This is a genomic window from Pseudomonas fluorescens HK44, from assembly GCF_000217955.3.
Taxonomy (GTDB): Bacteria; Pseudomonadota; Gammaproteobacteria; order Pseudomonadales; family Pseudomonadaceae; genus Aquipseudomonas; species Aquipseudomonas fluorescens_AQ.
In genome coordinates, this window is record NZ_AFOY02000027.1 from 57672 (window position 1) to 114668 (window position 56997).

Annotated in this window: 53 protein-coding genes and 2 pseudogenes (2 of these 55 running past the window's edge); 23 read left to right on the forward strand and 32 right to left on the reverse strand. The window is 59.6% G+C overall.

Annotated elements, in window-relative coordinates:
* On the reverse strand, positions 1-770 hold the 5' portion of the coding sequence (gene tcyJ, locus HK44_RS27340; RefSeq protein ID WP_019691209.1) for a cystine ABC transporter substrate-binding protein. Its footprint begins 31 nt before the window's first position; 770 of the gene's 801 nt are visible here — the first part of the coding sequence; the start codon lies at positions 768-770; its stop codon lies off the left edge, out of view.
* 367 nt (positions 771-1137) lie between these two features.
* Positions 1138-2130, reverse strand: a complete 993-nt coding sequence (locus tag HK44_RS27345) for a D-cysteine desulfhydrase (RefSeq protein ID WP_019691210.1) — start codon at positions 2128-2130, stop codon at positions 1138-1140.
* A gap of 194 nt (positions 2131-2324) precedes the next feature.
* Between HK44_RS27345 and epsC the strand changes: the two genes are divergently transcribed.
* Both epsC and betT read left to right on the forward strand, forming a co-directional pair.
* A complete protein-coding gene (gene epsC, locus HK44_RS27350) occupies positions 2325-3251 on the forward strand; it encodes a serine O-acetyltransferase EpsC (RefSeq protein ID WP_019691211.1) in 927 nt (308 codons plus the stop codon).
* 385 nt (positions 3252-3636) lie between these two features.
* The gene (gene betT / locus HK44_RS27355; RefSeq protein ID WP_162174779.1) at positions 3637-5598 is read left to right on the forward strand and encodes a choline transporter BetT; all 1962 of its coding nucleotides are present in this window, start codon (positions 3637-3639) and stop codon (positions 5596-5598) included.
* A 16-nt stretch (positions 5599-5614) separates the two neighbouring features.
* Here the strand turns inward: betT and HK44_RS27360 are convergent, their stop codons facing one another.
* The gene (locus tag HK44_RS27360) at positions 5615-5872 is read right to left on the reverse strand and encodes a hypothetical protein (protein WP_019691213.1); all 258 of its coding nucleotides are present in this window, start codon (positions 5870-5872) and stop codon (positions 5615-5617) included.
* A gap of 240 nt (positions 5873-6112) precedes the next feature.
* Here HK44_RS27360 and mgrA point away from each other — a divergent pair, with 240 nt between their 5' ends.
* Positions 6113-7150, forward strand: a complete 1038-nt coding sequence (gene mgrA / locus HK44_RS27365; RefSeq protein WP_019691214.1) for an L-glyceraldehyde 3-phosphate reductase — start codon at positions 6113-6115, stop codon at positions 7148-7150.
* A 92-nt stretch (positions 7151-7242) separates the two neighbouring features.
* Here the strand turns inward: mgrA and tauD are convergent, their stop codons facing one another.
* The 7 genes from tauD to HK44_RS27400 all read right to left on the reverse strand — a co-directional run bounded on the left by tauD (position 7243) and on the right by HK44_RS27400 (position 15561).
* Complete coding sequence (gene tauD, locus HK44_RS27370; protein WP_019691215.1) at positions 7243-8085, reverse strand: taurine dioxygenase; 843 nt, start codon at positions 8083-8085, stop codon at positions 7243-7245.
* A 64-nt stretch (positions 8086-8149) separates the two neighbouring features.
* Positions 8150-8977 carry a taurine ABC transporter permease TauC gene (tauC, locus tag HK44_RS27375; RefSeq protein WP_019691216.1) on the reverse strand — a complete coding sequence of 276 codons (828 nt, stop codon included), beginning with the start codon at positions 8975-8977 and terminating at the stop codon, positions 8150-8152.
* On the reverse strand, positions 8974-9768 hold the full coding sequence (gene tauB / locus HK44_RS27380; protein WP_019691217.1) for a taurine ABC transporter ATP-binding subunit: 795 nt from the start codon (positions 9766-9768) through the stop codon (positions 8974-8976). Before tauB ends, tauC begins: the two co-directional genes overlap by 4 nt.
* 16 nt (positions 9769-9784) lie before the next feature.
* Complete coding sequence (tauA, locus tag HK44_RS27385; protein WP_024265209.1) at positions 9785-10762, reverse strand: taurine ABC transporter substrate-binding protein; 978 nt, start codon at positions 10760-10762, stop codon at positions 9785-9787.
* A 276-nt stretch (positions 10763-11038) separates the two neighbouring features.
* Entirely contained in the window at positions 11039-12622 is a 1584-nt protein-coding gene (gshA, locus tag HK44_RS27390; RefSeq protein ID WP_024265210.1) for a glutamate--cysteine ligase, read from the reverse strand.
* A 231-nt stretch (positions 12623-12853) separates the two neighbouring features.
* Positions 12854-13237: a PaaI family thioesterase gene (locus HK44_RS27395; RefSeq protein ID WP_019691220.1), complete on the reverse strand. Its 384-nt coding sequence runs from the start codon at positions 13235-13237 to the stop codon at positions 12854-12856.
* Positions 13237-15561 carry a Tex family protein gene (locus HK44_RS27400; protein WP_019691221.1) on the reverse strand — a complete coding sequence of 775 codons (2325 nt, stop codon included), beginning with the start codon at positions 15559-15561 and terminating at the stop codon, positions 13237-13239. The genes HK44_RS27395 and HK44_RS27400 overlap by 1 nt, the downstream gene beginning before the upstream one ends.
* A gap of 361 nt (positions 15562-15922) precedes the next feature.
* On the opposite strand from HK44_RS27400, the gene ompR reads away from it, so the two are divergent.
* Positions 15923-16663, forward strand: coding sequence for an osmolarity response regulator transcription factor OmpR (gene ompR / locus HK44_RS27405; protein WP_019691222.1), 741 nt, complete (start codon positions 15923-15925; stop codon positions 16661-16663).
* 108 nt (positions 16664-16771) lie between these two features.
* Positions 16772-18085, forward strand: a complete 1314-nt coding sequence (locus HK44_RS27410; protein ID WP_019691223.1) for an ATP-binding protein — start codon at positions 16772-16774, stop codon at positions 18083-18085.
* A gap of 168 nt (positions 18086-18253) precedes the next feature.
* Here HK44_RS27410 and rimK read toward each other — a convergent pair whose 3' ends face one another.
* Together rimK and HK44_RS27420 are read right to left on the reverse strand one after the other, a co-directional pair.
* Complete coding sequence (gene rimK, locus HK44_RS27415) at positions 18254-19159, reverse strand: 30S ribosomal protein S6--L-glutamate ligase (protein ID WP_019691224.1); 906 nt, start codon at positions 19157-19159, stop codon at positions 18254-18256.
* Complete coding sequence (locus HK44_RS27420; RefSeq protein WP_019691225.1) at positions 19156-19638, reverse strand: ATP-dependent zinc protease family protein; 483 nt, start codon at positions 19636-19638, stop codon at positions 19156-19158. Before HK44_RS27420 ends, rimK begins: the two co-directional genes overlap by 4 nt.
* Positions 19639-19857: 219 nt before the next feature.
* On the opposite strand from HK44_RS27420, the gene HK44_RS27425 reads away from it, so the two are divergent.
* The 3 genes from HK44_RS27425 (at position 19858) to HK44_RS27435 (ending at position 23136) form a co-directional block, all read left to right on the forward strand.
* Positions 19858-20262, forward strand: a complete 405-nt coding sequence (locus tag HK44_RS27425; RefSeq protein WP_019691226.1) for an RNA-binding S4 domain-containing protein — start codon at positions 19858-19860, stop codon at positions 20260-20262.
* Between the two features lie 250 nt (positions 20263-20512).
* The gene (gene hslO / locus HK44_RS27430; protein ID WP_019691227.1) at positions 20513-21415 is read left to right on the forward strand and encodes an Hsp33 family molecular chaperone HslO; all 903 of its coding nucleotides are present in this window, start codon (positions 20513-20515) and stop codon (positions 21413-21415) included.
* 179 nt (positions 21416-21594) lie between these two features.
* Positions 21595-23136 carry a phosphoenolpyruvate carboxykinase gene (locus HK44_RS27435; protein WP_019691228.1) on the forward strand — a complete coding sequence of 514 codons (1542 nt, stop codon included), beginning with the start codon at positions 21595-21597 and terminating at the stop codon, positions 23134-23136.
* Between the two features lie 89 nt (positions 23137-23225).
* Here the strand turns inward: HK44_RS27435 and HK44_RS27440 are convergent, their stop codons facing one another.
* The 6 genes and pseudogenes from HK44_RS27440 to HK44_RS27465 form a co-directional block, all read right to left on the reverse strand.
* A complete protein-coding gene (locus HK44_RS27440) occupies positions 23226-24497 on the reverse strand; it encodes a type II toxin-antitoxin system HipA family toxin (protein ID WP_019691229.1) in 1272 nt (423 codons plus the stop codon).
* Positions 24494-24991, reverse strand: a complete 498-nt coding sequence (locus tag HK44_RS27445) for a helix-turn-helix domain-containing protein (RefSeq protein WP_019691230.1) — start codon at positions 24989-24991, stop codon at positions 24494-24496. Before HK44_RS27445 ends, HK44_RS27440 begins: the two co-directional genes overlap by 4 nt.
* Before the next feature lie 202 nt (positions 24992-25193).
* The gene (locus HK44_RS27450; RefSeq protein ID WP_019691231.1) at positions 25194-25559 is read right to left on the reverse strand and encodes a DUF1493 family protein; all 366 of its coding nucleotides are present in this window, start codon (positions 25557-25559) and stop codon (positions 25194-25196) included.
* A gap of 89 nt (positions 25560-25648) precedes the next feature.
* A pseudogene (locus tag HK44_RS27455) lies at positions 25649-25771 on the reverse strand (transcriptional regulator); the annotation flags it as partial.
* An 89-nt stretch (positions 25772-25860) separates the two neighbouring features.
* On the reverse strand, positions 25861-26157 hold the full coding sequence (locus HK44_RS27460; protein WP_019691233.1) for a hypothetical protein: 297 nt from the start codon (positions 26155-26157) through the stop codon (positions 25861-25863).
* Between the two features lie 280 nt (positions 26158-26437).
* A complete protein-coding gene (locus HK44_RS27465) occupies positions 26438-26725 on the reverse strand; it encodes a hypothetical protein (protein WP_019691234.1) in 288 nt (95 codons plus the stop codon).
* 441 nt (positions 26726-27166) lie between these two features.
* On the opposite strand from HK44_RS27465, the gene HK44_RS27470 reads away from it, so the two are divergent.
* The gene (locus HK44_RS27470) at positions 27167-29101 is read left to right on the forward strand and encodes a RecQ family ATP-dependent DNA helicase (protein ID WP_019691235.1); all 1935 of its coding nucleotides are present in this window, start codon (positions 27167-27169) and stop codon (positions 29099-29101) included.
* Between the two features lie 106 nt (positions 29102-29207).
* Positions 29208-29639, forward strand: a complete 432-nt coding sequence (locus HK44_RS27475) for an acyl-CoA thioesterase (protein WP_019691236.1) — start codon at positions 29208-29210, stop codon at positions 29637-29639.
* Positions 29640-29703: 64 nt separating this feature from the next.
* Here HK44_RS27475 and HK44_RS27480 read toward each other — a convergent pair whose 3' ends face one another.
* From HK44_RS27480 to yrfG, 5 genes are all read right to left on the reverse strand, one after another.
* Positions 29704-30192 carry a glycine zipper domain-containing protein gene (locus tag HK44_RS27480; protein ID WP_019691237.1) on the reverse strand — a complete coding sequence of 163 codons (489 nt, stop codon included), beginning with the start codon at positions 30190-30192 and terminating at the stop codon, positions 29704-29706.
* 350 nt (positions 30193-30542) lie between these two features.
* A complete protein-coding gene (locus HK44_RS27485) occupies positions 30543-32891 on the reverse strand; it encodes an FdhF/YdeP family oxidoreductase (RefSeq protein ID WP_019691238.1) in 2349 nt (782 codons plus the stop codon).
* Positions 32888-33727 (reverse strand): formate dehydrogenase accessory sulfurtransferase FdhD, encoded by an 840-nt coding sequence (gene fdhD / locus HK44_RS27490; RefSeq protein ID WP_019691239.1) that lies wholly within the window; start codon positions 33725-33727, stop codon positions 32888-32890. Before fdhD ends, HK44_RS27485 begins: the two co-directional genes overlap by 4 nt.
* Positions 33728-33822: 95 nt before the next feature.
* Positions 33823-34710: a LysR family transcriptional regulator gene (locus HK44_RS27495; protein WP_019691240.1), complete on the reverse strand. Its 888-nt coding sequence runs from the start codon at positions 34708-34710 to the stop codon at positions 33823-33825.
* Between the two features lie 263 nt (positions 34711-34973).
* Positions 34974-35636 (reverse strand): GMP/IMP nucleotidase, encoded by a 663-nt coding sequence (gene yrfG / locus HK44_RS27500; protein WP_019691241.1) that lies wholly within the window; start codon positions 35634-35636, stop codon positions 34974-34976.
* 88 nt (positions 35637-35724) lie between these two features.
* Between yrfG and nudE the strand changes: the two genes are divergently transcribed.
* Together nudE and cysQ are read left to right on the forward strand one after the other, a co-directional pair.
* Positions 35725-36291, forward strand: coding sequence for an ADP compounds hydrolase NudE (gene nudE, locus HK44_RS27505; RefSeq protein ID WP_019691242.1), 567 nt, complete (start codon positions 35725-35727; stop codon positions 36289-36291).
* Complete coding sequence (gene cysQ / locus HK44_RS27510) at positions 36288-37124, forward strand: 3'(2'),5'-bisphosphate nucleotidase CysQ (RefSeq protein ID WP_019691243.1); 837 nt, start codon at positions 36288-36290, stop codon at positions 37122-37124. The genes nudE and cysQ overlap by 4 nt, the downstream gene beginning before the upstream one ends.
* Positions 37125-37274: 150 nt before the next feature.
* Here cysQ and HK44_RS27515 read toward each other — a convergent pair whose 3' ends face one another.
* The 8 genes from HK44_RS27515 to HK44_RS27555 all read right to left on the reverse strand — a co-directional run bounded on the left by HK44_RS27515 (position 37275) and on the right by HK44_RS27555 (position 45265).
* Positions 37275-37730 carry a YiiD C-terminal domain-containing protein gene (locus HK44_RS27515; protein WP_019691244.1) on the reverse strand — a complete coding sequence of 152 codons (456 nt, stop codon included), beginning with the start codon at positions 37728-37730 and terminating at the stop codon, positions 37275-37277.
* 50 nt (positions 37731-37780) lie between these two features.
* Entirely contained in the window at positions 37781-39184 is a 1404-nt protein-coding gene (locus HK44_RS27520) for a sigma-54-dependent transcriptional regulator (protein ID WP_019691245.1), read from the reverse strand.
* Positions 39181-40989 carry a sensor histidine kinase gene (locus HK44_RS27525; protein ID WP_019691246.1) on the reverse strand — a complete coding sequence of 603 codons (1809 nt, stop codon included), beginning with the start codon at positions 40987-40989 and terminating at the stop codon, positions 39181-39183. The genes HK44_RS27520 and HK44_RS27525 overlap by 4 nt, the downstream gene beginning before the upstream one ends.
* Positions 40990-41081: 92 nt before the next feature.
* Positions 41082-41627 (reverse strand): dTDP-4-dehydrorhamnose 3,5-epimerase, encoded by a 546-nt coding sequence (gene rfbC / locus HK44_RS27530; protein WP_019691247.1) that lies wholly within the window; start codon positions 41625-41627, stop codon positions 41082-41084.
* An 80-nt stretch (positions 41628-41707) separates the two neighbouring features.
* On the reverse strand, positions 41708-42790 hold the full coding sequence (gene rfbB, locus HK44_RS27535; RefSeq protein ID WP_019691248.1) for a dTDP-glucose 4,6-dehydratase: 1083 nt from the start codon (positions 42788-42790) through the stop codon (positions 41708-41710).
* Positions 42791-42969: 179 nt separating this feature from the next.
* Entirely contained in the window at positions 42970-43596 is a 627-nt protein-coding gene (locus HK44_RS27540; protein ID WP_242031605.1) for a DUF3916 domain-containing protein, read from the reverse strand.
* A gap of 236 nt (positions 43597-43832) precedes the next feature.
* Positions 43833-44087 (reverse strand): colicin E3-like toxin immunity protein, encoded by a 255-nt coding sequence (locus HK44_RS27550; protein WP_019691250.1) that lies wholly within the window; start codon positions 44085-44087, stop codon positions 43833-43835.
* Positions 44088-44104: 17 nt separating this feature from the next.
* Complete coding sequence (locus HK44_RS27555) at positions 44105-45265, reverse strand: S-type pyocin domain-containing protein (RefSeq protein WP_024265213.1); 1161 nt, start codon at positions 45263-45265, stop codon at positions 44105-44107.
* Positions 45266-45482: 217 nt separating this feature from the next.
* On the opposite strand from HK44_RS27555, the gene HK44_RS27560 reads away from it, so the two are divergent.
* The 7 genes and pseudogenes from HK44_RS27560 (at position 45483) to HK44_RS27590 (ending at position 53667) form a co-directional block, all read left to right on the forward strand.
* Positions 45483-48395, forward strand: a complete 2913-nt coding sequence (locus HK44_RS27560; protein ID WP_019691251.1) for an aminotransferase — start codon at positions 45483-45485, stop codon at positions 48393-48395.
* 212 nt (positions 48396-48607) lie between these two features.
* Positions 48608-49486 carry an N-carbamoylputrescine amidase gene (aguB, locus tag HK44_RS27565; protein ID WP_019691252.1) on the forward strand — a complete coding sequence of 293 codons (879 nt, stop codon included), beginning with the start codon at positions 48608-48610 and terminating at the stop codon, positions 49484-49486.
* A gap of 5 nt (positions 49487-49491) precedes the next feature.
* Entirely contained in the window at positions 49492-50598 is a 1107-nt protein-coding gene (gene aguA / locus HK44_RS27570; protein WP_019691253.1) for an agmatine deiminase, read from the forward strand.
* A 247-nt stretch (positions 50599-50845) separates the two neighbouring features.
* The gene (locus HK44_RS27575; protein WP_019691254.1) at positions 50846-51046 is read left to right on the forward strand and encodes a hypothetical protein; all 201 of its coding nucleotides are present in this window, start codon (positions 50846-50848) and stop codon (positions 51044-51046) included.
* 214 nt (positions 51047-51260) lie between these two features.
* Positions 51261-51956, forward strand: a complete 696-nt coding sequence (locus HK44_RS27580; RefSeq protein WP_019691255.1) for a DsbA family protein — start codon at positions 51261-51263, stop codon at positions 51954-51956.
* A 53-nt stretch (positions 51957-52009) separates the two neighbouring features.
* Positions 52010-52144 (forward strand): annotated as a pseudogene (locus HK44_RS27585) (nuclear transport factor 2 family protein); the annotation flags it as partial.
* Between the two features lie 236 nt (positions 52145-52380).
* Entirely contained in the window at positions 52381-53667 is a 1287-nt protein-coding gene (locus HK44_RS27590; RefSeq protein WP_019691257.1) for an OprD family porin, read from the forward strand.
* 101 nt (positions 53668-53768) lie between these two features.
* Here HK44_RS27590 and HK44_RS27595 read toward each other — a convergent pair whose 3' ends face one another.
* A complete protein-coding gene (locus HK44_RS27595) occupies positions 53769-54050 on the reverse strand; it encodes a DUF3077 domain-containing protein (protein WP_019691258.1) in 282 nt (93 codons plus the stop codon).
* Between the two features lie 737 nt (positions 54051-54787).
* On the opposite strand from HK44_RS27595, the gene HK44_RS27600 reads away from it, so the two are divergent.
* The 4 genes from HK44_RS27600 to HK44_RS27615 form a co-directional block, all read left to right on the forward strand.
* Positions 54788-55003 (forward strand): tautomerase family protein, encoded by a 216-nt coding sequence (locus HK44_RS27600; RefSeq protein WP_019691259.1) that lies wholly within the window; start codon positions 54788-54790, stop codon positions 55001-55003.
* Positions 55000-55656, forward strand: a complete 657-nt coding sequence (locus HK44_RS27605; RefSeq protein ID WP_019691260.1) for a DsbA family oxidoreductase — start codon at positions 55000-55002, stop codon at positions 55654-55656. Before HK44_RS27600 ends, HK44_RS27605 begins: the two co-directional genes overlap by 4 nt.
* A 41-nt stretch (positions 55657-55697) precedes the next feature.
* Positions 55698-56408 (forward strand): SDR family NAD(P)-dependent oxidoreductase, encoded by a 711-nt coding sequence (locus HK44_RS27610; protein ID WP_019691261.1) that lies wholly within the window; start codon positions 55698-55700, stop codon positions 56406-56408.
* 247 nt (positions 56409-56655) lie between these two features.
* Positions 56656-56997 carry the 5' portion of a carboxymuconolactone decarboxylase family protein gene (locus tag HK44_RS27615; protein WP_019691262.1) on the forward strand. The gene runs 57 nt beyond the window's last position, so the window shows 342 of its 399 coding nt (coding positions 1-342); it begins with the start codon at positions 56656-56658; the stop codon falls past the right edge of the window.

Below are 56997 nucleotides of genomic sequence, written 5' to 3' on the forward strand. Positions count from 1 at the left end.
TCCGAGAGCTTTTTCAGAGTGCCGTCGGCGCGCAGCTTATCGATGGCCTTGTTCACCGCGGCCAGCAGTTCAGGCTCGCCTTTGCGCAGGGCAATACCGGCTTCCTGACGGGAGAACGCTTCGCCGGCGGCGGTGGTGTCTTTGGCCTTCTTGGCGTATTCCAGCGCGGCGAGGCGGTCGATCAGAATGACGTCGGTGCGGCCAACGCGCAGGTCCTGGAACTTGGTCGGATCGTCTTCGTAGGTGCGGACTTCAGCGCCTGGCACATTGGCTTTTACCCACTGCTCATAGTTGGTGCCCAGGCCTACACCGACTTTTTTGCCGGTCAGGTCGGCGGCGGTCTTGATGTTCAGCGCCGCAACCTTCTTCGTCAGCACCAGCGCCTGTATTCCGGAAACAGTGTAGGGCTCGGAGAAGTCGTACTTTTTCTTGCGCTCTTCGGAAATCGTCACCTGGTTGATCACTGCGTCCAGACGCTTGGATTCCAGCGCCGCGAGGATGCCGTCCCATTTGGTCGGTTGCAGTTTGACCTTCACGCCCAGCTCTTTGGCCAGGGCTTCGGAGAACTCCACTTCGAAGCCGGCCAGCTTGCCGTCGGCATCGACGAAACTGAACGGTGGATAAGTGCCTTCCAGACCGACGTTGATCACGCCGGCTTCCTTGATTTTTTGCAGCTGCTCACCAGCCACCGCTTGCCCCAACAGGCCAGCACCGAGTACCAGGCCCAGCGAGCCCACCAGCAGATTTCGACGAAACGCGGAAAAATTCATGACAAGCCCCTGTGTTTTTTTATGAAGACATTTTTTGGAGAAGCAGGCAAAACCGAGAATAGAACGGCTGCAACATCGTGCCCTAAAAGCAGCGTATGCGTCTCGCGGCAATTGCGCCTGCGGCGAGACTATATGATGAGGCTTTTAGATGTGAAAATGATATAAATTCAGTTTGCTATTCTTTATTGGAATATAAAGGTTGCATGCAATTCCTGTGGCGAGGGAGCTTGCTCCCGCTCGGTTGCGTAGCAACCGCAAATCAATACAGCGCGACGTATCTGCAAGAGCCGGGTCGCGAATTTTTGGGATGCTTCGCATCCCAGCGGGAGCAAGCTCCCTCGCCACAGAAGATCTTTTTCCGGCTGGCTCAAAATGCCGAGTTATAGGCAAACAACGCGGGCGCACCACCGGTGTGCAGGAAGATGATCGGGCCGTCATTGAAGCGCTGCCGGCCGATACCGTCGAGCAAACCGGCCATGGCTTTGCCGGTGTAGACCGGGTCGAGCAACAGACCTTCCTGACTGGCCAGCAACTTGATTGCCGCCAGGGTGCCGGCGTTCGGCTCGCCGTAACGAGGAGCGAAATACTCGTCCCACAATTGAACCTTGAAACTCGCCGGCAGGTTCACGCCCAGCAGTTCGGCGGTGCGCTCGGCCAGGCCCTGGACCTTCGGCCGCTGGTCTTCGTCGCTGCGCGAAACGGTGACGCCGATTACCGGCAAGTCCGGCAATACTTCGCTCAGCGTCAACGCCAGACCGCTGTGAGTGCCGGCGCTGCCCGAAGCCAACACCACTGCAGCAAACGCCAGGCCGCTGTCCTCGATTTGTCCGGCCAGTTCCAGTCCGGCACGTACATAGCCCAGCGCGCCCAAGGCGTTGGAGCCGCCAATCGGCACCGGATAGGGTTTCTTGCCATTGCTGCGCAGACGCTCGGCCAAGGCTTGCAACTGTTGGTCGGCGTTGTCGAGGCTGTCCACCAACTCAACCTTGGCGTCGAACAGATCCAGCAGCAGCCGATTGCCATTGCCCAGATAATTGCGGTCATCGGTGCCGATCGGATTCTCCAGCAAGGCGACACAGCCCAGGCCCAGTTTGGCGGCAAGCGCTGCCGTCTGACGTACATGGTTGGACTGGATGGCGCCAGCGGTAATCAGCGTATCGGCACCTTGCGCGAGCGCGTCGGCGGCAAGGTATTCGAGTTTGCGCAGCTTGTTGCCGCCCATGGCCAACGGTGTCAGGTCGTCACGTTTGACGTAGACATCCCGACCGAGCCAGGTCGACAAGCGTTCGAGTTTTTCCAGGGCGGTAGCATTGGCGAGAAGATCCAGACGATTAAAACGAGCCAGCTGTTGTTTGATCATGGGGCCGCACGGGTTGAGGGAGATGACTGGACTATAGGCAGGCCGATTTGCTCGGGCAACCGACAATATCGCTTATGCCAAAAAGTGCTGATAACAGCACAATTCGTTCTTAATTCCGCTTTGAGCGCATACCGTAAAGTGAACGCCGTTTAGGCGGCCTTATCGTCCGGCCGCAGCACGTGAGGAGTTTTACCGTGAGCCAGCGTTCCAGCCATTGGCAATTACAGACCATCGTCAGCCAATTGCGCACCGCCCGTGACCAGTGGCGTGCGCAGAACGGTCGTATCAGCGGCGAGCAGGGCGGGCGTGAGCTGCCATCGCGCGCGGCGATGGCGGAGATTCTCGAAGCACTGTGTGGTGCGTTGTTCCCGATGCGCCTAGGCCCGGTGGATCTGCGCGAGGAGAGTGAAGACTTCTACGTCGGGCATACGCTGGATGTGGCGCTGAACGCGCTGCTGGCTCAGGCGCGGCTGGAGCTGCGCTATGTCGCACGGCAAAGCGCCCGGGTCGATACCGAAGTCGAGGCGCGAGCGATCAGTCTGATCCAGGATTTCGCCCTGGCCTTGCCGGGTCTGCGCAGCCTGTTGGATTCCGATGTGCTGGCGGCGTATCACGGCGACCCGGCAGCACGCAGTGTCGATGAAGTGCTGCTGTGCTATCCGGGGATTCTGGCGGTGATTCACCATCGTCTGGCCCACCATTTGTACCGCGCCGGGCTGCCATTGCTGGCGCGGATCAGTGCAGAAATCGCGCACTCGGCCACCGGTATCGACATTCACCCGGGCGCGCAGATCGGCCGCAGTTTCTTCATCGACCACGGCACGGGCGTGGTAATCGGCGAGACCGCGATCATCGGCGAGCGGGTGCGCATCTACCAGGCCGTGACCCTCGGCGCCAAACGCTTCCCGGCCGATGAAGACGGCCAGTTGCAGAAGGGCCATCCGCGCCATCCGATCGTTGAAGACGATGTGGTGATCTATGCCGGCGCGACCATCCTCGGACGGATCACCATCGGCAAGGGCTCGACCATCGGCGGCAACGTCTGGCTGACCCGCAGCGTACCGGCCGGCTGCAACCTGACCCAGGCCAATCTGCAGCATGATGACGGGACGCAGAAGTAAGCCAGCCGACACTTAACACCTGTGGCGAGGGGGCTTGCCCCCGTCGGCCGGTCCGCGCTCGGGCGAAGCAGTCGTAAAGCCTGCCTGCGCGGTTTTAGCTGAAAGAATTCGGTTGTGGATTTCGGGGCCGCTGCGCGCCCCAACGGGGCGATGCGGCGTTCCGACAAGCCCCCTCGCCACAGACGTACCGCCGAGCCTTGCGATTAGTCCTCACAGCCTATCCATGTTTAACTTGAACGTTCATTCAAGTTAAACCGGTGGCTCGCTGCCCGCTCACAACAGGAGGCTAGCCTTTGCTGAGTCTGTTTTTTACAGCCACGTTTTACCCCCTCGAGGTGCACGCTTCATGAGTGCATCGTTCACCCCTCCAAGCGGTCAGATCCGCATGAATCCGCCGGTGTTCTACTTCGCGGCGACCTTCATTTTACTGTTCGGCCTGGTGGTCATTGCCTTCCCGCAACAGTCCGGCGCCTGGCTGCTCGCGGCGCAAAACCGGGCGGCCAATACGGTCGGCTGGTACTACATGCTGGCGATGACCCTGTATCTGGTCTTCGTGGTGGTCACCGCCTTGTCTGGCTACGGCAAGATCAAGCTCGGTGCCGACCACGACGAGCCCGAATTCAGTTACCTGTCCTGGGCCGGCATGCTGTTTGCCGCCGGGATCAGCATCACGCTGTTTTTCTTCTGCGTGTCCGAACCGCTGACGCACATGCTGCAACCGCCGCAGGGCGAGGCCGGCACAGCGGATGCGGCACGCCAGGCGATGCGGGTCCTGTTTCTGCATTGGGGCCTGCACGGCTGGGGCGTGTTCGCTTTTGTCGGCATGGCGCTGGCCTATTTCGCCTATCGGCATAACCTGCCGCTGGCCCTGCGCTCGGCGCTTTATCCGCTGATCGGCAAACGCATCAACGGCCCTATCGGTTATGCGGTGGATGGCTTCGGCATCATTGCCACGGTGTTCGGTCTGGGCGCTGACATGGGCTTCGGCGTGTTGCACCTCAACTCCGGTCTCGACTATTTGTTCGGCATTGCCCACACCCAGTGGATTCAGGTCGGCCTGATCACGCTGATGATGGGCGCGGCGATCATCGTCGCCGTCGCCGGCGTCGATAAAGGCGTGCGGGTGATGTCCGACATCAACATGCTGCTGGCCTGCGCGTTGCTGCTGTTCGTGTTGTTCGCCGGTCCTACCCAGCACCTGCTCAATACTCTGATCCAGAACCTTGGCGATTACCTCGGCACCTTGCCGATGAAGAGTTTCGACCTTTACGCCTACGACAAACCCAGCGACTGGCTGGGCGGTTGGACGGTGTTCTACTGGGCCTGGTGGATCGCATGGTCGCCGTTCGTGGGCCTGTTCATCGCACGTATTTCCCGTGGCCGGACCATCCGCGAATTCGTCTTCGGCGTGCTGTTGATTCCGCTCGGCTTCACCTTGGCGTGGATGTCGATCTTCGGTAACAGCGCCATCGACCTGGTGCTCAACCACGGCATGAGTGCCCTTGGCCTGTCGGCCATCGAGACCCCGTCGATGACCCTCTACCTGCTGCTGGAAACCTACCCGTGGAGCAAAACGGTGATTGCCGTCACGGTGTTCATCAGCTTCGTGTTCTTCGTCACCTCGGCCGATTCCGGCACCGTGGTGCTCTCGACGCTGTCGGCCAAGGGCGGCAACGCCGATGAAGACGGGCCGAAATGGCTGCGGGTGTTCTGGGGGGCGATGACCGCGTTGGTCACCAGCGCATTGTTGTTTGCCGGCAGCATCGATTCGTTGAAGTCGGCGGTGGTGCTGACCTCATTGCCGTTCTCGCTGATTCTGTTGCTGATGATGTGGGGGTTGCACAAGGCGTTCTACCTCGAATCGCAGAGGCAGATCGCCCAGTTGCACTCGTTGGCACCGGTCTCGGCATCGCGGCGCGGCAAGGGTGGCTGGCGTCAGCGCTTGAGCCAGGCCGTGCACTTCCCGTCGCGTGACGAGGTGTACCGTTTCCTCGACACGACGGTGCGTCCGGCGATTGAAGAAGTGACGGCAGTGTTTGTCGAGAAAGGGGTGAACGTGGTCGCTCGACCGGACCCGGCCAGTGACAACGTCAGCCTGGAAATCGGTCACGGCGATCAGCATCCGTTCATCTACCAGGCGCAAATGCGCGGTTACTTCACACCGTCCTTCGCCCGCGGCGGGATGGGTCCCAAGGCGCTGCGTAATCGTCGCTACTACCGCGCCGAGGTGCACTTGAGCGAGGGCAGTCAGGACTACGATTTGATGGGCTACACCAAGGAGCAAATCATCAACGACATCCTCGATCAGTACGAGCGGCACATGCAGTTCCTGCATCTGGTGCGCTGACCGAGGCCGGTGCTGCTCAAGCGATGTTCAAGGTCATGAACAGCACCAGAGCGGCTACCGGCACACCGAACACCATAAAGCCCACCATCAATTCGGAGGTCAGCGGTTGCCCGGCGGTGATCATGCCGATGGCGCCGTTGATTACCGTCAGTGCCAGCCACAGGACGACGAAGCTGTAGGTCAGGGTCTGGCGGCTGAAGCCGAGCTTCTCACCGATGAACAGCATCAGCGCCAGCAAGACCAGGCCGAAGGTGATGATGATCGTGGTGTGCATGATGGTGTGCTCCCGAGCCGGTGTTTGTCATACCGAGCATAGGCGTCGTTTAGCACAATGGCGCTGGATTAGGTGGCGGTCAAAGGTCGCCACCCTCAATACACATTCGGCGTAAGGGCCAAAATCAAGAAGGATATGAAACGTTTCAGCATTTAGTCGAACTCCCCGTTTTGAATGCGCTGCCTGAGCGTATGCTGGGCAACGCTTGCGACCTCGTCGCTCACAACAAGAGAGGGCTCGATGACTTACACCGCTGCTGCTGATCGTTACGATTCCATTCCTTACCGCCGCGTCGGTCGCAGCGGGCTGGTGCTGCCGGCACTGTCGCTGGGCTTGTGGCACAACTTCGGCGACAGCACGCCGATCGATACCCAGCGATCCTTGCTGCGTACCGCCTTCGACCTGGGCATCAACCACTTCGACCTGGCCAATAATTACGGCCCGCCGTACGGCAGTGCCGAGATCAACTTCGGCCGTTTGCTGCGCGAAGACTTCAAGCCGTACCGCGACGAGCTGATCATCTCCAGCAAGGCCGGTTGGGACATGTGGCCCGGCCCTTACGGCCAGGGCGGCGGCTCGCGTAAATACGTGCTGGCCAGCCTCGACCAGAGCCTGCAACGCCTGGGCGTCGATTATGTGGATATTTTTTACTCCCACCGCTTCGACCCGGACACTCCGCTGGAAGAAACCGCTGGCGCATTGGCGACTGCCGTTCAGCAGGGCAAGGCGCTGTACATCGGTATCTCGTCGTATTCCGGGGCGAAAACCCGCGAAATGGCTGCACTGCTGAAAGAGTGGAAAGTCCCGCTGTTGATCCACCAGCCGGCTTACAACTTGCTCAACCGTTGGGTGGAAAAAGACCTGCTGGACGCCACCGATGAACTCGGCTCGGGTGTGATTGCGTTTACGCCGTTGGCTCAGGGACTGTTGACCGACAAGTACCTTAATGGCGTACCGAAAGATGCGCGGGTCAACCGTCCGGGCGGTGACTCGTTGCAAGCCTCACACCTGTCCGATGCCAACATTGCCCTGGTGCGCGCCCTCAACGAGATCGCCAAACGCCGTGGCCAAAGCCTGGCGCAAATGGCCCTGGCCTGGACACTGCGCGACCCGCGAGTGACCTCGGCGCTGATTGGCGCCAGCCGCCCGGAGCAGATTATCGAGAACGTTGGGGCGTTGAAGAACTTGAGCTTCAGCGTTGAGGAACTGGCAGAGATTGACCGGTTTGCCCAAGAGGGCGGGATCAATTTGTGGGAGAAGCCTTCGACGGCGGAGTAAGTGTTCGGCGCCGGATCTTTTGGTGCCTGTCAGATTGCTTTCGCGAGCAAGCTCGCGATGGGGCCAAAAAAAGCAGTAAAGAAGCCAGTGGCTCAGCGGAAAAACGGCACATCCCCCAACACCGTCGCCCGGTGCATCACCCGCCGGGCCGGTCGGTAATCGTCCACCGCAAAATGCTGGGTCACGCGGTTATCCCAGAAGGCCACGTCGTTTTCCTGCCAACGCCAGCGAATGGTAAATTCCGGCCGCGTAGCATGGGCGAACAGCAACCTCAGAATCGCCTCGCTTTCGGTTTCCGAGAGCTCATTGATCTTCGTCGTGAAGCCTTCATTGACGAACAACGACTTGCGCCCGCTCACCGGGTGCGTGCGGATTACCGGATGCGACAGCGGCGGATTTTTCTTGCGCGTTTCTTCCCACTGAGCCAGTGCTTCAGGCGTGTTTCCAAAGCGTTCCAACGGGAAGGATTTGACGAAGTCGTGGGTCGCGGTCAGGCCTTGCAGCAAGTTTTGCAGAGGCACTGAAAGGGCCTCGTACGCTGCAATACCGCTGGCCCACAAGGTGTCGCCCCCAAACTCCGGCAACAGCTTGGCGCTGAGCACCGCGCCGAGGGCCGGGGTTGGCAGGAAGGTTACGTCGGTGTGCCACACGGCGTTGTCGCGCACGTCGGTTTCGGCAGTGTCGAGAATCAACACTTCCGGCTGTTCCGGCACATTCGGGTAGATCGGGTGAATGTGCAGGTTGCCGAAATTCGCCGCGAAGCGTGCCTGCTGTTGCGGGTTGATCGGTTGCCCGCGGAAGAACAGCACCTGATGCCTGAGCAACGCCTGCTCGATTGCATCGCGTTGTTCGAGGTTCAGTGGCTGGGAGATATCGATGCCGCTGATCTGCGCGCCGAGGGCGGTGCTGAGTGGGGTGATGGCCAGGCTGCTCATGGTTTTCTCTTCAATTCGGGGTGCCGACTGTGGGAGCGACGGTGCGGCGATCCCACATGAATATTTAGTGCGCCTGGCCATGCCACGGCACCAATTTGCGTTGCAGCGCACGCAGGCCCATTTCCATGGCGAAGGCGATCAGTGCAATGACCAGAATCCCCAGCACCACCACATCGGTCACCAGAAATTGCGCGGCTGACTGCACCATGAAGCCCAGCCCGCTGGTGGCGGCGATCAGCTCGGCAGCCACCAGCGTCGACCAACCCACGCCCAAGCCAATGCGCACACCGGTCAGAATGTCCGGCAAGGCACTCGGCAAAATCACATGGCGAATCAGCTGGGCCCGGGTCGCGCCCAGCGACTGCGCGGCGGGGTCGACGGTACGCACGCCGGTCGCGGTGGCGATGGCGATCGGGGCGAAGATCGCCAGATAGATCAGCAACACCTTGGACAGCTCACCGATGCCGCACCAGATCACGATCAACGGCAGGTAGGCCAGCGGCGGAATAGGCCGGTAGAACTCGATCAGCGGATCGAGAATGCCGCGTGCGATGCGGTTGTGACCGATGGCGATACCGACCGGCACGGCCGTCAGGACTGCAAATCCCAGGCCCAGACCAATCCGGCTGAGGCTTGCGCCCAGGTGCTGCCAGAGGGTCGAGTCCATATAACCCGTCGTCGCCAGCAACCAGCCCTTTTGCAGGACCGCCGACGGCGGTGGCAGGAACAACGGCTCGATCAGGCCATTGGCGGTAACAGCCCACCAAACAGTGAGTAGAGCGATCAGTGTCAGTACGCTGATCCAGCGTGTGCCGAGGCGGCGACGCAGCGGAATCAGCGTCGATGGGCTGGCGGACCTGGCCGTCGTGGCCGGGATTTCATAACTGCTCATGCGCGCTCCTGCCGCTGGGCAGTGCTGCGTTGGGAGAACACACGGGCGAGTACATGTTCGCGGGTTTCGATAAAGCGTGGGTCGGATTTGATCGCTCTGGCCGACTCGCCAGCGGCGTAACGCTGACCAAAATCCAGCTGCAAGCGCTCGACGATTTGCCCAGGGTTCGGCGCCAACAGAATCAGATCCGTGGCCAGGAACACCGCTTCTTCAATGTCGTGGGTAATCAGGAACACCGGTTTGGCGGTACGCCGCCAGACTTGCAGCAGCAGTTCCTGCATCTGTTCGCGGGTGAACGCGTCGAGGGCGCCGAAGGGTTCGTCCATCAGCAGCACGCGCGGATCAGCCGCGAGGGCGCGGGCCAGGCCGACACGTTGTTTCTGGCCGCCTGACAGCTGCCAGATGCGACGCGCGTCAAAGCCTGCGAGGTCGACCAGCGCGAGCATTTCCCGGGCGCGGATTTCGCGTTTATCACGCGGTACACCGGCCAGTTCCAGACCGAAACCAACATTGGCCAACACGTCCTGCCAGGGCAGCAGCGCGTCGTCCTGGAACACCACGCCACGTTCGGCGCCCGGACCTTTGACCGGTACGCCGTCAAGGGTGATGCGCCCGGCGCTGGGTTCGACGAACCCGGCGATCAGGTTCAACAGCGAGGTCTTGCCGCTGCCGGACGGGCCGAGGGCGACCAGCAATTGCTGAGGCCCAAGGCTTAAGGAAATATCCGCCAGCACCGGTTCCGGGCTGCCTGGGTACTGTGCGCTGATACGCTCCAGCTGTAGCAAGGCCATCGCGGTCACCTCCCGATCAGTTAGTGATGTACTTGGCGCTGACGTAAGGGGCGTAGTCCGGCAGCACCGCCTCGACCTTGCCTTGTTCCTTGAGGAACGCCGCGGTGTCGGTGATGGCCTTGGTGGTCGGCGCGCCGAGGGTGATCACCTGATCAGCCGCCAGCGGGTAGACGTTGCCTTGCAGCAGCAACGGAATGTCGCTGGCCTTGGCGCCGGAGAGTTTCACCAGTTTGTCGACGTTGCCCTTATCCGCCAGCCAGGCTTGCGGGTCCTTGCGGTAGTGGGCGTAAGCGTCGAGGGTGACTTTGGCGAAGGCGCTGACGATGTCCGGGTGCTTCTCGGCGAAATCCTTACGCACGATCCACGCATCGAAGGTCGGCGCGCCGAACTTGGCCAGTTCACCGGAAGTGATCAGCACTTTGCCGTTTTCCTTGGCAACGCCCAGCGCCGGGTCCCAGACGTAAGTGGCGTCGATGTCACCGCGTTTCCAGGCGGCAATGATTGCCGGCGGCGCGAGGTTGAGGATCTGCACTTTCGACGGGTCGATGTTCCAGTGCTTGAGCGCGGCCAGCAGGCTGTAGTGACCGGTGGAAACGAACGGCACGGCGATTTTCTTGCCGATCAGGTCCTGCGCGGTTGTGATTCCGGAACCGTCGCGGGCCACCAGTGCTTCGGCGGCGCCGATCTGGGTGGCGATGAGGAAGGTTTCGACCGGAACCTTGCGGGTGATCGCAGCGGTCAGCGGGCTGGAGCCGAGGTAGCCGATCTGCACGTCACCCGAGGCGATGGCGGCGATGATGTCGGCACCGTTGTCGAATTTGCGCCAGTCGATTTTGGCGTGGGTGGCGGTTTCGTAAGTGCCGTCAGCCTGGGCGACTTTCGCCGGGTCGACGGTGGTTTGGTAGGCGACGGTGACGTCGGCCGCCTGAGCGAAAAAGCTCGCTGCAGCCAGGGATGCGGCCGCCAGGAGGCGTAAGGGAAAGTGCAGTTTCATCATGAAAGTCCTCATCAGGCGGCCGGGGTTTCGGCGTGTAATGAGACTAAATGATCTAAGAATTCTAAAATAAATAACTTTTTAGAATGAGCTTATGAGCGGAAAAACCTGGCAGCGATCCTGTGTACAACATTGTGGCGAGGGAGCTTGCTCCCGCTCGTCTGCGAAGCAGACGCAAAATCAGCGACGGGTTTTATCCGGTAAAACGCCATTGCTGGAATTGGGAGTCCTTCGGACTCCAGCGGGAGCAAGCTCCCTCGCCACAGAGGTGTATACCTAGTTACTGATCGCCAGAATGCTCGCCTGATACGACCCGACAAACACGTCGAAATCACCGACTTCGTTCTGCTCCAACTCGGTTTGCTGAGCCAGCGACGAGCGCGCCAGTTTTTCAAAGCGCGCCTGCTCTTCGGCTGCCAGCGGCTCGCTGCGGAAGAACTCGGCGTGAGCCTGGCTCTGGCGCAGGGAGAACCGGGCGAAGCTTTCCTTGTGCTCGGTCATCGCTGCCAGCACTTGCGCGGAAGGGGTCAGGGAAGGGTCCTGGATTTTCGCCCGTTGCACGTCGAGAGCTTTGCTGTGGGCGTCGCCACCGTGGCTCTGATCCAGCAACGCGGCCAGCGGGGCGATTTTTTCCAGCAGCTCCAAGGCCCACTCTTTCATGGTCACCGACTGGCCATCGCGTTGCAGCTGCAGGCCCGGACGACGACCTTCCTTGACCACGCTGAGGAAGTTCGAGGTGGCGTTGCCGCAGGTGGTGGCGGTCAGCAGCGGGCTGTCGTTCAGCGCGCAATACAGCAGGAACGCGTCGAGGAAGCGTGCCTCCGGCAGGTCGATGCCCATCGGCATAAACGGGTTGATGTCCAGCAGACGCACTTCGACGTACTGAATACCACGGGCCATCAGTGCCTGAATCGGCCGTTCGCCGGTATAGGTCACGCGTTTCGGGCGGATGTTGGAGTAGTACTCGTTTTCGATCTGCAGGATGTTGGTGTTGAGCTGAACCCACTCACCGTCCTGGTGCGTGCCGATTTCGACGTACGGCGCGTAAGGCGTGGCCACCGCTTTGCGCAGGCTGTCGGTGTAGCTGTTCAGGTCGTTGTAGCACGGCGTCAGCCCGGCTTGCGCGTTGCTCTGGTAACCCAGATCGCTCATGCGCAGGCTGGTGGCGTACGGCAGGTACAGGGTTTCGGCGTCGAATTGCTCCAGCTGATGGGAACGACCGCGCAGGAAGCCGGCGTCCAGCGCTGGCGAAGAGCCGAACAGGTACATCAGCAGCCAGCTGTAGCGGCGGAAGTTGCGGATCAGCGCGATATAGGCCGCCGACTGATAATCGCGGTCGGTGCCAGCAAAGCCTTCAGCCTCTTTGAGCAGCGGCCAGAGCTTTTCCGGCAGGGAAAAGTTGTAGTGAATCCCGGCGATGCACTGCATGGTCTTGCCGTAACGCAGGGCCAGGCCCTTACGGTAGACGTACTTGAGCTGACCGATGTTGGAGGTGCCGTAGTAGGCGATCGGGATATCTTCCTCGGCCGGCAGCGGGCACGGCATCGACGGACTCCACAGGTACTCGTTGCCGAGCTTGCTGTAGGCAAAGCGGTGAATTTTATCCAGGCTCGCCAGCGTGTCCGCAGGGTCCGGCAGGGCAGGCGTGATGAACTCCAGCAGCGACTCGGAATAGTCGGTGGTGATCTGTTCGTTGGTCAGCGCGGAACCCAGGCTTTCAGGGTGCGGCGTTTGCGCCAGGCGACCTTCGCCCGTCACGCGCAGGCATTCACGTTCGATGCCGTGAAGACACTGTTCGAGCAGAGAGAGGTTAGCGCGCTCGCCGAGCAGAGCCAGGCGGCGGTTGAGAAGTTCGCTCAAGTTGGATTCCTTCACGCGTCAGTCGCCCCAATATGGGGGTGGGCAGGACGGTCTACAAGGGTGAAGTTAAAACTGGCGTTTTCGCCTGGTTTTTGGGCTGCACAGGCCTAATGCCGGTCATTCAGGGATTAATCGCCGTCCTTCCCTGTGGGAGCGAGCAAGCTCGCTCCCACAGGGAAGGACGGCGCAGCTTTCGCAACGCCGAAATTAACTCAAATTGATGACGCGCATCTACAGGACAGCGAACGTGCCTTGTGCTTTTGCGACCAGTTTGTCGCCTTGCATCACGTCGGCTTCGACCACCAGCGTGCGCCGGCCCGGGTGGATCACCCGCGCCGTGCACAGGACTTCGCCTTCGGAAACGGCGCGGATGTAGTTGATCTTGCACTCGATGGTCGCGCTCTGCTGGTCGAAACCATGGGTACTGGAACAGGCCAGCCCCATGGCAATGTCCACCAGACTGAACAGCGCTCCGCCGTGCAGCTTGCCGCCGCGATTGCGCAACTGCGGCTCAAGCGCCAGGGCGACTTGCGCCACCCCGACCTCAAGACTGTGCAAACGGCAACCCAGCAGCTTGAAAAAAGCGCTTTCGGTCAACCCCGCAGGGATTTCCATCAGCGTTTCTTCAACTGCTTGGCGTTGGCGAACAGCGACGCCATGGCGTTGTTGCCTGGAGCGGCTGCCGTGGTTTCTTTACGCGGTGCAGGGCTCGAAGACTGACGCGGTGCCGAACCTGGACGCGCGCCACGAGCGCCGTCGATCTTCTCGCCCGGGGTGTCGCTCATGCGCATCGACAGGCCAACGCGTTTGCGCGGGATGTCGACTTCCATGACCTTGACCTTGACCACGTCACCGGCTTTCACCGCTTCACGCGGATCCTTGATGAATTTCTCTGAAAGCGCGGAGATATGCACCAAACCGTCCTGATGAACGCCGATATCGACGAAGGCGCCAAAGTTGGTCACGTTGGTCACCACGCCTTCGAGGATCATTCCCAGCTGCAAGTCCTTGAGGTCTTCCACGCCTTCCTGGAACTCGGCAGTCTTGAACTCCGGACGCGGGTCGCGGCCCGGCTTTTCCAGTTCTTGCAGGATGTCGGTGACCGTTGGCAGGCCGAAGGTTTCGTCGGTGTACTTCTTCGGATCGAGACGCTTGAGGAAAGCAGCGTCGCCAATCAGCGAGCGGATGTCGCGGTCGGTTTCAGCGGCGATGCGTTGCACCAGCGGGTAGGCTTCCGGGTGAACCGCAGACGAGTCCAGCGGGTTGTCACCGTTCATCACGCGCAGGAAGCCGGCGGCCTGTTCGAAGGTTTTTTCGCCGAGGCGGGCAACTTTCTTCAATGCCGCGCGGGTTTTGAACGCACCGTTTTCATCGCGGTGGGTCACGATGTTCTGCGCCAGGGTTGCGTTGAGGCCGGAGATGCGGGCCAGCAGCGCAACGGAGGCGGTGTTCACATCGACGCCGACGGCGTTCACGCAGTCCTCGACCACCGCGTCCAGGCCACGGGCCAGTTTCAGCTGCGACACGTCGTGCTGGTATTGGCCGACACCGATGGATTTCGGATCGATCTTCACCAGTTCGGCCAGCGGATCCTGCAGGCGCCGGGCAATCGACACCGCGCCACGGATCGACACGTCCAGGTCCGGGAATTCCTTGGAGGCCAGTTCCGAGGCCGAGTACACCGAAGCGCCGGCTTCGGAGACCATGACCTTGGTCATTTTCATCGCCGGGTATTTTTTGATCAGGTCCGCGGCGAGCTTGTCGGTTTCACGGCTGGCGGTGCCGTTGCCGATGGCGATCAGGTCCACTGAGTGCTTGGCGCACAGGGCCGCGAGCACGGCGATGGTCTGGTCCCACTTGTTGTGCGGTACGTGCGGGTAAACCGTGGCGTGATCCAGCAGCTTGCCGGTGGAATCGACCACCGCCACCTTGCAACCGGTGCGCAGGCCCGGGTCCAGACCCAGTGTGGCGCGTGGGCCAGCGGGCGCGGCCAGCAGCAAGTCGTGCAGGTTGTGCGCGAACACGTTGATCGCCTCGGTCTCGGCGCCGTCACGCAGCTCACCGAGCAGGTCGGTTTCCAGATGCGTGTAGAGCTTGACTTTCCAGGTCCAGCGCACCACTTCGCCGAGCCATTTGTCGGCCGGGCGGTTCTGGTTGGCGATGCCGAATTGCTGACCGATCATGCCTTCGCACGGGTGCATGGTGCCCGGCAGCTCGTCACCGACTTTCAGCGCGGAGCTGAGGATGCCTTCGTTGCGGCCACGGAAAATCGCCAGGGCGCGGTGCGACGGCATGCTTTTCAGCGGTTCGTCGTGTTCGAAATAGTCGCGGAACTTGGCGCCTTCTTCTTCCTTGCCGGCGATCACGCGGGCACTGAGGGTGGCTTCCTGCTTCAGGTAACTGCGCAGCTTTTCGAGCAGGTTGGCGTCTTCGGCGAAGCGTTCCATGAGGATGTACTTGGCGCCTTCGAGGGCCGCCTTCACGTCTGCCACGCCTTTTTCGGCGTTGACGAAGCGTGCGGCTTCGGTGTCTGGCGTCAGGTTCGGGTCGTTGAACAGGCTGTCGGCCAGTTCGCCGAGGCCGGCTTCCAGGGCGATCTGGCCCTTGGTGCGGCGTTTTTGCTTGTACGGCAGGTACAAATCTTCGAGGCGGGTCTTGGTGTCGGCGAGTTTGATATCGCGCTCGAGTTGCGGGGTCAGCTTGCCTTGCTCTTCGATGCTGGCAAGGATGCTGATGCGCCGTTCGTCGAGTTCTCGCAGGTAGCGCAGACGCTCTTCCAGATGACGCAATTGCGTGTCATCGAGGCTGCCGGTCACTTCTTTCCGGTAGCGGGCGATGAAGGGCACCGTGGAGCCTTCATCGAGTAGCGCGACGGCCGCTTCGACCTGTTGTGGGCGTACACCGAGTTCCTCGGCGATGCGGCTGTTGATGCTGTCCATAAAACCACCTGACAAATTGTGAAAGCAGGCTCGCAGGCGCACGGAATAAGGCCCGGCGAGTCTGGTTGAGCGGCCTGGCCAGCGCCGCTACCTGGATCAAAAGGCATCCCGTTGACCCGTGGAATCGAACAATTACTGCCGGGCGATGAAAAATAAAAAGCCGCCACCGGCAGTAACGATCAGACGTTGCCCGACACAAAAGGCTGCGCATTATAACCGCCGTTCTGCCCGATGGGGGCATCGCGGGCTGTAGGCATAAAGGCCATGTCGCTGGCGGTAGAGGAAAAATCTGCTAACAATGCACACGGTGCGTATCACGGCAGCTACGCCATAATGCGCACCGAGATCAAAGGAGCATCCAATGAGCAGCACTGCACACACTGCTGAAGGCGAAAAAATTCTTATCGTTGACGACGATCCGGGGCTCAGCAGCCTGCTGGAACGTTTTTTCGTCAGCAAGGGCTATCGTGCCCGCGCCGTACCGAACACCGAACAGATGGATCGCCTGCTGGCACGTGAAGTGTTCAACCTGGTCGTCCTCGACCTGATGCTGCCCGGCGAAGACGGCCTGACTGCCTGCCGCCGCTTGCGTGGCGCAAACAATCAGATCCCGATCATCATGCTCACCGCCAAGGGCGATGAGTTGAGCCGTATCAAAGGCCTGGAACTGGGGGCCGACGATTACCTGGCCAAGCCGTTCAACCCGGACGAGCTGATGGCGCGTGTCAAAGCGGTCCTGCGTCGCCAGTCGGCTCCCGTGCCGGGCGCACCGGGCAGCGAAGACGAAAGCGTGACCTTCGGTGATTACGAATTGTCGTTGGCGACTCGCGAACTCAAGCGCGGCGACGAAGTACACATGCTCACCACCGGTGAATTCGCGGTGCTCAAGGCGTTGGTGATGAATGCGCGTCAACCGCTGACCCGCGACAAGCTGATGAATCTGGCCCGTGGCCGCGAATGGGATGCCCTGGAGCGTTCCATCGACGTCCAGATCTCCCGCCTGCGCCGGATGATCGAGCCTGATCCGTCGAAACCACGCTACATTCAAACGGTCTGGGGCGTGGGTTACGTGTTCGTTCCGGACGGCACCGCGACCAAGTGATCGGTGATTTGTAGGAGCGGGTCAGCCGGGTAACGTGTCACCCGGCTGATTCGCGATCCGCAATTCTGCGAGCTTGGCTCGCTCCTGCAAAGTATGTAGCGGTTGTCTATGAAAACCCCCGTGTGGTTCCCCCAAAGTTTCTTCTCTCGCACGCTCTGGCTGGTGCTGATCGTCGTGCTGTTTTCCAAGGCGCTGACCCTGGTTTATCTGTTGATGAACGAAGACGTGCTGGTGGACCGCCAATACAGCCACGGTGTCGCGCTGACCTTGCGTGCCTACTGGGCAGCGGACGAAGAAAACCGGGCGAAGATTGCCGATGCCGCGACACTGATTCGTGTGGTGGGCGCCGGTGTTCCCGAGGGTGAACAGCATTGGCCCTACAGCGAAATCTACCAACGACAGATGCGGGACGAACTGGGTGCCGACACCGAAGTGCGATTGCGCATGCACGCACCGCCGGCGCTCTGGGTTCGGGCCCCGAGCCTGGGTGACGGCTGGTTGAAAGTACCGCTGTACCCGCATCCGTTGCGTGGCCAGAAAATCTGGAACGTACTCGGCTGGTTTCTCGCCATTGGCTTGTTATCCACCGCGTCGGCGTGGATTTTCGTCAGCCAGCTCAACCAGCCGCTCAAACGGCTGGTGGATGCCGCCCGGCAACTGGGCCAGGGGCGCAGCGTGCGCCTGCCGATCAGCGACACGCCGAGTGAAATGACCGAGGTCTATCGGGCGTTCAACCAGATGGCGGAAGACGTTGAACAGGCCGGCCGCGAGCGTGAATTGATGCTCGCCGGGGTTTCACACGACCTGCGCACGCCGCTGACCCGCTTGCGTCTGTCGCTGGAGCTGATGGGCAACCACAGCGACCTGAGTGACGACATGGTGCGTGACATCGAAGACATGGACGCGATTCTCGACCAGTTCCTGGCATTCATTCGCGATGGTCGGGATGAGTCGGTCGAGGAGGTCGACCTGAGTGATCTGGTGCGCGAAGTGGCGGCGCCTTACAACCAGAACGAGGAGCGGGTGCGCTTGCGCCTGGAGCCGATTCAGCCGTTCCCGTTGCGCCGGGTATCGATGAAACGCCTCTTGAACAACCTGATCGGTAACGCCTTGCATCACGCTGGCAGCGGCGTTGAGGTGGCGGCGTATGTTTCGGGTGACGTCAGCGCGCCGTACGTGGTGCTGAGCGTCATGGACCGTGGCGCCGGGATCGATCCGTCAGAGCTGGAAGCGATCTTCAACCCCTTCACCCGTGGCGACCGCGCGCGGGGCGGCAAGGGCACCGGACTGGGGCTGGCCATCGTCAAGCGGATTGCTTCGATGCATGGCGGTAATGTTGAACTGCGCAATCGTTCGGGTGGCGGGTTGGAAGCTCGGGTGCGGTTGCCGCTTGGTTTGATGTTGCCGAGAGATGCGGTTTAATCGCTGAAGGTGACCATTGTGGCGAGGGAGCTTGCTCCCGTTCGGCTGCTCAGCAGCCGCAAAACCAGACAACCGTGTTTTGACTGAAAGCACGCGGTTGCTGGGATGGGGAGTCCTTCGGCCTCCAGCGGGAGCAAGCTCCCTCGCCACCATGGGACTGGCCGAGCGTTAGCCTTTCCCCTTGGTCCGCGTCATATTCGGCCCGCCGTTCTTCTCGATGTGCTCAATGATGATCCCCGCCACGTCCTTGCTGGTGGTGGTTTCGATCCCTTCCAGACCCGGCGACGAGTTCACTTCCATCACCAGCGGTCCGTGGTTGGAGCGCAGGATATCCACGCCCGCCACGCTCAGGCCCATGACCTTGGCTGCACGCAGGGCGGTCATGCGCTCTTCGGGGGTGATCTTGATCAGGCTGGCGCTGCCGCCACGGTGCAGGTTGGAGCGGAACTCGCCGGGCTTGGCCTGACGCTTCATCGCGGCGATCACCTTGTCGCCGACCACGAAGCAGCGAATGTCCGCGCCGCCGGCTTCCTTGATGTATTCCTGAACCATGATGTTCTGCTTGAGGCCCATGAACGCCTCGATCACCGACTCTGCCGCCGTCGCCGTTTCACACATCACCACACCGATGCCCTGGGTGCCTTCCAGCACCTTGATCACCAACGGTGCGCCATTGACCATTTCGATCAGATCGGGAATGTCGTCCGGCGAGTGAGCAAAACCGGTGACCGGCAAACCGATACCGCGACGTGAAAGCAGCTGCAGCGAGCGCAGTTTGTCCCGCGAGCGGGCGATGGCCACCGACTCGTTGAGCGGGAACACGCCCATCATTTCGAACTGGCGCAACACCGCGCAGCCATAAAAAGTCACCGAGGCGCCAATCCGCGGGATCACAGCGTCAAAACCTTCCAGCGGCTTGCCGCGGTAGTGGATCTGCGGCTTATGACTGGCAATGTTCATATAGGCGCGCAGGGTATCGATCACCACCATCTCATGGCCGCGTTCGATGCCGGCTTCAACCAAACGACGAGTGGAATACAGACGCGGGTTCCGCGACAGCACAGCGATCTTCATGCAACACCTGTGGAAGAGATAGTGGACACCGGAAACACCGGCTTGTCTTGAACGTATTTAATGCCTGGATTGACCACCAACTGGCCGTCGATCAGGGCTTTGGAACCGAGTAACAGGCGATAACGCATTGACTTGCGGCAGGCGAGCGTGAACTGCACTCGCCAAACCCGATCGCCGAGCGCCAGGGTGGTGCTGATCACGTAACGCACCTGTGCTTGGCCGTTGGAGCTTTTAATGGTTTTCATCGTCACCAGCGGCGCTTCACAGCGGCGGTGACGCAACTGCACCACCGTGCCCAGGTGCGCGTTGAAACGCACCCACGTTTCCCCGTCGCGCTCAAACGGTTCGATTTCGGTGGCATGCAGGCTGGAGGTGCTGGCGCCGGTATCGATCTTCGCCCGCAGGCCCGCGACTCCCAAATCAGGGAGCGCCACCCACTCGCGCAGACCCACAACGGTCAAATGGTCAAATGTCTTCAAATGTGCTCAACCGGTGAGGAACCGTTCGCACCGCAAAGCGGCCGAATTTGCGGTATTCACGCAGAATAAAGGTTAAAAGGCGACAGATATCTACGGCCCGGATTCTCGGCTGCCGAGCGAGGCCCGAAAGCGTCGCGCATTGTATGCTGAACCGGTGAAATTCATGGCACGACAGAAACGGTAGTACAGTTCAGAAATATTTCAGAATGAGGAAAACCCATGGCACAAAAAAACGAAGAGGACGACAAAGTCCGTCTCGATAAGTGGTTGTGGGCGGCGCGCTTCTACAAAACCCGTGCGCTGGCCAAAGCAGCGATTGAGAGTGGCAAGGTGCATTGCCGGGGTGAGCGCTGCAAGCCGGGCAAAGAGCCGAGGGTTGGTGACGAGTTTCAGATTCGCGCCGGTTTCGATGAGCGCACCGTGGTGGTCCAGGCACTTTCGATCGTCCGTCGTGGCGCCCCCGAGGCACAGACGTTGTACGTTGAGACCGAAGCCAGCATCGCCAAACGCGAAAACGCCGCAGCCCTGCGCAAAGCCGGCGCCCTGGGCGTCAGCACCGACGGTAAACCGAGCAAGAAACAGCGCCGGGACCTGTTCAAGTTTCATGGCAGCAGCGCGGAGTGAGAGGTGATCGTTCCCCACGCTCTGCGTGGGAATGCCGCCACGGACGCTCCGCGTCCGCTTTAAAAAACCGATAGTACTAACGGGACTAAACCACCCAGCGTCCCTATGCCGCTGTTCGACCTTGCTTGGAACAAACCCGGATTGTTCATAAAATGCCTGTCATGGCCAATATTAATGCACCAGAACGGTGCGCAAGGCGCGACTCTCAGCCCTTGTCATCCTTTAGTCTTCACTTCAGATACCCAGACCTATGACTGATCTACCGGATACCGACTACACCCAACGCTTCATCTTCGATGACAGCGACGCCCGCGGCGAGCTGGTTGCGTTGGAGCGTAGCTATGCCGAAGTCCTCGCCAAACACCCCTATCCGGAGCCGGTCGCGCAACTGCTCGGCGAACTGATGGCGGCTGCGGCGTTGCTGGTCGGCACCTTGAAATTCGATGGTTTGCTGATCCTGCAGGCGCGTTCCGAAGGCCCGGTGTCGCTGCTGATGATCGAGTGCTCCAGCGAGCGTGAAATCCGTGGTCTGGCCCGTTATGACGCAGACCTGATCGCCGCCGACGCGACCTTGGCCGACATGATGCCCAACGGCATGCTGGCGCTCACCGTCGACCCGACCCAGGGCCAGCGTTATCAGGGCATCGTCGACCTCGACGGTGCGACCCTGGCAGACTGCTTCACCAACTATTTCGTCATGTCCCAGCAAGTCGGCACCCGCTTCTGGCTGCACGCCGATGGCCGTCGCGCCCGTGGTCTGCTGCTGCAACAACTGCCGGCCGACCGCCTGAAAGACGAAGAAGACCGCGCCGCCAGCTGGCAGCACATCACCGCGCTGGGCAGCACCCTGACCGCCGATGAACTGCTGAGTCTGGACAACGAAACCATCTTGCATCGTCTCTACCACGAAGAGCAGGTGCGCCTGTTTGACGTGCAGAAACTACGCTTCCGTTGCAGCTGCTCGCGTGAGCGTTCGGGCAATGCGCTGGTCAGCCTGGGTCAGGAAGATGCTCAGGCGCTGGTCATCGAACACGGTGGACACATCGAGATCGACTGCCAGTTCTGCAACCAGCGCTACCTGTTCGATGCGGCCGATATCACCCAATTGTTCGCCGGAGCGGGTGTCGATACGCCGTCAGATACCCGTCACTAAAACGCTTCAGTGCAGGTAAATTCACTGGTAAACGCCGGAATAACGCCGTCCTGACGGGAGGGCCCTACTATTTTTGGGCTTTTCTGGCATAATCCGGCCCACTTTTTTCGCGGTAGTAGTGCACAACTTTCTACTACAAAACGTTTGGAGCACTCGGCCACTGGCCGACGGGGAACCTCATGACGCAAGCCAATAACGCCGTGTACACCGATCTGAGTGTTGATGATCTGGTTAAAGAAGCCCTGAAGCGCGGTGAAGGCGAGCTTGCCGACACTGGCGCGCTGGTGGTTCGCACCGGTCACCGTACTGGTCGTTCGCCAGTCGACCGTTTCATCGTTGAAGAGCCAACCACTCAGGCCGCTATCGCCTGGGGCCCGATCAACCGCAAGTTCCCGGCCGACAAGTTCGATGCCCTGTGGGACCGCGTTGAGGCGTTCAACAACGCGCAAGAGCATTTCGTTTCCCACGTGCACGTAGGTTCGGCTGAAGAGCACTACCTGGCCGTGAAAATGACCACCCAGACTGCCTGGCAGAACCTGTTCGGTCGTTGCCTGTTCATCAACCCGGCCCAGTACAACCCGGCCGGTCGTGAAGAGTGGCAAGTTCTGAACGTCGCCAACTTCGAGTGCGTGCCAGAGCGTGACGGCACCAACTCCGACGGCTGCGTGATCATCAACTTCGCCCAGAAGAAAGTGCTGCTCGCCGGCATGCGCTACGCCGGTGAAATGAAGAAAGCCATGTTTTCGGTGCAGAACTTCCTGCTGCCGGCCGCCGACGTACTGCCGATGCACTGCGCCGCCAACATCGGCGAAGAGGGCGACGTGACCCTGTTCTTCGGTCTGTCCGGCACCGGCAAGACCACCCTGTCCGCCGACGAAAGCCGTTACCTGATCGGTGACGACGAACACGGCTGGGGCGAGGGCGTGGTGTTCAACATCGAAGGCGGTTGCTATGCCAAGTGCATCGACCTGTCCGAGAAGAACGAGCCGGTCATCTGGAAAGCCATCAAGCACGGCGCCGTCCTGGAAAACGTTGTGATCGACGACGCCAAGCACGCCGACTACACCGATGTCAGCCTGACCCAGAACAGCCGCGCCGCCTACCCGCTGGAGCACGTTGCCAAGCGTTCCGAGAAGAACCTGGGCGGCGAGCCAAACGCAGTGATCTTCCTGACTTGCGACCTGACCGGCGTGCTGCCGCCAGTGTCGATCCTCAATGAAGAACAAGCGGCCTACCACTTCCTGTCCGGCTACACCGCACTGGTGGGCTCGACTGAAATGGGTTCGGGCAGCGGCATCAAGTCGACCTTCTCCACCTGCTTCGGCGCACCGTTCTTCCCGCGTCCGGCTGGCGAATACGCAGAGCTGCTGATCAAGCGCATCCGCGGCTTCGGCTCCAAGGTCTACCTGGTCAACACCGGCTGGACCGGCGGCGGCTACGGCGTCGGCAAACGCTTCAACATCCCGACCACTCGCGGCGTGATCGCAGCGATCCAGAGCGGCGCGTTGATCGGTGCTGAAACCGAACACCTCGACACTATCAACCTCGACGTGCCATTGGCTGTGCCAGGCGTTGAAACCGGCCTGTTGAACCCACGTAACACCTGGGCTGACAAGGCTGCTTACGATGAGGCTGCTAAAGCGCTGGCCGGTCTGTTTGTTGAGAACTTCAAGAAGTTCGACGTGAGCGACGCGATCAAGGCTGCTGGGCCGAAGTTGTAATGATTCGGTAGTGGTTTGAGGTAAGAGAAAGCCGCCCTTCGGGGCGGCTTTTTGTGAGCGCTGGACGAACGACGCCCATGCCAGGAATCTTAATTGACGGAAAACCGAAACGCGGGCGCCATGTTGTCTTGTTCACGCTTGGACAGCCCTAAAGCGTTAGCCACTGTCGGCCATTGACTGACCACTTCCTGGAAGTTCTCAATAATTTCGTCTGCGTCTTTGCGGCTGACACGAAAGTACTCTGCAACCTCGCGAGCGAGCTCCAAATCCAACGCGTTGTCGGAGTCGGTGATGTTGAGTTTCAATCCGTCGGCGTGTGCTACCGGGTTCATGTCGTAGGCATCGGATAGGCGCCATCCCCGGCCGGGGTCAAGGATAAAACCATGGTTGCGCAGGTGGTCGTCGGTATTGGAGATCAGGATGTTGAACACGATGCGGGACCACAGCTCGCGCAGATCTGCCTTGGTTTCTGAACCGTGGTTAATGAGCACTTCAGCCAGCTCCAGGTAACTGGCGCCTACCAATGCATCATCACCGTCAATACGATCGGTCATGGTCATGGCTGAGGCGAAGTGCAGTCGGCCGCCCTTTTCGGTACGGTCGAAACGCTTGACCATGAAGCAGTGATGATCGCTCGCGAAGCAGCGTGCAATTCCGTTCGCGACCCGTAAGCCACAATGACTCGCCAAGGCATTCACCACCATTTCCCAACCGCCGACGTCGTACTCATCACGAGTGCTTGGGAACTTGGCGATCCACAAATGGCCTTGCTCGTCAGCAACGCTGGCCTTGGGTCTGGCACCACCCAGTGAGCCACCTGGCGCTATCAGCATTCTCAGCCACTCGCGCCCATCGGGCGACGTGTTATCCGGGTCGCTTTCCAAGGCGCGACTTGCTTCTTCCAAGGCGCGCAACTCGACGAAGGGTGGGGCTGCCAACCCATCGCGATCATCCAGGAAATTGCCTTCGTCATTGAGCTTGTAGCGGATTGCCCCGACCCGATAGAGGTCATGAACACCTAAAAGGAAATCCGACTCGTACAGCTTGGTGCCTTTGGGGACCAGTCCGTCACGGATATCTCGTTCCAGTCGACGTTTCATCAGCAATTGACCCCAGCGATCCGGGCTTGAGTCGGCAAAAACGCCAAAGCGTGATTGATGTTGGCCGGGGAATTGTCGGCCCTCGTAGAGCCCGATACGGGGATCGAGCGATGTGAAGTTCAACTCAGGATCGGCCAATGCAGCAGCGTCGTACTCAAACTCGAATACGTTGTTGGAGCGGACCTTGTTGGCGTGGAGGAATCCAAGACGCCTAGGGCCGTTCAAGGATTCCCAATCTGCATACACGGCGATCAGTGTCATTTTTCACCTGTCGTAGGCTTAGGCTTTTTTTTCTGGGTCAACAAACTGGATAAAGAGTGGGTGTTGATTGGGAAGTCATGGGCAAGATTCAGATTTGAGGCGGGGTCTCCAATCACTTCCGTCATCTTGTCGCTGACAACAGACGATTTTTTTGTTGGCCTCACGCTGCGAGCTCGTTGGCGTTTGTTGGCGGCGAGGTTGGCTCCCGGCGTTAATTGCGCGTCTTGCAGTTGGCGCCCTACCTCATCCACGGCTGCGAGCTTGTTCAAGTCTTTCTCCAGACCGAGCACCTGCATAACTGACAAATAGGCGCCCATCGTCACACCTGATCCGCCTGACTCCAGAGAGCGCAATGTGGTCAGTGACATGCCAGCCCTCTCGGCCACTTGCTTGGCCGTCAGTTTTCGGCGCAGTCGAGCAAGTTTCAGGCGCTCACCAAACTCGGAGAGCAGCTTGTTTGTGGAGGGCAGGAGCGGCGCCGTTTTCTTAGCCATGTGCCATTATTCCTTCATTTTTTGGCTTTAACTGCCAGAATAATAGCACTTAAGTGAAGCGCTGCCGCTTGACCAAAAATCACACAACCAGCCTGCCCCTTACCGTGGTTTCAATTCTTTGCAGTTGTGCTTGGATATGGCGGGTCATTGGAACTGCCATTATTCCAGCTGAAATAGCTCTAAACAGCCAGAATAATGCCACTTATGTGTTCGGCTGAATGCCTTTCAATTCTTGTGTATTCCAGCGTTGGGTCTTGATGGCCCGGTAAAGCATGCCGATGGTCAGTGGCACCTTGTCGCCACGGCCCTTGGCCCTGCGTTTGAGAAACACGTCGAAGCCTTCGGGCTGAAAGTAGCGATAGGCGTCGTAGTCGACGAAGTCGATGGCGAACTGTTCTTCCAGGGCTTCCATCAGGTGCCGTGCGTCCGAACCGTCGCAGCCGAGGTCGAAATTGATCGAGGTGTTGAGGCTGATGGTTTTGCGTTCGGGCAGGCCGAGCTCTTCGTGCAGCAGCTGCATGAGTAACTGCATGGCGTGGTCGTCGGGGAAGTTGGGGGCGAGGTTCATGGTTAACAGTCCGGTTGAGGCAGGCAGGAATGTTATGGGGCGCAGGGTTTGGGTGGAAGGCCCTTGCTACGCGGTTGATCGTTCCCATGCTTACGAGTTTCTTTGATTTGCAACGCGTCAACATGGAATTCGCGGGAAGGTGGGCGTTCACCCCGTACGATCTCGTCCATCTGTTGCACGCTTTCCATCAGCTCATCAAAAAACGTGTTCACGGTTATCTCCTGTGTTCGGTGATGGCTTTCAACGCTTTGCGTTTGATCGTTCTCACGCAGAACGTGAGAACGATCTGTTCGCTCGGACTTCAGGCCGGCGCTTTCCAGTTCAGCATGCGTTGTTGGGCGACCTGGAGCAGGTCGCGGCCGTCTTGAGTCAGCAGGTACAGGGCGTGGGTGATATGGGGGATGTCTTTGACGTCGCCGTGTTTGAAGCATTGGCAGTGCAAGGTTTCGAGCAGGTCGCTGGAGGCGCGGATGCGCTGAAGGGCGGCTTCAAGGATGTCTTGCGGGTCGGCCTCTGTGTCGATGATCAGGGGCGAGGTGTCAGTGAGGTTGCTTTGAAGTGGGCGGTAGCGATCTACAAACGGATTTAATGTGGTCATTGAGGAGCGCCTCTATTTTTAAGGGAAATGTGTGCTTCTCTTTCGGGTGACCAAGCCCGAGCCGCTGATTTGGCAGCGACAGTCACGACTATAGGTGTGGGTACAGGCTGGTGATAGCCGACAAGGAGCATGAGGTTGTAGGACGGGGACGAAGATTTGTTAGGCCGCTGCGTACAGATTTGATGTCTGATTCAGTGCGGCGATTATTCAGGCCGACCGCGTTATCGTTCATCGCGGGCAAGCCTTGCTCCTACAGGGGGGGTGTTGTTCGTGGGGGCATTCAGTCGCTTTTCGGCATCCGCTGCCGAGCCACCTCAAGCAACTCGCTCCCGTCCTGAGTCAACAGATAAAGTGCATTGACGATATTCGGAATGTCTTTCACATCCGCTTGCTTGAAGCACAGGCAATACAGCGTTTCGAGCAAGTCGCTGGAGGCGCGGATGCGTTGTCGGGCGGCGTCCAGGATGGCGTGGGGATTGGCCTCGGTGTCGATGACCAGAACCGGGGTGTCGCTGTAGCTGGTTTTGAGTGGGCGATAACGGTTGTTAGACGGATCAAGCGGGTTCATTGAAGGTGTCCTGTAGGAAGTCGCGACGTCGCTCCTGCAGGCCGACACACGGGGGTTAGCCGCGCCGCAAACTATAGAACCCGATCCAGAAGTCTCGCAAGACAGCCGCAATGGACAGTTTGTGTAGGGCGTTTACTGGCCGTTGAGCCTTCGGCCTACAGGCCTCACGAGGCTTTTTCAGAGATCTGCCGAAATGTCGAATTTCCCACACGCTTGTCAGGCGTGGCAGATAGAGCGCGCAGCGCACGTGCGCCAGACTGTGTAGGGCATTTCGCGATCTTCGATTCACATTTGAACGCCATCAATCACGGAATTGCATCACGGGCGTTGCACCGTTCTCCCTGTATCATTCCGTATTCCTTTTGCGCCCGACCTTTTCTCGACTCGCTGCATTCGCCGACTAGGCTTTCGGCATGGCAGCAGTCAACGGAGTGACAGCTTATGCACAACACCCTTGAACAGGTCTTTGGTTATCCACAGTTCCGGCCCGGCCAAGAGGCGGCGGTCAGTGCGGTGTTGGCCGGGCGCTCGGCGGCGGCGATTTTCCCGACCGGCTCCGGCAAATCCTTGTGCTATCAGTTGCCGGCCTTGTTGCTGCCGCACCTGACACTGGTGGTCTCGCCCTTGCTGGCGCTGATGCAAGACCAATTGGCGTTCTTGCAGCGCCACGGAATTGCCGCTGCGAGTATCGATTCGGCGCAGAGCCGCGATGACGCCAACGAGGTGATGGCGCGGGCGCGTTCCGGCGAATTGAAGATCCTGATGATTTCCGTGGAGCGCTTGAAAAACGAGCGCTTTCGCAACTTTTTGCAGCAAGTGCCGATCTCGTTGCTGGTGGTGGACGAGGCGCACTGTATCTCCGAATGGGGCCATAATTTCCGTCCGGATTACCTGAAGCTGCCGGACTACCAGCGCCAGTTCAACATCCCGCAAACCTTGCTGCTGACCGCCACAGCTACGCCCAAAGTGATCGCTGACATGCAAGCGAAATTCGCCATCGCGGCGAACGATGTGGTGACCACCGGTTTCTATCGGCCCAACCTGAATTTGCTGGTTGAACCGGTGCGTGGGCAGGACAAGCGTCGGCGTCTGGTGGAGTGGATGGGCCAGCGTGCCGGGCAGCCGAGCATCGTCTACGTGACTTTGCAGAAAACCGCCGAGCAGATTGCCCAGCACCTGAGCCAAAACGGTCTTCAAGCCGAGGCCTATCACGCCGGTTTGCCCCACGAGCAGCGGGAAGCCATTCAACGTCGGTTCATGGGCGGGCAATCCAATTGCATCGTCGCCACCATCGCGTTCGGCATGGGCATCGACAAGAGCGACATCCGCAACGTGGTGCATTTCGACTTGCCGAAATCCATCGAAAACTACAGTCAGGAAATCGGCCGCGCCGGGCGCGACGGGCAGCCTTCCGACTGCCTGGTGCTGGCCAACCGCGACAGCCTCAATGTGTTGGAAAACTTCGTGTACGGCGACACGCCGGAGCTGGATGGCATCCGCTGTGTGCTCGACGAACTGCAAGCCGCCGCACCGGATGGGCAGTGGGAGTTTTTACTGGGACCGCTGGCCGACCAGAGCAATATTCGCCAACTGCCGCTCAAGACCTTGCTGGTGCAGCTTGAACTGAAAGGCTTGATCGCACCGCGTTACGCCTACTTTGCCGAATACCGTTTCAAGTTCCTGCTGGAGCCTGAAGCCTTGTTGGCGCGCTTTGAGGGCGAACGTCGGGACTTCGTCGCGGCGATCATCCAGACCTCCAGCCGCGCGCGAACCTGGGCCACGGTGAATTTCGAGGCGCTGTACCAACAGCATCAGGCTGAGCGTAGCCGGGTGGTCAAGGCGCTGGATTACTTCCAGGAGAAGGGTTGGGTCGAGCTGGAAAGCAAGCAGATGACCGAAGTCTACAGCCTGCTGCTGACGGACTTCGATGCCCAGGCGTTGAGCGCCCAGTTGCATGGCTATTTCACGCAACATGAACGTACCGAAATTGCCCGGATTCACGCGATGCTCGATCTGTTCGCCACCGAGCACTGCCTGGGTTATCGATTGGCGCAGTACTTCGGCGACGAAAATGCGCCGCAGCAGTGCGGGCATTGTTCGGTGTGTCATGGGCAGGTTGCCCGTCTGCCTGAACCGCCTGAGTTGCCGACGCTTGTGGATAAAAACTTCGAGGCGCTGTGTGGCGACTTTATCCACAGGCACGAAGCGTACAACGGCCATGTGCCGGGTGCGGAACGGCTGACCCGGTTTTTGTGCGGCATTAGCGTGCCACTGTTTACCAAGCTCAAGGCGCGGACGATTCCGGGGTTTGCGGCGCTGGAGGATTATCCGTTTGCCGAGGTGCGCGAGTGGGCCCGGGCGAATCTGACTGACTGAACTGTCACTCGTGTCGGAGCGGACCGGGCGGCGTTCCGATGCTCGCGAAGAACGATAACGCGGTTTTCGCCTTAGACTGGCTATTCAATTCCAGGAGCCGACACTGATGTCCAACCCGATACCCCAACGCTCCGACTACCGTCACTTCCAGCCGATCGTCACCCGCTGGCACGACAACGATGTCTATGGCCATGTGAACAATGTGACCTACTACAGCTTCTTTGATACGGCGGTAAATACCTACCTGATCGAAGTCGGTGGCCTGGATATTCACGACGGCGAAGTGGTGGGGTTTGTGGTGAGTTCGGCGTGCGATTACTTCGCCTCGATCGCTTTTCCCGAGCGCATTGAAATCGGTTTGCGGGTGGGCAAGTTGGGCAGCAGTTCGGTGCAATACGAATTGGCGGTGTTCAAGGCCGGGGAAGCGGACGCCTGTGCGGCAGGACGCTTTGTGCATGTATTTGTGGATCGGGCCTCGAATCAGCCGGTGGCGATTCCTGCCGGGTTACGCGGGGCGTTGGAGCGGTTGGTGGTGTGAAACGAAAAATCGCAGCCCGAGGGCTGCGATTTTTTGGAATCCGCTGCGTGACACTACTCGAGTATCAGTCGCGATAGTACCGGTGGTGATGCTTGCGATGGCCGTAGGCATGACCACGACCGCGGTGGTCATCGTCATCATCGCGGTAGTAACGGCGGCCACCACGGTCACGACCGCCACGGTCTTCGTCATAGCTGGTGTTGCCCATATGGTTACCCAGCGCACCGCCCACGCCACCGCCGGCGGCTGCGCCGATCAGGCTGCCTGTGGTGCCGCCCATGCTGCGGCCGACCACGTTACCGCCGGCTGCGCCGAGCGCACCACCGATGGCCGCTTCGCCACGGCTGTGTTTGTTGGCACCGACCGCACTACCACCCGCGCCGCCCAGGGCTGCACCAATGGTCGAACCGGTGCTGCCACCCAGCGATTGACCAACCACCGAGCCAAGTACCCCGCCCAATGCGCCGCCAACACCTGCCTCGGCGGTGCCACCGGCAGATGCGGCGCCACTGATCAGGCCAAGGGACAACAAGAGAATCGAGGAGAACTTCATGAGAGGAGCCTCAAAGGGATGACGGCGCGATCCTGAGGCTGTGTCGCGATGGTTACAATAGAAATCCGACGAGTAACACGACTTGTGCACAATTTGCTAAGTTATTGTTTTATAGACGGAACTTAATGGATTTTCGCGGGTCTTTTGCTACTTGCGACAGGCCGCTTTGATACAAAAGCGGCCTTTTTTGTGGGCGTTTGGAAAGTGTTCTAACGCTGAGTATGTGAGGTGAACATAGTCCTGTGGCGAGGGAGCTTGCTCCCGTTGGGTCGCGAAGCGGCCCCAAGGTTCACGGCTGCTACGCAACCCAACGGGAGCACGCTCCCTCGCCACAGAGGTTTGACTTTGTGTCAAGCCGACCTGGCCATGATCAGCCCGGTCTCGCTTGCCGCTTCCAAGCGGATCGCCACGAACTTGGAGGTCGGCGTGTGGCTGCCGTTACCGATGCTTTCCAGCGGCACCAACGGGTTCACTTCCGGGTAGTAGGCGGCAGCTTGTCCGGCGGGAATATCGAACGCCAGCAAGGTGAAGCCTTTGACGCGACGCTCACGACCGTCATCCCAGATCGACACGATATCGGCTTTCTGCCCCGGTTTGAAACCCAGGCGAATGATGTCGGCTTCGTTGACGAACAGCACGTCACGCTGACCCTTGACCCCCCGATAACGGTCGTCGAGACCGTAAATGGTGGTGTTGTACTGATCGTGAGAGCGCATCGATTGCATGATCAGGTCCGGCAGTAACCCGGTGGCGCGGGTGCGCTCGTGCACCAGATCGGCCGGCAGGATGTTCGGCCGGAAATTGGCGCGACCGGACGAAGTGTTCCAGCGGCGAACACTGGCGCTGTTGCCCAGATAGAAGCCGCCCGGGTTCTCGATTTTCTGGTTGAAGTCCTGGAAGCCCGGAATAGTGTCGGCAATCAGTTCGCGGATACGGCGGTAGTCGGCCACCAGCCAATTCCAGTCGACAGGCGTGGCGCCCAAGGTCGCGGCGGCGATACCGGCGATGATCGACGGCTCCGAACGCATCTGTTTCGACAGCGGTTGCAGTTGGCCGTTGGAGGCATGAACCATGCTGAACGAATCTTCGACCGTCACCGCTTGCGGCCCTTCGGTTTGCAAGTCGATGTCGGTTCGGCCCAGGCACGGCAGGATCAGCGCTTCTTTACCGTGCGCCAGATGGCTGCGGTTGAGCTTGGTGCTGATTTGCACGGTGAGGTCGCAATTGCTCAGGGCCTGGAAGGTCCGTGGGCTGTCCGGCGTGGCTTGGGCAAAGTTGCCGCCCAGACCAATGAAGACTTTCGAGCGACTGTCGAGCATCGCGTGGATGGCCTCGACCACGTTGTGACCGTTCTCACGCGGCATTTTGAACTGGAAGCGGCGCTCCAGTGCATCGAGGAAGTACGCCGGCGGGCGTTCGTTGATGCCCATGGTCCGGTCGCCTTGTACATTGCTGTGCCCGCGCACCGGGCACAGGCCCGCGCCCGGCCGACCGATATTGCCGCGTAGCAGCATCAGGTTGGCGATTTCCTGGATGGTCGGCACCGAGTGCCGGTGCTGGGTAATGCCCATCGCCCAGCACATGATCACATTCTTGCCTTTGGCGTACATGCGCGCCGCTTGCTCGATCTCTTCCAGGGTCAGCCCGGACTGCTCGACAATCTGCTCCCACGAGGTGTCGTCGATCTCGCCCAGGTAGTCGAGCACGCTGGCGGTGTGTTCGTTGAGGAAGTCGTGGTCGAACACCGAGGGCGCGTCGGTCTGTTGCGCCTCGCGTTCCCATTTCAGCAGGAACTTGGCCATGCCGCGCAGCAACGCCATGTCGCCGCCCAACGCTGGACGGAAGTACGCGGTGTTGGTCGGCTTGTCACCGTTGGTGAGCATTTCGATCGGGTGTTGTGGGTGCTGGAAACGCTCCAGGCCACGCTCTTTGAGCGGGTTGATGCACACCACCTGAGCACCGCGTTTCACCGCTTCGCGCAGGGGTTCGAGCATCCGTGGATGGTTGGTGCCGGGGTTCTGGCCCCAGACGAAAATCGCGTCGGCGTGTTCGAAGTCGTCGAAGGTCACCGTGCCTTTGCCGACGCCGACACTTTGCGCCATGGCCACGCCGCTGGCCTCGTGGCACATGTTCGAACAGTCGGGGAAGTTGTTGGTGCCGAACGCACGGACAAACAGTTGATAGAGATACGCCGCTTCGTTGCTGGCGCGACCCGAAGTGTAGAACTCGGCCTGATTCGGGCTCGACAGGTTCTGCAGGTGTTTACCGATCAGTGCGAAGGCGGCTTCCCAACTGATGGGGGTGTAACGGTCGGTTTCGGCGTCGTAGCTCATCGGCTCGGTCAGCCGGCCTTGATACTCGAGCCAGTAGTCGCTCTGCTCCAGCAACGAGCTGACGCTGTGCTTGGCGAAGAATGCGGCATCGACCCGGCGCTTGGTGGCTTCCCAGTTAACCGCTTTGGCGCCGTTCTCGCAGAACATCACCATGCCTTTTTCCGGAGAATCGCCCCAGGCGCAACCGGGGCAGTCGAAGCCGCCGTTCTGGTTGGTCTTGAGCATTATGCGGAGGTTTTTCAGCGCGTTATCGCTGGTCAGCCAGGCCTGGGCGACGCTGATCAGCGCGCCCCAGCCACCGGCTGGGCCTTTGTAGGGCTTGTAGCGGGGGATGGGTTTTTGGTCGGCTTGACGATGTTGACTCACGCTTGGTTCTCCATCGCTGGGCTATAAACCCGCGGTGCACTTTTTTGTGGCAGGTGAATGAGGTTGAGGTTGTGCCGGCGTGCCCATTGCACGGCCAGGCCGGTGGGTGACGACAGGCTGACCAGGGTCTGGATGCCGGCGCGCAACACTTTCTGGATCAGTTCGAGGCTGCAACGGCTGGTGACAATCGCCAGCCCGCCCGTTGACGGGATGTTCTGGCGGATCAGCGCGCCAATCAGCTTGTCGAGCGCGTTGTGCCGGCCGATGTCTTCACGGCCCAGCAGTAACTCGCCCTGGTTGTTCATGAACACAGCGGCATGCACTGCGCCGCTGTATTGGCCCAATGGCTGGAATTCACCGATGCGCTGGCGCAGGCCTTCAAGCCATTGTGCGGGGGGCAAAGGTGCGCCGGGCAATACATCGAGTTGCGGCAAGGCTTGCTCCACCGCTTCGACGCCACAGAGTCCACAGCCGCTGGTACCGGCCAGTTGTCGGCGTTGCTGCTTGAGGTTCCAGAACGCGCGGCTGGAAATGCTGACTTGCGCGTATTGCGCCGAGCCGGACCCGCTGAGTTGCAGGTCATAGAGGTCGGACACGTCACTGATGATCCCGCTGCCGAGGCTGAAGCCGACGATGAAGTCTTCCAGATCGGTCGGGGTGACCAGCATTACCGCCTGGCTGATGCCGTTGTAGGCGATCGCCAACGCCACTTCCTCAGCGAGCGCGGTGCTGGCCGATTCGCTGTGGTCGAGGTTGCAATACTGATAGTTCTGACTGGCGGCGGGCGTTGGCATTTCGAGGGCGGGCGCCCCGCAGACCGGACGCTTGGCTTTCATTGGGGCAATACCGGCGGTTTATCCAGTCTTAAGCCTAGGCGCGTCAATGTGTCACGTCTAATCGCTAATACTGATCTGCCGATAGATAGCGTCGATCAAGAGCCCGTCAGTGATTTCTGATAGTGCGCGAAACACGCTTCTGCCAGTGCCGAGCGCGGTGCACCGCGGCGCATGATCAGCCCCAGTCGGCCAAGGGTTTGCGCATTTTCAATCGGTTGCAGGCGCAAATGCTCGGTCAGTGTTTCGAGCCCGCCTTGCAGTGGCATCACCGCACAACACAGGCCACCGTGCACAGCTTGCAACAATTGATGGACCGCGTCGGTCTGTAACAATGGCTGCGGGCTGAGGCCACGACTGTGGAAGTTGTGGTCGATGGACTGGCGAAAGTGCATGCCGCTGGTGAGCATGCCCAAGGGCAGCTCGATCAGTGCCTCCCAGCTCAAGGGCTTTTCATCGAAGCTGAAAAAGCGCTGGTCGTAGAGCAGGCCCATGCGGGTTTCGCTGAAGGCCAGTGAGTCGAAACGCTCGCTATCGAGGCGTTCAAGATAGGACACGCCGAGGTCCAGGCGATTGTTTGCCAAGTGTTCGAGGATCTGCTCGGAGCTCAAGGCCGAGAGTTCGAAGCGCAGGTTCGGGTGTTCGGCATGCAGTTGCTGCATCAGCGGCAGCGGATCAAAACTCGACAACGGCACCACGCCCAGACGCAAGGTGCCGACCAGGTTGCCGCGACAGGCTGCGGCCTCGGCCTGCAGACCGTCACAGGCGGCCAGCACGGTGCGCGCCCAGGCCAGCACCCGCTCGCCCGGCGCGGTGAAGCCTTCGAAGCGCTGGCCACGATTGACCAACGGCAGATCGAGTTCTTCTTCAAGGCTGCGCAAGCGCATCGACAGGGTGGGTTGAGTAATGTGGCAACGCGCAGCGGCCTGGCCGAAGTGTCGGGTTTCGTCGAGGGCGATGAGAAATTTCAGCTGTTTGATGTCCATCGTCGCTCCATGGCGCAGGCAAAGGGCGCGATTCTAGCGCTTGTGCCCAAGCCAACAAACCACTTGTCGCACTCAGACAAAACCTGTCCTGGGTAGGTGCTGCCTATTCCTGATTGATGCAAAACCTGTGGCGAGGGAGCTTGCTCCCGTTGGGCTGCGAAGCGGCCCCAAATCGATAAAGGTATATGTTCAGATAAAACACATAACCGGTTTACGTCTGCTCCGCAGCCGAACGGGAGCAAGCTCCCTCGCCACAATTGACTCTACAGTCCCTGAATCAACTCCCGATAATCCTCAACCGCCATAAATTCGGCGGTGTCTTTCGGCGCTTTGCGGCTGTCCGGCTGGCTCACGGCCAACAGATGTGCCACACCAAAATCCCGGGCGCTGCGCAGGATCGGCAAGGTGTCGTCGATAAACAGGCTGCGGCGTGGGTCGAAGTCGATGTCTGCGCGCAAGGCGTCCCAGAATTGCGGGTTTTCCTTGGCGAAACCGTAATCGTGCGAGCTGATCAACCGCTCGAAGTAGGGCGCCAGTTCGACTCTTTCCAGTTTCAGCGACAGCGAGTCGCGGTGGGCGTTGGTGATCAATATCACGCGCTTTCCGGCCTGCTTGATCGCTGCCAGAAAGGTATCGGCGTCCGGCCGCAACGTGATCAGATGGGCGGTTTCGAGTTTCAACTCGCGCACCGGAAGCTTCAGCTCGGCGCTCCAGAAGTCCAGGCAATACCACTGCAACTGACCGGCGTTACGCTCGAACAATGGCTGCAATTCCAGCTCGGCCATGGCCCGACTGACACCATGCAGTTCGGCATAACGCTTGGGCAGGTGTTCCATCCAGAAATGGTTGTCGTAATGCAGGTCCAGCAGCGTGCCGTCCATATCCAGCAGAACGGTATCAATGTCGCGCCAGGGCAGTGATGGCATTGAAAACTTCTCCAGCGGTAAAAGGATATCCGGCATAAACAATCAAGAAAGCCGCGTTATAGTACCGCGTTCATGCCAAGGAGCCGCCATGCGCCAGAAACCCGAAGTATTAGCCCGCGAGATCGTCGCTACCAGCCGCTTGTTCTGCGTTGAAGAGGTGCAACTGCGCTTTTCCAATGGCGTCGAGCGCACCTATGAGCGATTGGTCGGCAAGGGCGCCGGGTATGGCGCAGTGATGATCGTGGCGATGCTCGATTCCGACCACGCGGTGCTGGTTGAAGAATACTGCGGCGGAACCGATGCCTATGAACTGTCGTTGCCCAAGGGCTTGATTGAACCTGGCGAGGATGTGTTGGCAGCGGCCGAGCGTGAGCTCAAGGAAGAGGCCGGTTTTGGCGCGCGGCAACTGGAGCATCTGACCGAGCTGTCGCTGTCGCCCGGTTACATGAGTCAGAAGATTCAGGTGGTGTTGGCGACTGATTTGTACGAAGAAAGCCTTGAAGGCGACGAACCGGAGCCGATGCGCGTGGACCGGGTCAATTTGCGGGAGCTTGTGGCGCTGGCGCAGAATCCGCAGTTCACCGAAGGCCGCGCCTTGGCGGCGTTGTACCTGGCCCGTGATCTATTGACCCAGCGTGGAGTGTTTCAACCGTGAGTGATTTCCCCCAGGTTCATCCTTTGCTGGCCTCCGTGGTCGAGTTGGCGCTGAAGGCCGGTGAGGTCATCCTGCCGTTCTGGCGCACCGGCACGGCGGTGACCGCCAAGGCTGACGATTCGCCGGTCACCGCCGCCGATCTTGCCGCTCATCATCTGATTCTGGCAGGGCTGACAGCGCTTGATCCGAGCATCCCGGTGCTCTCGGAAGAAGACGCCAGCATTGCGCAATCGGTGCGCGCCGGTTGGCAGCGCTGGTGGCTGGTCGACCCGCTGGATGGCACCAAGGAGTTCATTTCCGGCAGTGAAGAGTTCACCGTCAACATCGCGCTGATCGATCAGGGACGTGTGGTGTTTGGTGTCGTGTCGATGCCGACCAATGGCCGTTGCTACTTCGGTGGAGCCGGGCTCGGGGCCTGGCGTGCCGACAAGGATGCCGCGCCACTGCCGATTCAGGTCCGTGACGTACCGCCTGCTGGCGAAGCGTTCACCGTGGTCGCGAGTCGTCGACATTCCAGCCCTGAGCAAGAGCGCTTGCTCGCTGGCTTGAGTGCCAGCCTGGGTGAACTGCAACTGGCCAATATCGGCAGTTCGCTGAAGTTTTGTTTGCTGGCTGAAGGGGCGGCGGATTGTTATCCACGCTTGGCCCCGACCTCTCAGTGGGACACCGCTGCTGCACAAGGCGTGCTCGAAGGTGCGGGTGGCGAGGTGCTGGAGTTGAGCGGTGAGCCGTTCAGTTATCCGGCGCGAGCATCGTTGCTGAACAGTTTCTTCGTGGCGTTGCCGGCCAAAGCCGCGTGGCGCGAGAAGTTGCTGCAACTGGCTCGTTCCTGAGCACACCGCAACTTTGTGGCGAGGGAGCTTGCTCCCGCTCGGCCGCGAAGCGGTCGTAATCCGGTAATCGCGTTCCATCTGAATACTCTCGGTGGCTGATATTAGGGTCGCTTCGCGACCCAGCGGGAGCAAGCTCCCTCGCCACAGGGTTTACCGATGCAGCACGTACTGCCCGGTAAACGTCACCGCATCCTCATCGCTGTCGACATTCACCATTCGCGTATGCAACGCCAACCGTGCCCGGCCATAGCGTTGGTACGTCGCCAAAAACTTTTTCCACACCGCCGCACTTGGCGCAGCGCAGATTGCGATGCCGTCGCCGGTGACCGGCAGCGGATAGCTGATCCGGCCTTCCTGAATCACGATGTGCCCGTCCTTGACGCCTTCTTCGCGCAGACGCAAATGCAGCCAGCCCCAACCTGCCAATACCGCGCCGCAATACAGGCTGCCGCCGAACATGGTGCTCTTGTGATTGACGTTGGCCTCCAGCGGCAGGTGCAGGCGCAATTGCTGGTCGTGCCAGTCGAGTACCTTGAGGCCCATATCCCGCGTGAGGGGAATGTCGCGGTGGAGGACGGATTCCAGGTGACGACTGTCGCGGTTCATGCACAGGCCTCGCAGTGTGGGACGCTTAGGTGAAGGTTAGTCGGCATGGCTCAATCGAGCTCGTCGGCATTGCTGGTGGCGCCAGCACCATCGGCGAAGTTCAAGCCGTGTTTGCGCAGTTTGTCATGCAGGGTTTTGCGTGGAATACCCAGCGCTTCGGCGACACTGCGCAGTGAGCTGTGAGAGCGCGCCAGTTCGGCGGCGATCAGGTTCTTTTCGAAGCTCTCCACTTGCTCGCTCAGATTACCGCTGAGCACTGCGCTGTGCGGCGCCGGAGTGCCGTCCGGCGCACCGTTATCCAGCGCCAGTTCCAGGCCCAGGGCGAAACGTTCGGCGGCGTTTTGCAGTTCACGGACGTTGCCGGGCCAGGTATGGCGCAACAGCAGGGCCCGTTGCCCGGGTTGCAATTCGTGGGGTGGCAAGCCATGGCGCTCACTGGCTTCGTTGGCGAAATGCTGGAACAGCATCAGCGCGTCTTCGCCGCGTTCGCGTAGCGGCGGAATGCGCAGTGGCGCGACGTTCAGGCGGTAGTACAAGTCTGCGCGAAAACGCCCCTGATCTGCCGATTGGCGCAGGTCTTCCTTGGTCGCGGCGATGATCCGGATGTCCAGCGGGATCAGCTGATTGCCACCCAAACGCTCGACCACCCGCTCTTGCAGCAAACGCAGCAGTTTCACCTGCACATCCAGGCTCATGCTTTCGATTTCATCGAGGAACAGCGTGCCGCCGTTGGCGAATTCGAATTTGCCGATACGGCGCTTTTGCGCGCCGGTGAAGGCACCGGGTTCGTGGCCGAACAACTCGCTTTCGACCACTGATTCGGCCAGTGCCCCGGCATTGATCGCCACAAACGGGCCATTACGACGGCTCGACAGATCGTGCAGGGCACGGGCCACCACTTCCTTGCCGGCACCGGTTTCACCGAGAATCAGCACGTCGGCTTTGGTGGGTGCCAATGCGCCGATTTGTTCGCGCAGGCGCTGCATCGGCGCCGATTGCCCGACCAGTCGGGTACTCAGTTCATTACGATCGCTCAAGGCCAGCCGCAGGCTGCGGTTATCCAGCACCAATTGGCGCAGGGCCAGGGCGCGGCGCACGCTGTCGAGCAATGCGTCACTGGCGAACGGTTTTTCGAGGAAGTCATAAGCGCCGGCACGCATCGCCTGTACGGCTAAAGGCACGTCGCCGTGGCCGGTGATCAGCAACACCGGCAGCTCCGGGTCCTGGGCGTGCAATTCGCTCAACAGTTCGAGACCGTCCATGCCCGGCATGCGAATGTCACTGACCACCACGCCCGGCCAGTCACGTTCAAGGCGCGAGGCCAGGCCCTTGGCTTCGGCCAATGGGAGGATTTTCAGACCGGCGAGATCCAGGGTCTGGCTCAGGGCCTGGCGTAGATGCGGATCATCGTCGATCAGCACGACCTGGATACGGTTGTCGATCAGGTTGCTCATTCACTGCGGTCCTCGGACGGTTGCAGACTTACACCGGGTGCGCCCGCGCGCAGCCGCAGGGTGATCAGGGCGCCGCCTTCCTTGTGGTTGGCGAACGACAGTTCACCGCCGAAGGCGCGCATCAACGTGTCGCAAATGGCCAACCCCAGCCCAAGGCCCTGAGTGCGGGTCTTGGTGGTGTAGAACGGTTCACCGGCGCGACCGAGGGCCTCCATGCAGAACCCCGGGCCGTTATCGCGAATGTACAGGTTGACGCCGTCGGCGGTGGATTCGGCACTCAACCAGAGTTTACGGGGCGGGCCTTTTTCGGTCAGGGCGTCGAGGGCGTTGGCCAGTAGATTACCAAGCACCTGGCGCAGACGGGTTTCGCCGGCCTCGACCCACAGCGTGGCCGCCGGCAGATCACGGATCAGCTCGACTTCCATTGCCCGCCTGCGCTTGGCCAGCAACGCCAGTGCATCGTCCAGCGCCGGTTGCAACGCAACGCTTTCCGGGGCGTGACGGTCGCGGCGGGCGAAGGCGCGCAGATGGGCGATGATCGAGGCCATGCGCCCGGTCAGCTCGCTGATCAGTTTCAGGTTGCCGCGGGCATCGTCGGTGCGTTGATGGTCTAGCAGCACTTCGGCGTTTTCCGCGTAGCTGCGAATCGCCGCCAGCGGTTGATTGAGTTCATGGCTGATGCTCGCCGACATGGTGCCCAGCGCCGAGAGTTTGCCGGCCTGGACCAGATCATCCTGGGCGCGCACCAGTTCCTGTTGCGCCTGTTCGCGTTCCAGCACTTCCTGCTTGAGACGGCGGTTGAGCCCTTCGAGGTCGCTGGTTCTTTCGGCAACGCGCGCTTCCAGCTCGTGGCGGGTCTTGGCCTCGAAGGCGATGCGCTGTAAATAGTGGCGACGACGTTGCATCATCAGCCCCAGCAGCAACATCAACACCAGCAGCGTCGCCCCGCCGATAGCCACCACCGTGCGCACCGGGCGGTCGATCAGGGTTCGGGGCGCGAGGATACTGACGCTCCAACCGGTCTCTTCGATCTGCTGGGTCTGGATCAGCCAGGCGTCTGGATTAAGGTTCAGCGGTTGCGGATCACGGGTCGGGTAGGGCTGGACGGCGGTGATGGCCTGGCGTTCTTCGTCAGTCAGCGGTCGGGTCGCCCTGAAGCGCCACTCCGGGCGTGAGGTAATGATGACCACCCCGTTGTGATCGGTCAGCAGCAGTTGCTCCGGAGTTTTGCCCCAGAGGCTTTCGGTGTGGTCGAGGTCGACCTTGACCACCAGCACACCGATGATCTGCTCGCCATCGCGCACGGCCCCCGCAAAGAAATAACCGCGTTTGGCCGACGTCGTGCCCAGGCCAAAAAAGCGCCCGAGGCGACCTTGCATGGCTTCGCTGAAATACGGCCGGAAGGCAAAATTACGCCCGACAAAACTGTCGTGCTTGTCCCAGTTGGAGGCCGCCAGGGTCTTGCCGCTGGTGTCCATCAGGTACATGACTTCGGCGCCAGTCTGGGCGCGGATGTCCTTGAGCAGGCGATTGGCGTTGTCGGTGGCCAGCGGCTGCTGTGGGGCGGCAAGAACAGCACGCAGGGCCGGCAGATCACCGAGGATTTGCGGCAAGACTTCATAGCGGTGCAGCGTCCCCAGCAGGTTGGCGACGTAGAGGTCAAGCGTCTGGCGGTTTTGCCCGACCAGCTCGCTGCGGTAATAACGCTCGGCCAGGTGCTGCAGTGGCCACAACAACGGCGCCAGGCACAGAGCGAGCAGCGCCAGGCTACGCCAGCGGGGTCTGCGGGGAAGTGGTGGGGTCATAAGCATCGGGCGCCTGAAGGTACAGGCGCATTATGCCTAGGCTTGTTCGGCAAGACACTCGCGCAACGCGGGGGCATCAGCCGCTGATTGGTTCAGGCGAAGACGTCGGCATCCTTGAGCAGTTTGCCTGCCTGGTCCTTGGCCGACAGCTGCGGTGCTTCGCTGAGTTGCCAGTCGATACCCAATGCCGGGTCATCCCAGCGAATGCAGCGCTCGGCCGATGGGGTGTAGTAGTCGGTGGTTTTGTAGAGGAACTCGGCGTAGTCACTCAGCACTGCGAAGCCGTGGGCGAAACCTTCCGGTACCCAGAGTTGACGGTTGTTTTCAGCCGACAGGCGTACGGCGACCGACTGTCCAAAGTGAGGCGAACTGCGACGGATGTCCACTGCCACGTCGAGCACTTCACCGGCGATGACACGCACCAGTTTTCCCTGGGTATTTTCCAGTTGGTAGTGCAAACCACGCAGCACACCTTTTTGCGAGCGGGAATGGTTGTCCTGTACGAATGTCGGGTTCAGACCCGTCGCGGCCTCGAAAGCCTTGGCGTTGAAGCTTTCGTAAAAGAAGCCGCGCTCGTCACCAAATACCTTCGGCTCAATGATCAGAACACCCGGCAGGTCGGTGGTGACTACATTCATGGGGTTTTTCCAGCAATCGTGAATTTGTGGTGACGGACAACATTCTCGCTCAAAGCAGCGGTTGGCGCGAGATGCTGCGTTCAGGCGATCAGGTCTTTGAAGTCGCTGTTGCCCAGACGTTCACCTTGATAACTACCGTCTTCAACCCGTCGACACCATTCGAGATTGTCCAGGTACCACTGCACGGTTTTACGCAGACCGCTGGCGAAGGTTTCTTCGGGCACCCAACCCAGCTCGCGCTCAATTTTGCTGGCATCGATGGCGTAGCGCTGATCGTGGCCGGGGCGGTCTTTGACGAACGTGATCAGGTCGGCGAAGTGCGCGACGCCTTCAGGTTTTTGCGGCGCCAACTCTTCCAGCAGGTTGCAGATGCTGCGGACCACGTCGATGTTTTTTTGTTCGTTGTGGCCGCCGATGTTGTAGGTCTCACCGGCTACACCGTTGGTCACCACGGTGAGCAGCGCGCGGGCATGATCCTCGACGAACAGCCAGTCACGCACTTGCAGGCCGTTGCCGTATACCGGCAGTGGCTTCCCGGCGAGGGCGTTGAGGATCACCAGTGGAATGAGTTTCTCGGGGAAGTGAAACGGCCCGTAATTGTTCGAGCAGTTGGTCAGCAGTACCGGCAAACCGTAGGTGCGTTGCCAGGCGCGGACCAGATGGTCGGACGCCGCCTTGCTGGCGGAGTACGGCGAGCTTGGCGCATAGGGTGTGGTCTCGGTGAACAGGTCGTCGACGCCATGCAGGTCGCCATACACCTCGTCGGTCGAAATGTGGTGAAAGCGAAAGGCACTTTTCTCGGGCTCCGCCAGGCTGTTCCAGTAGGCGCGAGTGGCTTCCAGCAGGCTGTAGGTACCGACGATGTTGGTCTGGATGAAGTCCGACGGTCCGTCGATGGAACGGTCGACATGGGACTCGGCCGCCAAGTGCATGATCGCGTGCGGCTGAAACCGCGCCAATACCGTGTTGACGGTGGCTTGATCAACGATATCGGCCTGCACGAACTCATAACGGGTGTTGGTTGCAATGCTGCTCAACGATTCCAGGTTGCCGGCGTAGGTCAGCTTGTCCAGATTGAGCACTTCATGTTCGGTGTGGCGGATCAGGTGGCGAATCAGCGCCGAGCCGATGAAGCCGGCACCACCGGTGATGAGAATGCGCATGGGGAGTTGCCTTTTTCGTCGAACAATTAAGCGATGGATCATAGCTTGTCGGCAGCAGAGGGGCGGCACAAGAGGGGGGGATTGCGGGCAAACCATGTTCCTGCGATCGCTGTAGCATTCCCGTAGGAGCAAGGCCTGCCCGCGATGGCGGCCTGGCATTCGCCTAAAAATGAAATGTCCTAGCCGAAAAGTTCAGGGTTTTCAGCGCGGAAGGATTTAAAGGTTTTGTATCTCCAGCGCTCTTTCTCGGAGCCATCGTCCGCTTCATCGACTTCTCCGAAGTACCAATGCTCAGATTCAAACTTTTGCCCGTCTTCATCCTCGTGAACAAAGTGGAACCCCACTTCATTCATTCCAGCAGGGACGATTAAACCCCATTCGGTGGCGAGGCTTTTGTCGGTGATGCGGGTCTGGCAGAAATGTTCGTAGTCGAATGGCAATACATGACCGCGATAACGGCTCATGTCGGTGTAAATGCAAATCCCGCTGGAGAACATGTCGGGCGTGAGGATTGACGCGACTATTCGGCAGTTGATGGTGTCTTCGGGTCTGGCCTGAAGCAAGTGATGGGCTGCATTGATGAGTTGTTGCGCGCATTCCTTTTGAATGGCGAAGGTGGTTTGTTTCCCTTCAACCAAGGTTTCCAGGACCGGAATTTTTCGGTTTGCGTAGCCTTGTTCCACGGGGAGCTCGTCCGGAAAGTAACCTTCGTAGCTGGCCGCCCACGCAGCAAGGGCGCGAAGGCGGCGCGGGATGTTGCGGACTTTTTTGTCTGAGAATGCAATTCGGCGCATGGGGATATTCATTCCATAGGTTCATTCAGCTAAAGCGAAGCTGGTTAAAAAAAGCTCCAGATCTCTGAGTAGCCTTGTTGAGCAGGCTTGCTCGATATCGCAGATGTTGTGAGTAAATTTCTCCTTCACAAAACTCGGTAGTTTTGTTGAACCAGTGCAACTTCAATTTCAAACCCATACTGATCTCACATGAATTTCTTGACGTTGCGCTTTTATTCGCGGGGAGGGCTTCGTTCCCAATTCGTAAATCACCAGTGATTGCGGTATCGAAAAGATATTTGATAGTCGAAAAGGTTAGTGTCTATCTGATGATTGAAATGCGGCTGGATCATCGCTACCCACTTCGGCAGGACGTCAAATCCTCCATCAAATATTTCAGGTTCATTGCTCAGTCCTAGTGCGGCAAGGATGCTGTCGTCGTCACCGAAATCTATAGAAAATTCATCAGCAGCTAACGCTTCAGTTTCTTTGTCGTACCACTCCAGCCTTACTTTCATACCCATGTTGTTCATCTCCAATGTCACCTATTGATGCGTCGTTCTTTTTTGGGCTGTCCCCGTCGTTCGCCGGTGTAGGGGTCAAATGCACCGAGATGGCTGAGGTCACTTTCTCGGTAGGCCTCTAACTCGGCTTTCTTTGAGTCCCATTCATATAGTGTTCGCCCTTTGGCATCTCTCCAGCGTTCACGCAGTCCTCCTCCACCCTGTCTTGGGGTTTTTCTTTTTTGTTCCACCAATCCGGGAAAGCCAGTTATTTCGCTGGTATTCGGTGCTGGAAAGTAGTCATGATCTGGGTTCTTGCGACCTTTCCACGGTTCGCTCACCACCACATAAAGCGGCCGCACCCCCGAGTCCGCCGGAAACACCAGGATGAAATCCTGATACTCCGGTGGATAAATCGGGTTCACCAGAATGCTGTTGCTCGCCTCGGTGGGCGGGTAGACCCAAAGGGTCGGCGTTTGCGGCGCGGCCTCCAGTGCGGGGATGCCGAGGGTGTCGGCGGGGTCGATGGCCGGGGTCCAGATCAGTTCCAGACCTTCGCCGAATACGGCGACCTGTCGGGCTTCGCGTGTCTGGAACTGAATGACCGGGATCCGTTGCCATTCGGCGTTGTTGCCGGTGTAGAAGCCGTAACCCTTGAGGGTGCCGTCAGGCTGTTGCTCGACGCGTAGGCGCACCCGGGAGTTGGCGTGTTCAAGCGAGCGCAGTTGCTCTTCGCTATAGAGGGCGCTGCCGCCCAGCTCGGAGGGCCAGAGCAGGGCGACCAGACCGGTTAGCAAGCCGGCGGCAACAGTGCCGCCGACTGCTGTGACACCACTGACCGATGACCCGCCCAGAGCAAGGCCACCAAGGCCGATTGGCAATGCACTGCCACTGATTTTCTTGAGCGGCACGGCGCCAGAGCTGTCGGTCTCTCGCCCGCCCAGCAGGGCAAAGTTTCCGTAATCCTTCAACGAATCCAGCGGCACAAAACCGGACGGACTGGCGTAATTGATGATGCCGTCGGGCAACTTGCAGGTTTTGGCGAAAACGCAGCCCAGCGGTTTGATGGGAGCGGGATCAGCGGGTCGATTCACCGGCAAATCGGCAATCGGCGGATACAGGTTGGGTGAGGGCGGCGGCTGCAAAATGCGGCGGCGCAGTTGTTCTTTGTACGTCAGCGGGTATGAGCGTTCTGGCATGTGCGGCGGGCTTCCCTGTCCAAGGAAGGCAGCCTAGGGGCGTGAGAAAGCGCCGGACATTCCTGGGGTTCGACACGCTTCGTGGGAAAGTTCACCGCTGTGTGGCGTGGCTTGAAAGCCCCCGCCGTTATCGATCACTGACCGGTATAAGGGGGGTTGCGTATCGCGGTCAGCAATGGCGATATAGACGCCTTATAAAAATTCCAGGGGTCGTTGTATGTTGCTCGCCACGTTGATTCACCGTGCCAGTCTGCCCAGCCCGCAAGTCACCGCGCAGCAAGCGCTGGAACTGCTGCGCGAGCATTACGGCCTGAGCGGGACGTTGCAGTCGTTGGGCAGCCAGCAGGATCTCAATTACCGGCTCGACAGCGACCAGGGCCGTTTCGTCGTGAAAATCTGCCGGGGTGACTACGCAGCGCTGGAACTGCACGCCCAGCACGCGGCACTCAAACATCTGGGCTCGCAGCCGGGTTTGCATGTGCCACGGGTGATTCCGGCGAAAAACGGCGAGGACCTGTTGACCCTGGAACTCGCCGGGCAAGCACTGCATGTGCGTTTGCTCGATTACATCGAAGGCCAATCGCTGACCCACCTCAAACACCTTGGTCATGAGCTGGTTGCCGGCCTCGGCCAACTTTGTGGCGAAATGGACCTGGCGCTGGCCGGGTTCGAGCATCCGGGGCTTGAGCGTACCTTGCAGTGGGACGCCCGACACGCCAATGCATTGATCAACCACTTGCTGCCAGTGATCAGCGACGAGCGACAGCGAGCATTGATCGCTGAGGCCGCGCAACAGGCTGAGCGGCGTTTGCAGCCACTGGCGGCGAAGTTGCCGGTGCAGGCGATTCACATGGACATCACCGATGACAACGTGGTCTGGCAGCGAGATCAGCAGCGTCACTGGCGGTTGCAGGGAGTCATTGATTTTGGTGATCTGATTCGTACCTGGCGCATTACCGATCTGTCGGTGACCTGCGCCGCGCTGCTGCACCATGCCGACGGCGATCCCCTGTGCATTTTGCCGGCGGTGCAGGCTTACCACGCGGTCAATCCGCTGAAGCACGAAGAGTTGCAGGCGCTGTGGCCGCTGATCGTCGCGCGGGCGGCGGTACTGGTGCTCAGCGGTGAGCAACAGGTCAGCATTGATCCGCAGAATCAATACAGTCGCGACAATCTGAACCACGAGTGGGAGATTTTCCGCGTCGCGACCTCCGTGCCGTTCGAGCTAATGGAAGTGGCGATTCTGGCGGCGGTCGGCCAGTCGTTGCCGGCGATTGCCAGCCAGGGTTTTGCGCCATTGCTGCCGAGCCTGGTGGGCCGCGAGTTCGCCTTGATCGACCTCGGTGTCCTGAGTCCACATTTCGAAGCGGGCAACTGGGAGCAGGACGGCATCGATCAACGTCTACTGGTCGAAGCGGCGACAGCCCATGGTTTGGCGGCCAGTCGTTATGGGCAATATCGTTTATCGCAGACGCGTCCGGACAGCGCCGTCGAGCCGGACACGTACCCGCTGCACGTTGACTTGCAGGTGCCGCAGGGCACAACGGTTGAAGCCCCCTTTGCCGGCGTCGTGCACCTGAACGCGGACGGCCGCGTGCAACTGGACAGCGCACAATTGAGCGTGCGCCTGTGGGGTGTCAAACCCTCGCTGCACACCGGTGCGGCCGTGCTCAAAGGGCAGGTCTTGGGTGAAGTCGGCGGCGCGTTGCGGGTTCAACTCAGCCGTGGCGCCGAGCTCAATCCACCGCTGTTTTGTTCACCGTCCCGCGCACTTGCCTGGCAGGCGTTGTGTCCATCACCCGCAGCATTGTTGGGACTGGCCTGCGACGCCGAGGCCGAACTCGATCCGCACACCTTGCTGGCGCGTCGCGACGCAAGTTTTGCCCGTTCGCAAAAACACTATTACGTCGATCCACCGCGCATCGAGCGGGGCTGGCGCAATCACCTGATCGACATGCAGGGCCGCTCCTACCTGGACATGCTCAACAATGTTGCAGTGCTCGGTCACGGTCACCCGCGCATGGCGGCCGAGGCCAGCCGTCAGTGGTCGTTGCTCAACACCAACTCGCGTTTCCACTATGCGGCCATCGCCGAGTTCTCCGAGCGCCTGCTGGCGCTGGCACCGGACTCGATGGATCGGGTGTTTCTGGTCAACAGCGGCACCGAGGCCAATGACCTGGCGATTCGACTGGCATGGGCCTACAGCGGCGGTCGCGACATGCTCAGCGTGCTTGAGGCGTATCACGGCTGGTCGGTGGCCGCCGACGCGGTGTCGACGTCGATCGCCGATAACCCCAAGGCTCTCAGCAGTCGTCCGGACTGGGTTCATCCAGTGACGGCGCCGAACACCTATCGTGGCGAGTTCCGTGGTCCCGACAGCGCAGCGGATTACGTGCGCAGTGTCGAACACAACCTGGCGAAGATTGCCGAGCAGCAGCGGCAACTGGCAGGTTTTATCTGCGAGCCGGTGTACGGCAATGCCGGTGGGATCTCGCTGCCACCGGGCTACTTGAAGCAGGTGTATGCACTGGTCCGCGCCCAGGGTGGCGTGTGCATCGCCGACGAAGTGCAGGTCGGGTACGGCCGCATGGGCAAGTTCTTCTGGGGCTTTGAAGAGCAGGGCGTGGTGCCGGACATCATCACCATGGCCAAGGGCATGGGTAACGGCCAGCCATTGGGTGCGGTTATTACCCGCCGAGAAATCGCCGAGGCGCTGGAGGCCGAAGGCTATTTCTTCTCGTCGGCTGGCGGCAGCCCGGTCAGTTGCCGCATCGGCATGGCGGTGCTGGATGTGATGAAGGAAGAGAAGCTCTGGGAAAACGCCCAGATCGTTGGTGGGTATTTCAAAGAGCGGCTTGAGGCGTTGATCGACCGCCATCCTTTGGTGGGCGCGGTGCATGGCTCGGGCTTCTATCTGGGCGTGGAGCTGATTCGCAACCGCGAAACCCTGGAACCGGCCACGGAAGAAACCACGGCGTTGTGCGACCGCTTGCGCGAATTGGGGATTTTCATGCAGCCGACCGGCGACTACCTGAACATCCTCAAGATCAAACCACCGATGGTGACCTCGCGACACAGCGTGGATTTTTTTGTCGATACCCTGTCGAAGGTGTTGGACGAAGACCTCTAAACACATCCCACAGGGATTGCATTAAGTTCGATTGTTATCGGTATTTTTTGAAGTATTTTCGAGGTAGTGAGTTTTTATCGCTTTTAAAGCCGATTTTTATCGGTTATAAAGTCGCCTGACGTCACGGCGTGGATCACCGCGCCTGGCCGTTCCCATTTCTGTCATCGGTCGATGCCACAATCGACCCTCTGAACCCGCCCGGGAGATGCTTCATGAGTCGTATCGTTACTGTCGCCGCTACCCAGATGGCCTGTTCCTGGGACCTTGAAGCCAACATCGAGACCGCTGAGAAGCTGGTCCGTGAGGCCGCAGCCAAAGGCGCACAGATCATCCTGATCCAGGAATTGTTCGAGACCCCGTATTTCTGCCAGAAGCCGAACCCGGACTACCTGCAACTGGCCACCACGGCCTCCGACAACGTGGCCATCAAGCACTTCCAGAAAATCGCCAAAGAACTGCACGTCGTGCTGCCGATCAGCTTCTTCGAACTGGCAGGTCGCGCACGTTTCAACAGCATCGCGATCATCGATGCCGATGGCAGCAACCTCGGGATTTATCGTAAAAGCCATATCCCGGACGGCCCTGGCTATCACGAAAAGTACTACTTCAACCCGGGCGATACCGGCTTCAAAGTCTGGAACACCCGTTACGCGAAAATCGGCGTGGGCATCTGCTGGGATCAGTGGTTCCCGGAATGCGCCCGCAGCATGGCGTTGCAAGGCGCGGAAATCCTGTTCTACCCGACCGCCATCGGCAGCGAACCGCACGACAAGAGCATTTCGTCCCGCGACCACTGGCAGCGCGTTCAGCAGGGCCATGCCGGTGCCAACCTGATGCCGCTGATCGCCAGCAACCGTATCGGCAATGAAGAGCAGGACGGCTACGACATCACCTTCTACGGCTCGTCGTTCATCGCCAACCAATTCGGCGAGAAAGTCCAGGAGCTCAACGAAACCGAAGAAGGCGTATTGGTTCAGAGCTTCGACCTCGACGAGCTGGAGCACATCCGCAGCGCCTGGGGTTCGTTCCGTGATCGTCGCCCAAACCTGTACGGCGCAATCAAAACCCTCGACGGTTCCCTGGAGTCCTGATCGCTATGACTACTTTGCACAGCACGCCTCGCGCTGACGGTTTTTACATGCCTGCCGAGTGGGCGACCCAGACCCAGACCTGGATGGTCTGGCCGGAGCGTCCAGACAACTGGCGCCTGGGTGGCAAGCCGGCGCAAGCCGCTCACGTTGCGGTGGCCAAGGCCATCGCGCGTTTTGAACCGGTGACCGTTGCCGTCTCGGCGGCCCAGTACGAAAACGCCCGTGCGCGCCTGGATGTGCCGAATATCCGCCTCGTCGAGATGTCCAGCGACGACGCCTGGGTCCGTGATACCGGCCCGACCTTCGTCATCAACAACAGCGGCGAAGTCCGCGGTGTCGACTGGGACTTCAACGCTTGGGGCGGCTTCGATGGCGGTCTGTATTCGCCGTGGAATCGTGATTCGCAAGTGGCCGGCAAGATCCTCGAGATCGAACGCAGTCCGCGTTATCGCACCGAGGGCTTCGTGCTCGAAGGCGGTTCGATTCACGTCGATGGTGAAGGCACGCTGATCACGACCGAAGAGTGCCTGTTGAACCGCAATCGCAATCCGCACATGAACCGTGCCGATATCGAAGCGGTGCTCAGCGCACAGCTGGCTGTGGATAAAATCATCTGGCTGCCGGACGGTTTGTTCAACGACGAAACCGACGGTCATGTGGATAACTTCTGCTGCTACGTGCGTCCCGGTGAAGTGCTGCTGGCCTGGACCGACGATCCGCAGGACCCGAACTACCCGCGTTGCCAAGCGGCGATGAAAGTGTTGCAAAGCACCAAGGACGCCAAGGGCCGCCCATTTACGGTGCACAAAATGCCGATTCCGGGGCCGCTTTACGCGACTGAGGAAGAGTGCGCCGGTGTCGACCCGGTGGACGGTACCCAGGAACGTAACCCTTCCGTGCGTCTGGCTGGTTCCTACGTGAACTTCCTGATCGTCAACGGCGGCATCATTGCGCCGAGCTTTGGCGATCCGCTGGACACGCAAGCCAAGGAAATCCTCCAGAACCTGTTCCCGCAGCATGAAGTGGTGATGGTGCCGGGGCGTGAACTGTTACTGGGTGGCGGCAATATTCATTGCCTTACCCAACAACAGCCGGCACCGCACAAAGGTTGAGTGAAGTTGTAACAATCGGTGGCACTGGATTAACCCGTGCTTTATCCGGTTTATGTGAGTGATCCCTGATCTAACCCGCAGATCCTATGGACTGCGGGTTTTTTTACGTCTACATGCCGTTCTGGCAGGCACTTTGGCATAGCTCTTGTATCGGTTTGAGAGCAATTCTCGGGAATGTAGAACCGCGTTGTTCTGTCATAAACCTTGGATAAGTTAGCCGCTCACGAACCAGGAGAGAGCGCCGGAAATGAATGTGGTCAGCGAGCGGACATCGCATCCCTTGGTAATGAATGGCGAATCGCTTCAGGTGCTGGCGCAATGGTTGAAATCCAACGGAACGCGACAGGTCAGAGAACCTGACCCGCGCAGGATGATGATCGAGCGTTATCCCGCTGGTTTATTCAGTGAGGCAGAACTTGAAGCCTTGTGGGATGTGATGGAAGGATAGAAAGCAAAGGATTGGTAAAGCGCTGCCCGGATGGCAGCGCTTTTTTTTTTGCCCTTAAAAACGGTGGGGAGCGGATTGTTCCAGCCTTCGGTGGCTCAGGCAGGCCATTTGACCGATTTGCGAAACAGACTAAAAGCCATTACGGCGTTTTTTCCTCGCCGTCATAGGAATAGTCTGCCGGCATCGAATTCCTACGACTTTGCTGGAGCTTTCCATGTCTACCGCGACCCTTCATTACATCTACGATCCACTGTGTGGCTGGTGCTACGGTGCCAAACCTTTGGTGCAAGCGGCTCAGGCTGTTTTGCCGGTGATCGCCCATGGCGGCGGTATGATGACCGGTGCCAACCGGCAGACGGTTTCACCTCAACTGCGCGATTACGTGATGCCTCACGACCGACGCATTGCCGAGTACACCGGGCAGCCGTTTGGTGAGGCGTATTTCGAAGGCCTGTTGCGTGATCACACCGCCGTGTTTGATTCCGCGCCACCGATTGCTGCCGTGCTGGCCGCTGAGCAGCTCGCCGGACGTGGGCTCGAATTGCTGGGGCGTTTGCAGAGCGCGCACTACGTGGAAGGTCGGCGGATTGCCGATGAAGCGGTGTTGCTGGAACTCGCCGTGTCGATTGGTCTGGAAGCAGAGTCCTTCAAGCGCGAGTTCAAGGACGCACTGACGAACGAAACCCAGGACCACATCAAGAAAAGCCGCGCACTGTTGGCGCAGGTTGGCGGCCAAGGCTTCCCGACATTGGTGCTGGAACAGGGCGGTCAATTCACCGTGGTCGACATCAGCCCATGGCTCGGTAAGCCTGAAGCTTTTGCGGCCTGGTTGAGCCTATCGGTCGTGACCCAGGCAAGCGAAACCTCTTCCCCGGTTCAGGCCTGTGGCCTGGACGGTTGTGCTCATTGATTTCACTGACCTTGCGTTAGCCGCCGATGCGCAATGGACTGAAGCCGCAGGGTGGAATCTACAAGGCCACGGGCCGCCCGATAAGCGCCCGAGTCGCGCATTTGTGGACTCTGGCTGACGGCAAAGTCACCCGTTTCGAGCCGTTTGTGGACAGCCATACCGTTCAATTGGCGATCGCCGACCAGTAAGTTCTTAGACGATTTTCGCCTGATTACAGACGATTCACGAAATTGACACATGGTTAAGAGCGCGGCTAGGATTCGCCCCCACGCCTGTGGCCAACCGTCACGACTCCAAAAAATAATAAGGGCCTGCCTCGCTTTTGCGTGGGCGGGCCTTTTGTTTTGGAGTGAAAAAAGAGCGCAATAGCAGCCATTTCAGCCAGCGGTCACAGCGCGTATCAACCCGTAATAAGGAAAATAAGATGTTGAACAAGCGGATCGGTCTGATCGCTCTGGGGATTTTCAGCGCTACTCAAGCCATGGCTAACGACCAGGCGGAGTCCAAGGGTTTTGTTGAAGACAGCAGCCTGAAAGTGCTGTTGCGCAATGCCTACATCAATCGCGATTACAAGGACGGTAACCCAGACAAAGCCGAGTGGGGCCAGTCTGCCATCGGTACCTTCTCGTCGGGCTTCACTCAAGGCACCGTCGGCGTCGGCGTCGATGCTTTCGGTCTGTACGCCCTGCGCCTTGATGGCGGCAAGGGTCGTAGCGGCGCCGGTGGTATCGACTTCTTCAAGCAAGGCGACAGTGGCGAAGCTGCCGATGACCTGTCCAAAGCTGGCGCGGCGGTAAAACTCCGTCTGTCCAACACTGTATTGACCTACGGTGACCAGATGCCGGTCCTGCCGGTGCTGAACTACGACAACGGCCGTCTGCTGCCTGAAAGCTATACCGGCACCTTGATCACCTCCAGGGAGATCAAAGGCCTGGAGCTGAATGCTGGCCGTTTCACCGCCGAATCGCGCAAGAGCGCCGAAGGCCGTGACAGCGGTGGTCTGAAGTCGATCAACGTTCTGGGCGGTAGCTACCAGTTCACCGAACAATTCAAAGGTGCGTTCTACGCGTCCAACGTAGAAGACGTCCTGAAGAAACAGTACGTGAACCTGAACTATGTGTTCCCGCTGGCCACCGATCAGTCCCTGACCCTGGACTTCAACGGTTACCAGACCAAGCTGGACAAGTCGTACGCCCTCGAACACGACACCGAAGGCCAGGACAACAAAATCTGGAGCCTGGCCGCAACCTTCGTCACCGGCCCGCACTCGTTCACCCTCGCGCACCAGCGCAGCACCGGTGACAGCAACCTCGGCTACCCGTACGGCGGCTATCAGAAAGAACAGGGTCGTGTCGGTGACGGTGGCAACACCATCTACCTCGCCAACTCCTACTGGTCCGACTTCAACGCAGAAGACGAACGCAGCTGGCAGTTGGGCTACGGCCTCGACTTTGGCGCCTTTGGCGTTCCAGGCCTGACCTATAACGTGGCGTACGTGCGTGGCGACAACATCACCACCGCCACCAGCACTGGCGGCACCGAGCGCGAAATCTTCAACCAGTTCAAATACGTGGTCCAAAGCGGCCCGGCCAAAGACCTGAGCGTGAAAGTGCGCAGCTCGGTCCTGCGCGTGTCGCAGAAGTCCAGCGACTACAACGTCAGCGGCAACGAAGTCCGTGTGTTTGTGGATTACCCGATCAACATCTTCTGATGACCGGTTGCGTGGTTGAGGCCTGATACGAGGCCGAAATGAGAAAGCCCCGACTGGTTCGGGGCTTTTTCTTGCGTGCGGATCAGGTTCAGACAGCGGCGTTACTGGTTGCGGTTGTTATCCGGCGCGCCTAGCACTTTCACGACGTCATCGATCACCGCCTTACTCATCTCCTGCAAATAGTGCGATGCCCAGGCATAGCGGTCCGTATTGCGCTCCATCGCCGCGTCTTCGGCCAGCAGTTTGGAGAGGTGGAGCAAGTCGGACACGTGGGACAAGGCTTCGCGGATCGGCACGCCGCTGTTGACGCGGAAGAGAGGGTGGTCGGAGTGGATGGAGAAGGGCGTGAGGCCGGCGGTTTTGAGGTCTTGGGGGTTAGTCATTGGGCACCTCCGAGATGTGGGAGGTCGCTGGTGACGATAAGTGTTTGAAGGGTGTTCGAGGGATTAATGCGTTGATTGAAAATGCAGGCTTTGGACGGATTTATGGTGTGCATTGTCTAGCTCCTTGACTGTTGGGAGCCGCAACCGTCCTTCCTACGGGATTGGGTGGCGGCCGTACGCGGGGTAGGAAAACCGGGAATCAAGGCACCCGGCACACCCGAAGGTGTCCCGCGCACAGCCACCATTGCACGATATCGCGGACACAAAAAAAAGCGCCTGCAATAGCTGATGGGGCGCTGTTGCGCCTTGATTAACTCGGGTTCCTACGCCCGTTCGCTGATTTGGCAGCGACGGCTGAAGGTTAGCGTGCGAGTGGAGGGGCTGCAAGTGTGGCGAATTGGAAGCTATGGTCGGGGGCGTTTTAGTGAAAATTATGGCTGGGCAATAATAATTGCCCAGCCATAATTTTCATAATTTCGAAAAAACTGGCGACGACCCTATCAGTGCGAGTGAACCGGGCATTGGATATGGCCCATAAACACTCTCAAAACCAGCGTTCTTCCAGGATTTTTCAGGATCAGAACGCTGGTTTAGGCATATCAATGCCCAGCCCATATTAGTTACATCACGTCACTAATGATGTGCTTGAACCCATCTTTATCCATTCCAAGCAACGTCATACAGTCGACTCCACTACCTGCCCCTCATCCCGAAGGGAAGGTCACTGGAGAGTCGTCATGCCTTTCGTCAGCGTACGTATTACCCGCGATGGCGTTACCTCGGAGCAGAAAGCTCAGGTGATCGCCGAAATCACTGAAACCCTGGAGCGGGTCCTCAACAAACGTCCCGACCTGACCCACATCGTGATCGAAGAAGTCGACACCGATAACTGGGGCTATGCCGGGATCACCACCACCCAGTATCGAAAACAACTGGCAGAGGGGCAGTCATGAGTCGGCCCGTCAGCATCGATTTCATCTCCGATGTGGTGTGCCCGTGGTGCGCCTTGGGTGTGACGGCGCTGGAGCAAGCGATCGAGAACCTGGCCGGTGAAGTGTCGGTCGAGCTGACCTTCAAACCCTTCGAGTTGAACCCGGACATGCCGGCCGAAGGCGAGAACGCGGTCCAGCACCTGATGCGCAAATACGGGCGCAGCGCCGAGGACATCGCGGCCGGCAAAGCGATGCAGATCGCCCGTGGTCAAGCCATCGGTTTCACGTTCGATCTGGAGAAGCGCAGCCACTTCTACAACACCTTCGATGCTCACCGTCTGTTGTTCTGGGCATTGCAGGAAGGGCGGCAGATCGAACTGAAAAACGGCTTGCTGCGCGCTTATTTCAGCGACGGCCAGAACCCGAGCGATCGCGAGACGCTGGTCCGTCTGGCGGCTGAAGCGGGTCTGGATGCGGCGCGTGCGCGTGAGGTGTTGGCGTCCGGAGCGTTTGCCACGGAGGTGCGTGAGCTTGAAGCGTTTTACCGCGAGCACGGCATCAACTCGGTACCAGCCATGATCCTCAACGGTCGTCACCTGGTGTCCGGTTCGCAATCGGTCGAGTACTACGAACAGATGCTGAGACAAATGGCACAGGCCCCCGCTGAAGCCTGATTGATCACTTTTAAAACTCCATTACTTTGTAGAGGTTCATCATGAGCAATTCGAAAAAAGTCATTGTTATTACCGGTGCATCCCAAGGTCTCGGCGCAGGCATGGTCAAGGCCTTCCGTGATCTCGATTACCGGGTGGTTGCCACCTCGCGTTCGATCAAACCGTCCACCGACCCGGACATCCTCACCGTGGCGGGCGACATCGGCGACCCGGCGATAGCCCAGCGCGTGGTTCATGAAGCGATCGCACGTTTTGGCCGTATCGACACCCTGGTCAACAATGCCGGGATCTTCGTCGCCAAGCCGTTCACCGCCTATACCCACGAAGACTACGCCGCTGTGCTGTCGGTGAACCTGAATGGTTTCTTCTACATCACCCAACTCGCCATCGCCGAGATGGAAAAACAAGGCCGCGGCCACGTCGTCAACATCACCACCAGCCTGACGGACCACGCGGTCGACGGTGTGCCTTCGGTACTGGCGTCATTGACCAAAGGGGGCCTCAACGCGGCAACCAAATCCCTGGCCATCGAATACGCCAAGCGCGGCATTCGCGTGAACGCGGTCAGCCCTGGCATCATCAAAACGCCGATGCACGCCGAAGAAACCTACGAAGCGCTGGGCAATTTGCACCCGGTCGGGCACATGGGCGAGATCAGCGACATCGCTCAGGCCGTTGTGTATCTGGACTCCGCCGGATTCGTCACCGGTGAAATCCTGCACGTCGATGGCGGTCAGAGTGCCGGTCACTAAGACCTGCTTTGCCAAACTCCGGAAACAACAAAGCCCTCGCATTACGGCGGGGGCTTTGTTTGATAACTCCAAGCATTTAGTGGCCCGTCATTGCGCCAAAAAAGTCTAAATCCATCTTGTTGTTTCTACGATATTTAAGGATTCGTTGCTGGAGTCGTCCTGCTGCCGGCTCTGGCATGGCCGCCAGCGAACTAAACTAAGTTGTACCTCTGGTGCAGATGTCTCCAGAGAGGTAAGGAGGTGCCAAATGGCCATTCGTGATACCTATCGGGAAATTGAACAGACCCTGGGTCAGGTACCGGAGTGGATCAAGCAGATGCCGGAAGGTGGAGCGAACGGATTCTGGGGCGTAGCCAGGGATTTCTGGCTGGCGGAAACCAGGATTCCTAACAAGTACAAGGAGTTGATAGGTCTGGCAGTGTCCGGGGCGACCCGTTGTAAGTATTGCGCCCTGTTCCATACCGAAGCCGCGCGCTTGTTTGGCGCGAGCGACGAGGAAATTTCCGAAGCCAGCTTTATGGGGTCGCTGACCATGATGGGCAGCACCTTTATTAACGCCCAGCAGATCGACTACGAGCAGTTCCGGCAG

Bases quoted from the DNA above. Each gene is read 5' to 3' on its own strand.
- yrfG (WP_019691241.1), bottom strand. From the start codon at position 35,636: ATGCCATCACTGCCCTGGCGCGACATTGATACCGTTCTGCTGGATATG.
- HK44_RS27605 (WP_019691260.1), top strand. From the start codon at position 55,000: ATGAGTCGGCCCGTCAGCATCGATTTCATCTCCGATGTGGTGTGCCCG.
- HK44_RS27590 (WP_019691257.1), top strand. From the start codon at position 52,381: ATGTTGAACAAGCGGATCGGTCTGATCGCTCTGGGGATTTTCAGCGCT.
- HK44_RS27575 (WP_019691254.1), top strand. From the start codon at position 50,846: ATGAATGTGGTCAGCGAGCGGACATCGCATCCCTTGGTAATGAATGGC.
- ompR (WP_019691222.1), top strand. From the start codon at position 15,923: ATGAGCAGCACTGCACACACTGCTGAAGGCGAAAAAATTCTTATCGTT.
- betT (WP_162174779.1), top strand. From the start codon at position 3,637: ATGAATCCGCCGGTGTTCTACTTCGCGGCGACCTTCATTTTACTGTTC.
- tauB (WP_019691217.1), bottom strand. From the start codon at position 9,768: ATGGCCTTGCTACAGCTGGAGCGTATCAGCGCACAGTACCCAGGCAGC.
- tauC (WP_019691216.1), bottom strand. From the start codon at position 8,977: ATGAGCAGTTATGAAATCCCGGCCACGACGGCCAGGTCCGCCAGCCCA.
- HK44_RS27450 (WP_019691231.1), bottom strand. From the start codon at position 25,559: ATGAACCTCGCCCCCAACTTCCCCGACGACCACGCCATGCAGTTACTC.
- HK44_RS27560 (WP_019691251.1), top strand. From the start codon at position 45,483: ATGTTGCTCGCCACGTTGATTCACCGTGCCAGTCTGCCCAGCCCGCAA.
- tauD (WP_019691215.1), bottom strand. From the start codon at position 8,085: ATGAGCAGCCTGGCCATCACCCCACTCAGCACCGCCCTCGGCGCGCAG.
- HK44_RS27395 (WP_019691220.1), bottom strand. From the start codon at position 13,237: ATGGAAATCCCTGCGGGGTTGACCGAAAGCGCTTTTTTCAAGCTGCTG.
- HK44_RS27410 (WP_019691223.1), top strand. From the start codon at position 16,772: ATGAAAACCCCCGTGTGGTTCCCCCAAAGTTTCTTCTCTCGCACGCTC.
- mgrA (WP_019691214.1), top strand. From the start codon at position 6,113: ATGACTTACACCGCTGCTGCTGATCGTTACGATTCCATTCCTTACCGC.
- HK44_RS27475 (WP_019691236.1), top strand. From the start codon at position 29,208: ATGTCCAACCCGATACCCCAACGCTCCGACTACCGTCACTTCCAGCCG.
- rfbB (WP_019691248.1), bottom strand. From the start codon at position 42,790: ATGCGCATTCTCATCACCGGTGGTGCCGGCTTCATCGGCTCGGCGCTG.
- HK44_RS27550 (WP_019691250.1), bottom strand. From the start codon at position 44,087: ATGGGTATGAAAGTAAGGCTGGAGTGGTACGACAAAGAAACTGAAGCG.
- HK44_RS27595 (WP_019691258.1), bottom strand. From the start codon at position 54,050: ATGACTAACCCCCAAGACCTCAAAACCGCCGGCCTCACGCCCTTCTCC.
- HK44_RS27445 (WP_019691230.1), bottom strand. From the start codon at position 24,991: ATGGCTAAGAAAACGGCGCCGCTCCTGCCCTCCACAAACAAGCTGCTC.
- tauA (WP_024265209.1), bottom strand. From the start codon at position 10,762: ATGAAACTGCACTTTCCCTTACGCCTCCTGGCGGCCGCATCCCTGGCT.
- HK44_RS27495 (WP_019691240.1), bottom strand. From the start codon at position 34,710: ATGGACATCAAACAGCTGAAATTTCTCATCGCCCTCGACGAAACCCGA.
- HK44_RS27470 (WP_019691235.1), top strand. From the start codon at position 27,167: ATGCACAACACCCTTGAACAGGTCTTTGGTTATCCACAGTTCCGGCCC.
- HK44_RS27435 (WP_019691228.1), top strand. From the start codon at position 21,595: ATGACGCAAGCCAATAACGCCGTGTACACCGATCTGAGTGTTGATGAT.
- HK44_RS27525 (WP_019691246.1), bottom strand. From the start codon at position 40,989: ATGACCCCACCACTTCCCCGCAGACCCCGCTGGCGTAGCCTGGCGCTG.
- hslO (WP_019691227.1), top strand. From the start codon at position 20,513: ATGACTGATCTACCGGATACCGACTACACCCAACGCTTCATCTTCGAT.
- HK44_RS27540 (WP_242031605.1), bottom strand. From the start codon at position 43,596: ATGAATATCCCCATGCGCCGAATTGCATTCTCAGACAAAAAAGTCCGC.
- HK44_RS27460 (WP_019691233.1), bottom strand. From the start codon at position 26,157: ATGACCACATTAAATCCGTTTGTAGATCGCTACCGCCCACTTCAAAGC.
- HK44_RS27515 (WP_019691244.1), bottom strand. From the start codon at position 37,730: ATGAACCGCGACAGTCGTCACCTGGAATCCGTCCTCCACCGCGACATT.
- rimK (WP_019691224.1), bottom strand. From the start codon at position 19,159: ATGAAGATCGCTGTGCTGTCGCGGAACCCGCGTCTGTATTCCACTCGT.
- HK44_RS27555 (WP_024265213.1), bottom strand. From the start codon at position 45,265: ATGCCAGAACGCTCATACCCGCTGACGTACAAAGAACAACTGCGCCGC.
- rfbC (WP_019691247.1), bottom strand. From the start codon at position 41,627: ATGAATGTAGTCACCACCGACCTGCCGGGTGTTCTGATCATTGAGCCG.
- HK44_RS27520 (WP_019691245.1), bottom strand. From the start codon at position 39,184: ATGAGCAACCTGATCGACAACCGTATCCAGGTCGTGCTGATCGACGAT.
- aguB (WP_019691252.1), top strand. From the start codon at position 48,608: ATGAGTCGTATCGTTACTGTCGCCGCTACCCAGATGGCCTGTTCCTGG.
- HK44_RS27480 (WP_019691237.1), bottom strand. From the start codon at position 30,192: ATGAAGTTCTCCTCGATTCTCTTGTTGTCCCTTGGCCTGATCAGTGGC.
- HK44_RS27400 (WP_019691221.1), bottom strand. From the start codon at position 15,561: ATGGACAGCATCAACAGCCGCATCGCCGAGGAACTCGGTGTACGCCCA.
- HK44_RS27425 (WP_019691226.1), top strand. From the start codon at position 19,858: ATGGCACAAAAAAACGAAGAGGACGACAAAGTCCGTCTCGATAAGTGG.
- HK44_RS27345 (WP_019691210.1), bottom strand. From the start codon at position 2,130: ATGATCAAACAACAGCTGGCTCGTTTTAATCGTCTGGATCTTCTCGCC.
- HK44_RS27440 (WP_019691229.1), bottom strand. From the start codon at position 24,497: ATGACACTGATCGCCGTGTATGCAGATTGGGAATCCTTGAACGGCCCT.
- aguA (WP_019691253.1), top strand. From the start codon at position 49,492: ATGACTACTTTGCACAGCACGCCTCGCGCTGACGGTTTTTACATGCCT.
- fdhD (WP_019691239.1), bottom strand. From the start codon at position 33,727: ATGAAAGCCAAGCGTCCGGTCTGCGGGGCGCCCGCCCTCGAAATGCCA.
- HK44_RS27580 (WP_019691255.1), top strand. From the start codon at position 51,261: ATGTCTACCGCGACCCTTCATTACATCTACGATCCACTGTGTGGCTGG.
- HK44_RS27360 (WP_019691213.1), bottom strand. From the start codon at position 5,872: ATGCACACCACGATCATCATCACCTTCGGCCTGGTCTTGCTGGCGCTG.
- HK44_RS27465 (WP_019691234.1), bottom strand. From the start codon at position 26,725: ATGAACCCGCTTGATCCGTCTAACAACCGTTATCGCCCACTCAAAACC.
- HK44_RS27610 (WP_019691261.1), top strand. From the start codon at position 55,698: ATGAGCAATTCGAAAAAAGTCATTGTTATTACCGGTGCATCCCAAGGT.
- HK44_RS27600 (WP_019691259.1), top strand. From the start codon at position 54,788: ATGCCTTTCGTCAGCGTACGTATTACCCGCGATGGCGTTACCTCGGAG.
- nudE (WP_019691242.1), top strand. From the start codon at position 35,725: ATGCGCCAGAAACCCGAAGTATTAGCCCGCGAGATCGTCGCTACCAGC.